The sequence below is a fragment of the Tomitella biformata AHU 1821 genome (assembly GCF_000524475.1).
In the GTDB taxonomy this organism is placed as follows: Bacteria; Actinomycetota; Actinomycetes; order Mycobacteriales; family Mycobacteriaceae; genus Tomitella; species Tomitella biformata.
The window spans coordinates 1-57,671 of sequence record NZ_BAVQ01000016.1 but is presented as its reverse complement, the minus strand read 5'-3'; the positions used below and the strand labels follow the sequence as shown (position 1 = coordinate 57,671).

Here is a 57,671-nt window from a genome sequence, read left to right as displayed (position 1 = left end):
CCGCTCGCCCGTTCCGGATCATCGGCGCGCACACCGACAGCCCCAACCTGCGGGTCAAGCAACACCCGGACCTCAACTCCGCGGACTGGCAGATGGTAGGCCTCGAGCCCTACGGCGGCGCGTGGCTGAACTCCTGGCTGGACCGCGACCTCGGCATCTCCGGGCGGCTCGCGGTGCGCGCGGGGGAGCGGATCGAGCACCGCCTCGTCCGCATCGACAAGCCGATCCTGCGGGTCCCGCAGCTGGCCATCCACCTGGCGGAAGTGCGCAAGGGCGTCGAGCTGAACCCACAGCGCCACCTCAACGCCATCTGGGGCCTCGGGCGCGCGCCGAAACAGTTCCTCGGCTACCTCGCCGACGAGGTGGGGGTGGAGCCGGACGCCGTGCTGGGCTGGGAGCTGATGACCCACGACCTCGTGCCAAGCGCCGTCGTCGGGCTCGGTGAAGACCTGGTCAGCGCGCCGCGGCTGGACAATCTGGCAACCTGCTACGCGGGCCTGCAGGCGCTGCTCTCCGCGCTGGACCGGCAGACGGAGGCCGACCCGGTGCTGGTGCTATTCGACCACGAGGAGGTCGGCAGCATGTCCGCCCGCGGCGCGTTCTCGGAGCTGTTGAACACGACGCTGGAACGCGTCGTGCTGGGACGTGGTGGCGGCCGCGACGAGTATCTGCGCGCGCTCGCCGGCTCGATGTGCGCGTCGGGCGACATGGCGCACGCGACACACCCGAACTACCCGGACCGCCACGAGCCCGCGCACACCATCAGGGTGGGCGGCGGGCCAGTGCTCAAGGTCAACCAGAATCTGCGCTATGCCAGCGACGCGACGGGCGCCGCCGAGTTCGCGCTCGCCTGCGATCGGGCCGGGGTGCCGCTGCAGCGCTATGTGCACCGCGCGGACCTGCCCTGTGGCTCGACCATCGGCCCCATCACGGCATCGCGCACGGGCATCACCACCGTGGACGTCGGCGCGCCGCAGCTGGCGATGCACTCCGCGCGCGAGCTCATGGGCTCCGCCGATGTGTCGATGTACGCCGACGCGCTGGCGGCGTTCCTCACGCCCTAGCCGCCCCGGCGCTCCCGTCACGCGAGTTCACCCCCGTCACGCGAGTTCACCCCCGTCACGCGAGTTCACCGCGGCTTCGCGGAGAGGCTGTGGATGCAACCGCGGCCTCTCTAGACAACCGCGGCGACTTCGAAGAGTTAGCGGCGACCTCGACGGGCCCGCGGCCGGCAGCGTCGCTACAGAGCCTCGAAGAAGTCCGCGCTGGGGGCGAAGAATGCGCAGCCGGTCACGGCGGTGGAGAAGTCCAGCAGCCGGTCGTGGTTGCCGACTGGGTCGCCGAGGAACATGTTCGCCAGCATCTTCTCGGTGATCGCGGGGGTGGCGCAGTAGCCGATGAAGAACGTGCCCATCTCGCCGCCGAGGCGCCCATAGGGCATGTTCGCGCGCAGGATCTCGAGGTCGGCGCCATCCTCGTCCTTGAGTGCGTTGAGCGCCACATGCGAGTTGGCGGGCTTGACGTCTGCGGCCATCTCGACGTCGTCGGCCTTGCTGCGCCCGATCACCCGCTCCTGCTCGGGGACGGGAACAGCCGCCCAGGCCGGCATATTGTGGACATAGCGCTGGGTGTGGACATAGCTGCCGCCCGCGAACGTCGGGTCCGCCGAGCCGATCGTGACCGCGGCGACGGCGCCCGGGCCCGTCGGGTTCTCGGTGCCGTCGACGAAGCCGATGAGGTCGCGGTCCTCGAGGTACCGGAAGCCGTGCACCTCCTCGGCCACGGTGACCGCGCCGGCGAGCTCCGTGAGGATCTGGTGCGCCAACTCGAAGCACGCGTCCAGGCTCATCGCCCGCAGGTGGAAGAGCAGGTCGCCCGGGGTCGACGGGGCGGTGTGGACGCCGCCGCGCAGCGCGGGGAACTCGCGGAGCAACGAGGGCCGGGGACCGTCGAAGAGCCGGTCCCACGCCGCCGAGCCGATAGCGGTGACCAGATCCAGGCTGGCGCTGGGCAGCCGGAAGGACACGGCGCGCTCCATGCCGTGCACGTTCTTGAGCAGCGCGCGGACGCGGTCCTCGCCGCCGTCGTCGATGGTCGCGACGAGGAAAATCGCGGCCGGGGTGAGCGGCACGGCGACGCGCTGGGAACGGCTCGGGGACAGCTCGGCGGACATCGGAACTCCAGTTCAAGACGGGCGGATTGCAGTGCCCCGGAACCCTATCCGCAGGGTCTGCGGGCGACAGTGGTGGCGGCCACCCGTGCCAGCACAAAGGCGCAGGACGGGCACCGCTAGACTTTGGCCAGGCCCTTGCCGCCGAAGTGCCCGCCAGATAGCCCCACAGATTCTCATCCAGGGAAGGGACCCGACTCCCAGTGTCTTCAGGAATTCCTGCCACGCAGGTCGATACCGTTGCCAACGCCGCTGCGACCTCCGACCTCGAGCAGCCGCACCGCGCGCTGGGCCTCAAGGATGACGAGTACGCCGAGATCAGGAAGATCCTCGGCCGCCGCCCCACCGAGGCGGAGCTGGCGATGTACTCGATCATGTGGAGCGAGCATTGCTCCTATAAGTCCTCCAAGGTGCACCTGAAGTACTTCGGTGAGACCACCACCGACGAGATGCGCTCCTCCATGCTCGCGGGCATCGGCGAGAACGCGGGCGTCGTGGACGTCGGCGACGGCTGGGCGGTCACGTTCAAGGTTGAGAGCCACAACAGCCCGTCGTACATCGAGCCGCACCAGGGCGCCGCGACCGGCGTCGGCGGCATCGTCCGCGACATCATGGCCATGGGCGCGCGCCCGATCGCCGTGATGGACCAGCTGCGCTTCGGCGCGGCGGACGCCCCGGACACGCGCCGCGTCGTCGAGGGCGCCGTGGCCGGCATTGGCTCCTACGGCAACTGCCTGGGCCTGCCGAACATCGGCGGCGAGACCATCTTCGACGCCTCCTATGGTGGCAACCCGCTGGTCAACGCGCTGTGCGCCGGCGTCATGCGCGTCGAGGACCTGCACCTGGCATTCGCTTCGGGCCTGGGCAACCGCATCATCTTGTTCGGCGCGCGCACCGGCCTCGACGGCATCGGCGGCGTCTCCGTGCTGGCCTCCGCATCCTTCGAGGAGGAGCAGGGCCGCAAGAACCTCCCCGCTGTGCAGGTCGGCGACCCGTTCGCCGAGAAGGTCCTCATCGAGTGCTGCCTCGACGTGTACGCGGCCGACCTCGTCGTCGGTATCCAGGACCTCGGCGGCGCCGGCCTGGCCTGCGCCACGTCCGAGCTCGCCTCGGCGGGCGACGGCGGCATGCACATCTACCTCGAGCGGGTGCCGCTGCGCGCCACGGGCATGACCCCCGCCGAGATCCTCTCCAGCGAGTCCCAAGAGCGCATGTGCGCCGTGGTGACCCCGGAGAACGTCGACGCGTTCATGGCGGTCTGCAAGAAGTGGGACGTGCTGGCCACCGACATCGGCGAGGTCACCGACGGTGACAACCTCGTCATCACCTGGCACGGCGAGATCGTGGTCGACGCCCCGCCGCGCACCCTCGCCGAGGACGGGCCCGTCTACAACCGCCCGTACGCGCGCCCCGCGAGCCAGGACGCGCTGGTCGCGAACACCACCGCCAGCCTGGCCCGCCCGCAGACCCCCGAGGAACTGCGCGCGACGGTGCTGACGATGATCGCGTCGCCGCAGCTGTGCAGCCGCAAGTGGATCACCTCGCAGTATGACCGCTACGTGCGCGGCAACACCGTCCTCGCCGAGCACGCTGACGCCGGCATGATCCGCATCGACGAGGCGACGGGCCGCGGCATCGCCCTGGCCACCGACGCGTCGGGCCGCTACACGATGCTCGACCCGTACGCCGGCGCGCAGCTCGCACTGGCCGAGGCCTACCGCAACGTCTCCACCACCGGCGCGACGCCGAAGGCCGTCTCCAACTGCCTGAACTTCGGCTCGCCCGAGGATCCCGGCGTGATGTGGCAGTTCGCAGAGGCTGTGCGCGGCCTCGCGGACGGCTGCGCGCAGCTGGGCATCCCGGTCACCGGCGGCAACGTCAGCCTCTACAACCAGACCGGCTCGACTCCGATCCTGCCGACCCCCGTGGTCGCCGTGCTCGGCGTTATCGACGACGTGCACCGCCGCATCCCGACGGGCCTGGGCCTTGAGCCCGGCGAGACGCTGATGCTGCTTGGCGACACGCACGACGAGCTGGACGGCTCTATCTGGTCGCAGGTTGTCCACGACCACCTCGGCGGAGTCCCGCCGAAGGTCGACCTCGAGCGCGAGCGCCTGCTTTCCGAGATTCTCATCGCCAGCAGCCGCGATGGTCTGATCAGCGCGGCGCACGACCTGTCCGAGGGCGGCCTGATGCAGGCCGTCGTCGAGGCCGCGTTGGCCGGCGAGACCGGCTGCCGCATCCTGCTGCCCGAGGGCGCCGACGCGTTCACGCACCTATTCTCCGAGTCCGCCGGCCGCGCGCTTGTCGCCGTGCCGCGCACCGAGGAGAGCCGCTTCGTGGCTATGTGCGAGGCCCGGCAGATGCCGTGCACCCGCATCGGCGTCGTCGATCAGGGGTCGGACTCCGTCGAGGTCCAGGACCAGTTCGCCATCACTCTCGCCGAGCTTCGGGAGACGTTCGAGGCGACGCTGCCGGCGCTGTTCGGCTGACTGTCGTAGATGTCGGAGAACCCCGCAGCCGATACCCCGCCAGCGCTCCCGGACGCCGAGGTTCTCGGCGCCCGGCCGCGCTGGCGGCGTGCTGGCCGATGGCTGCTGGGTCTACTTCGATTCGACACCACCGGGCTGGTGTTCGCGGCGTTCTTCTTCTGTTGGTCGCTGACCCCGTCGCTGCTGCCGCGCGACTGGATGTTCCAGGGGCTGATCGGCGGGCTGAATGCCGCGATCGGCTACGGATTCGGCGTGGTCGTCGGCTGGGCGGTCAACCGCTGGATCCTGGCGCGGCAGAGCTGGTGGCCGCTGCCCCAGGGCTGGCTGGTTGCGATTCGGCTGGTGCTCGCCGTGCTCGGCGTCATCACCGTCTTGTCCATGCTCATCGCATCCGCGGGCTGGCAGCGCGAGCTCGCCGTCATCATGGAGTCCGAGGGCACCACGACGACCGGCTATATCCGCACCGGGCTGGTAACCCTGCTGGTGGCCGCAGTGGTGCTCACCATCGCCCGCGTGCTGCGCGACCTCGTGCGCTGGGTCGCCCAGGGCATCAACCGGTTCACGAAGGTGCCGCAGCCGGTCGCGACCACGTTCGGAGCGGCCATCGTCGCGGTGCTGTTCGTGATGCTCGTCAACGGCGTCCTGGTGCAGGTGGCGTTCAACATCACCAACCGGATCTTCAGCAACTTCAACGACACGACGGCCGAGGGCATCGAGCAGCCCACGGCCAGCGAGCGCTCCGGCAGCCCCGCCTCGCTCGCGGAATGGGACACGCTCGGCTACGAGGGGCGCAACTTCGTGGCCCGCGGCTGGGATGCGGAGGACCTGGCGACGCGGACCGGCGCGCCGGCGAAGGAGCCGGTGCGCGCCTATGTCGGCCTGGAGTCCGCGCCCACCGCGGAGGAGCGCATGGACCTGCTCATGGCCGAGCTCAAGCGGACCGGCGCGTTTGAGCGGGCGGCGCTGATCCTCGTCCCCAGCACGGGCACCGGCTGGGTGAACCCGACGGCCGCCCAAGCCGTCGAGCTGCTCTACGGCGGGGACACCGCCATCGTTGCCGCGCAGTACTCCTATCAACCGAGCGCCATCTCGTTCCTGGCAGACCGGCCCGCCGCCGCGGCCGCGGGTAAGATGCTGGTGGAGCGGGTGCAGGGGGAGTGGGCCCGGCTGCCTGAGGCCACTCGGCCGAAGCTGTTCGTCTACGGCGAGAGCCTCGGCACCCAGTCCGGCGAGGGGGCCTTCGACTCCCTTGCGGAAATCCGCGACGAGGTGGACGGGGTGCTGTGGGTGGGCCCGCCGAACTCCAACCGGCTGTGGGGCGAGCTGGTGAAGCGCCGCGATCCTGGCAGCCCCATGGTGCGGCCGCAGTACTCGGACGGCCTCGTCGTGCGGTTCGCCAACAATGGCGAGAACATCGACCCGAATGTGGGGGAGTGGCTCGAGCCCCGAGTGCTCTACCTCCAGCACGCTTCGGACCCCGTGGTGTGGTGGTCGACCAAGCTGCTGTTCCAGCGCCCGGACTGGCTGCGGGAAGCGCCCGGGCAAGATCGCCTGCCGAGCATGCGCTGGTTCCCGATCGTGACGTTCTGGCAGGTTAGCGCCGACCTCGGCAACGCGGCCGGCGTCACCGACGGTCACGGCCACAACTACGGCACCCAGGTGCTCGACGGCTGGGCCGCGGTGGCGGCGCCGGACGGCTGGACCAGTGCGGACACCGAGCGCACGCGGGTGCTGCTCCGCACGGCCATGGAGACCCAGGGCCCCGAGAAATGATGGGCCCCGAGAAATGAGTCGGAAGGCGCCGGACCCCGCCGCAGTGCGCGCCGCGATGCTCGCGATCGCGCCGTGGCTGCGCGACGAGGTCGGAGCTGAGGCCCCCGCCCGCGCGGAGCTGGCGGAGGCGGTGCGGCTGACCGCGCGGTCCCTAGCCGCGATCGCGCCGGGCGGCAGCGTCGAGGTGCGGGTGCCGCCGTTCGTCGCGGTCCAATGCGTCGAGGGCCTGCGGCACACCCGCGGCACGCCGCCGAACGTGGTGGAGGTGGATCCTCGGTCCTGGTTGCTCCTGGCGGCCGGCCTGGCGGAGTTCGACGCGCTCGCGGCGCGCGGGCAGGTGGACGCGTCGGGCTCGCGGGCGTCCGAGATCGCGCATTGGCTGCCGATTGTGCCGCTCTGACTGGCATTCACGTCCCAGTATGTGAGGAGTCCGACGCCATGGCGGGTATTGCGTGGTCTGCGGTACCCGTAGACTGTTGAGGCATCTCACACCCGGCGCTTAGGGAGCAATCAGTGGTGATTGACGTCGATTCGACGACCACCCAGCAGGACAACGTCATCGGGGCTTCGCAGCCGGTGGATCTCGACGACCAGGGCGAGCAGGGCCCCAAGGAAGAGTGCGGGGTCTTCGGCGTTTGGGCGCCCGGCGAGACCGTCGCCAAGCTCTCCTATTACGGCCTGTACGCCCTGCAGCACCGCGGCCAAGAGGCCGCGGGCATTGCGGTCGCCGACGGCTCGCAGGTCTTGGTGTTCAAGGACCTGGGACTGGTCTCGCAGGTCTTCGACGAGCAGACCCTCGCCTCCATGGACGGGCATGTCGCCATCGGCCACACCCGATACACCACGACGGGCGCGACCAGCTGGGAGAACGCGCAGCCCATCTTCCGCACCACCGCGGCCGGCACCGGTCTCGCACTGGGCCACAACGGCAACCTGGTGAACACCGCCCAGCTCGCGGCGGACGCGCGCCGCGACGGGATCATCGGCCGTCGGCAGGCCGGCTCCGGGGACTCCGACTCGGACCTCGTCGGCTCCCTGTTGGCGCACGCCGCCGCGGACAGAACCATCGAGCAGGCCGCGATGGAGCTGCTGCCGAAGCTGCGCGGCGCCTTCTGTCTGACGTTCATGGACGAGAACGCCCTCTACGCCGCGCGTGATCGGCACGGCGTCCGCCCGCTGTGCCTGGGCCGCCTCGAGCGGGGCTGGGTCGTCGCGAGCGAGACCTCCGCGCTAGATATCGTCGGCGCGTCCTTCGTCCGCGAGATCGAGCCCGGCGAGCTGCTCGCCATCGACGCCGACGGCGTGCGCTCCTCGCGTTTCGCCGAGGCCGACCGCAAGGGCTGCGTCTTCGAGCTCGTCTACCTCGCTCGTCCGGACAGCGTCATCTCCGGCCGCTCCGTGCATGCCACGCGCGTCGAGATCGGCCGCCGCCTCGCCGTGGAACATCCCGCGGACTTCGGTGATCTGGTGATCCCGGTCCCAGAGTCCGGCACCCCCGCCGCGATCGGCTATGCGCAGGGCTCCGGCATCAGCTACGGCCAGGGACTGGTCAAGAACGCGTATGTCGGGCGGACCTTCATCCAGCCCAGTCAGACCATCCGGCAGCTTGGCATCCGGCTCAAGCTCAACCCGCTGCGCGAGGTCATCAAGGGCAAGAAACTCGTGGTGGTGGATGACTCGATCGTGCGCGGCAACACCCAGCGCGCGCTCGTGCGGATGCTGCGCGAGGCCGGCGCCCTCGAGGTGCACGTGCGGATCGCGTCGCCGCCGGTGCGCTGGCCATGCTTCTACGGCATCGACTTCGCCTCGCCTGCCGAGCTCATCGCGAATGGCGCGGACGTCGCGGAGCTGGCCTCTGAGAACAGCACTGGCAAGCCGTCGATCGACGACATGGTGGACGGCATCCGCCGGTCTATCGGCGCGGATTCTCTCGGCTACATCTCCACCGCCGGCATGATCGCGGCGACCGAGCAGCCGGCCGACAAGCTGTGCGCTGCCTGCTTCACCGGCCATTACCCCCTGGATCTGCCCCCGGGCGCGAACCTGGGCAAGCACGTGGTGGACTCGATGCTCGAGCGCACAGCGACATCCGAGTCCGATAAGGCGAACGCCTAGACCGTCCCGCCACCCCGCATCGGCGCTGGTAGACCAAGCGTACGACCGGTGCGGGGCTTGCCCTGGGCGCTAGACTGGATCTCAAAACCAGTCGATGGGGTGGTTGAGATGGCACCAACTGACAAGGTCGCGGCCAGTCGGCCAGAGGCCCTGCAGGTCGCGAATTTCAGTCCGACGGATCTGCCGGATCTGACCGGCAAGACCGTCGTGGTCACCGGCGCCAACGGCTTCATTGGCTCCCGCGCGGCGATCTCTCTGGCCACGGCCGGCGCGGATATCGTGCTGATGTGCCGCAACCTCCAGCGCGGCGAGATGGTGCTGGAGCGGGTCAAGGAGGTCGGCCCGGCCGGGACACCCGTGCTTATCCCCCTGAATCTGGCGCACCCCGCCGGCATCCGCGAGAGCGCCGCGCAGTTGGCGGATCTGCGGGAGAAGGTCGACGTGCTGATCAACAACGCCGGCGTCATGGGCATCATGCACACCGAGACTGCCGACGGGCATGAGCTGCACTTCGCCGTCAACCACCTGGGACACTTCGCCCTCACCGGACTGCTCCTGCCGCTGCTGCACCGGGCCGCGGCCGCGCGGGTGATCACGCACGGCAGCATCGACCACCACGACGCCCAGCTCGATCTTGCGGACGTGAGCTATAAGAAGCGGAAGTACTCGGGGATGGGCGCCTACTCCCAGTCGAAGTTAGCGAACATGCTCTTCGCGGCGGAGTTGGCCCGCAGGTTCGAGCAGGCCGGCTGGGCCGCGCTCTCGGTCGCCGCGCACCCCGGTTCGGTGGGTACGGACCGCTACAAGACCGTCATGCCCGGGCCCTTCAATATCCGCCAGTACTTCCGGTACGTGATGATGAGCTTCGCGAACGACGTGGAGGAGTCGGACTACTCGCTGCTATACGCGGCGGGCATGCCGGACGTGCGCAACGGCGACTATCTGGGCCCGCGGCAGCTCGGCGGTATCCGTGGTCCAGTGGCCTACGCGGACCGCAGCAAGGAGTCCGCCGACCCCGCCCTCGCCGCGGAGCTCTGGGACAAGTCGGTGGAGCTCACGGGCGTCGACTATGCGGCACTGGCCAAGAGCTAGCCGGAATTGGCGCTCCGGTACCGTAGGTGTGCAAGTCTGCCAATTTCTTACCTATCACGATGCCGGAGCCGTTCCTGATGACCGACAACTCCCTGTCCGAGGAGTCCACCTCCGCTAGCGCCCACGCCGGGGCATCGTACGCAGATGCCGGCGTGGATATCGCCGCCGGCGACCGTGCTGTCGAGTTGTTCAAGACGCATGTGAAGAAGGCGACCCGGCCCGAGGTGATCGGTGGGATCGGTGGCTTCGCCGGGCTGTTCGCCCTCAAGGGCGGCTACCGCGAGCCGGTGCTGGCCTCGTCCTCCGACGGCGTGGGCACCAAGATCGCCGTCGCGCAGGCGATGGACAAGCACGACACCATCGGGATCGACCTCGTCGCGATGGTGGTGGACGACCTCGTGGTGTGCGGCGCGGAGCCGCTGTTCATGCAGGACTACATCGCCATCGGCAAGGTCGTCCCGGAGCGCGTCGCGGAGATCGTTGGCGGCATCGCGGACGGCTGCGTGCTCGCCGGCTGTGCGCTGCTCGGCGGCGAGACCGCGGAGCACCCCGGCCTGATGGCCGACGACGCCTATGACATCTCGGGCACCGGCGTCGGCATCGTCGAGGCGGACTCGCTGCTGGGTCCCGACCGCGTGCGCCCCGGCGACGTCATCATCGCGATGCGCTCGTCGGGCCTGCACTCCAACGGCTACTCGCTGGCCCGGAAGGTGCTCCTGGACATCGCCCGGATGCCACTGGAAGGGCACGTGGAGGAGTTCGGCCGCACCCTCGGCGAGGAGATGCTCGAGCCCACCGCGATCTACTCCAAGGACTGTCTCGCGCTTGTTGCCGAGACCGAGGTCCGGACCTTCTCGCACGTGACAGGTGGCGGCCTGGCCAGCAACCTGGGCCGTGTGCTGCCCCACGGCCTCGTGGCGGAGCTCGATCGCGGTTCCTGGACTCCGGCGCCGGTCTTCTCGGTTATCCAGCAGCGCGGCCGGGTGGAGCGCGCCGAGATGGAGGCCACGTTCAACATGGGTGTCGGCATGGTCGCCGTGGTCGCCCCCGGCGACGTCGACCGGGCCCTGGCAGTCCTCACAGCCCGGCACATCGACAGCTGGGTCCTTGGCACCGTCGGCAAGAGCGACGGCGAGGCCGCAGAGCGCGCCTGGCTCGTGGGCAACCACCCCCGCTTCTAAGCCACCGATGATAAAGCTGGGCCCCACCGTGCACGGTGGGGCCCAGCTTTATTCGCACGACGCGAGGACTCTCAGGAACACGAAAGACGCCGAACGCCTAGGTACGGCAGTTCGACGTCTTCCGAGTGATTATCAGGTGTGGGCAGCGCGCCTGGAGAACGGCGGCGCAGTCAGCCCGGCAGGAGGAGCTCAGCCACTCCACTTGTCGTAGTCGTCAGAATCCGACGTCGATGGTCCGCCCTGGCTCGACCGGTCCTCGTCGAAGAGGCCCTTAGCCGGGGACGATCCTGCGAGTTCTTGCTGCAGGTTGTCGAAATCGGTTGTCGGAGAAGAATACTTCAGTTTCCGTGCAACCTTGGTCTGCTTTGCCTTCGCGCGGCCGCGGCCCATGACTGCCCCCTTCATTCAATGACGGGGCGGCCTGGGGATCGTGGCGGCCCCGTTCAATTATGGGTCTGTTCCTGACACACACTCTAGCCTGCCCGCGTCGGAAGTGCCGCCACCGGATACCCGCGGTGTCGGCAAGGGCCTGGCCAGGCTGGCATCCGGCCAGCGTGTGGGCTGGCCGCTAGCGTCCGCGAAGCCGATCCACGGCGGCCCGGCCGGCCTGGAACTCGTCGTGCTTCGGCATCGAGTCGGGGTCGATGGACGCGGCGCAGGGGCCGGCGGTCAGCTCGGTGTCCGCCGTCAGCGCGCGGCGCACCAGGGCGAGCGCGACGGGGCCCAGCATGTGGTGCTCCACCACGGTGCCGACGCGGCCGACAGTGCGCCCGGCGGCGGTGACATCATCGCCGGTCTCGGGGCGCCCGTCCGCGGTCCCGTCGAGGTGGATCAGCACCAGATGCCGCGGCGGCTTGCCGAGGTTGTGCACGCGGGCCACAGTCTCCTGGCCGCGGTAGCAGCCCTTGTCCAGGTGCACCGCGCCCCCATCAGCGGGGCCGCCGATCCAGGAGACCTCGTGCGGAATGGTGCGCTCGTCCGTATCCACAGACAGGCGGGGCCGCAGCGACTCCACCCGGAGGGCCTCGTAGGCCCAGATGCCGGCGGGCTTCGCGATGCTGGCGAGGGTGCGCCACCACGAGACGAGCTGCGCGCGGGGGACAAGCAGGTCCAGGGAACCGCCGCCGGGCCATGGCATGCGCCGGACGAAGCCGCCGTCGGGCAGGGGCGCGGTGGCGTAGTCCTCGGTGGGCACGGTGATGAGCGCGGCGAGGGCGGGGGAGTCGAGGTCGGGGCCCAGCAGGCTCAACAGCGCCAGCTCGTCGGTGCCGACGGGCTCGACCTTGGACCAGAACACCATCTTCGTCAGGTAGCCCAGCAGCGAGGCGCCGTGGGAGGCCTCGGTGTCAAGCCAGGACGCGCCGTCGCGGTCGGAGAGGACGAAATGCTCCTCGATCCGGCCGTTCACATCCAGCAGGAGGCTCTCCGCGCTGGCCCCGTCGGGCAGCTGCGCCAAGTCCTGGCTGGTGAGCGAGTGCAGCCAGGTGAGGCGGTCATCCCCAGCGATCCTGATGACAGCGCGATGGGAGCGGTCGACCACGGCGAGGGCGCTGGCCGCCGCCCGCTGCTCGATGAAGGGATCGCCGTAATGCCAGGCCACGCCCTCGTCAATGGCGCCGGGGGGCAGCGGAATCGCCCCCGGCTCGGAGAGGAGCGGGCTGTGATACTCGCTGGGGGGCGCTGCGCTGGCGGATGGGGCGGACGGGATTTTGCTATCAGATGTTGCGGCCACGGCATCCATCCTAGTGTCGTGGCTGGTTCCCGGGGGAGCGGTGGACCTCGGGCACTACGCTGGCGGCATGGCTGACGTGGGAGTGCAGAAGGATTCCGGGGGCGAACCCAAGACGGTGCTGATGACGCTGGACGGTGCCCGCCAGGACCCCGACGCGCCGCTGCTGCACGCGGATGATCAGGCCGCGCTGCGGGGCGACGGGGTCTTCGAGACGATTCTCGTGCGCGGCGGTCTGGCCCGGAAACTGCCCGCCCACCTGGAGCGGTTGGCGCGCTCGGCGGCCATCCTGGAGCTGCCTGCGCCGGACCTGGACGTGTGGGCCAAGGCCGCGACAGCCGCCGCGCGGGCGTGGGGCGGGGCCCAGGAGGGAGTGCTGCGGCTTGTGCTCAGCCGGGGCCGGGAGAGCGTGCTCGGCAGCACGGCGTATTTGTCTGTGTCGGCGCTGCCAGAGCGGACGCGGCGAGTGCGCGAGTCCGGGGTTGCGGCGGTGACGTTGGAGCGCGGTTACTCCACCGAGTTGGCGGCGTCGTCGCCGTGGCTGCCGCTGGGGGCGAAGACGCTGTCCTACGCCGTGAACATGGCGGCGGTGCGGCACGCGGAGAGATTGGGGGCCGACGATGTGATCTTCGTTAGCGCCGAGGGCAATGTGTTGGAGGGGCCGCGTTCGACGGTGGTGATCGCGCGGGGGCGGCAACTGCTCACGCCGCCGCCCGAGCAGGGGATTCTCGCGGGCACCACCCAGCGCGCGCTGTTCCAGGAGGCGGAGCGCCGGGGGTTGGGCTGCGCCTATGGTCCGCTGCGTCCAGCCGACCTGATCGCGGCGGACGGTGTGTGGATGCTGTCCTCGATTGCGCTGGCGATCACGGTGCACACCGTCAACGGCCTCGCGCTGGCGACGCCGACGCTCGACGAGCAGATCAAGTCGATGGTGGCCACCGCTATTTGACCAGGCTGCCCGCTAGCGCAGTCGTGCGAGATAGCCGCGGGAGCGGTTGAGCTCCTGCAGCCGCTGCTCCCACGTGATGCCGACCGCGGTGAGAAGCAAGCCGATCACGCCGGTGACAATCCACGGATTGACCTGGGCGGCCCACGGCGCGGCCTCGCGGAGCACCAGGACGGCGCCCACGGCGGCGCCGTAGACCAGCGGCGCGCCCCACGAGAACTGGGCGCCCGCCAGCACCAGGGCGACGCAGGCCAGGCCCAGCAGGAGGGCGCGCAGCGAGACCGGGTCCGCGAAGGACCACAGCAGGCTTGGGACCAGGGCGAGCAGCAGGCCAGCGGCCAGGGCCCGGTGCGTCCGCTCGTGCGGGCGGCTGCGTAGCGCCCACAGGCCGACCGCGAGCAGGACCAGCGCGGCGGGCAGCGTGTACGCCTCGGGTGCGGTCACACCGATCTCGCCCAGCCGGATCCACGTCGCGAGGAGCAGGATGGTCCCGGCCAGCCAGCGGCGGGGACGGTTCGCGGTCACCAGCGAGTGGACCCCGACGAGCGCGCCGCAGACCGTGAGGTTGATCGCCAGCCAGGTCAACGCGGACTGGCCGCTGTGGGCGGACGCGAACGCGGTCTGGGCGGCGGCCACCGTGATGGCCAGGAACACGGCGCAGGTGGATGCGATCTCGCCCGCCGGGCGCGGCCGCCCGATTGCCAGGGCGGCGAGCACCACGAGGATGATCAGCGCGCGGGCGCCCGGGACGAGCCCGGCGATATCGGCGAGCAGCCAGAGCGCGCCGGCCAGCGCCAGCGGCAGGATGGCGTCGCCGGCCGTGCGGAGTCCGGTATTGCGCGTACGCAGCGCCACCGTGGCGGCCAACGCGGCGATGACGGACAAGGTGATGGCGGTGAACCAGACACCGGGTGAGGACAGCCACAGGGCCAGCGCCAGGATCGCGGCGGCGAGCCAGAGCCAGCGCTCGTGGTCGCCGAGCAGGGACCAGGCGGCCACGCCGATGCCGACACACAGGGTCAGGCCCACGACGAGGGCGACGGGGACCGGATCGTGGGCGATGGTCGCGATGGCGAACAGCGCCAGCCCCGCGGTGATGGGCACGGCGCCGCGGGAGAGCCGTGGCAGCCGGTCCAGGACCAGCCGGGCGGCGGCGCTGGCGGCGATCAGCAAGGAGAGGACCAGCGGGACCAGCAGCAGCGCTGACACCGGCGGGTTGGCGGCGGGGAAGTGGGCCCCGAAGGAGGCCGTCCAGGGGGTGAACGACTCGACTCGGCTCACTGCCGTCGCGGCCAGGACCAGCGCCGTGATGGCGGGGACCGCGGCGGAGAGGGCGAGCGGCACGGCGGCGGCCACCCGCCACGGGGCCGGCGTGAGGTGGGTCGCCGCGGCGGCGAGGAGCAGCGGCACCATGGCGGCGGCGACGGCCGCGGTGGCGCTGTCGAGGGCGGAGATCGGCAGCCAGAGCGCGATCCAGGCCAGGGTGGCGGCCACGGTGGCGGCGCCGACCCGCGTGGCCAGCGGCGCCCGCGTGATCGCGACCACTGCGGCGGCTAGGAGGGCAGCGGCCAGCAGTGGCCACACGTTGCCATGCGCCCACAAACCGTCGAGGCCCCGGTGCAGAGCGGCGCGGACCAGGCCGCCGAGCGCAAGCGCCAGCCAACACGTGGCCGCGAGGACGAGGAACAGGACGCGGCGCAACGGGTTGAGCGGGCGGCGGCAGATCGCGGCCGTGCCTGCCGCCACGAGGGTTGCGACGACGAGCACCACCTCGAAGTGGCCTGGGGCGGCGAGCACGGCGCCGAGGACGACCAAGACCGCGCCGAGGCCCAGCGCGAGCTCGCCGCTGTACAAGAGCGTGCCGGGCACGCGGCGGGCGGCCTCCGCGGTGGCGGCGCCGAGGACGAGCAGCAATGCGCCCTGGGCCGCAGTGAAGAGGCCGCCGCCCATCTCTGGCAGCCAGCCGGCGTTCGCCGCGCCCGCGAGGCTGAGGGCGGCGAACGCGAGGCCGACCACCGTGAAGGACTCGGTGGCCGCGGGCAGCGGCTTGCGGGCGAAGGACTGGGCGCCGCCGAACGCGGCAGCGGTCAGCGCCAGCAATATTGCGGTGCGCCCGGCCATCCCCAACGCGGACCACGTCACCGCCAGGAAGATCAGCGCCGCCACCACCAGGCATAACGCGCCGAGGCCCAGCAGGATCCGCGGCACGGTGGCGGAGGACAAGCCGGTGGCCGGACGCGCGGCGGGGGTGGGCGCGGGCTGCGAATGAACGGGGTAGGACGGGAAGGACGGACCGACGAACGGCGCCTGCGGGGAGCCGGGAGCGGTGGGGGCTGGGGCGGCGCTGGGGGAGATGGCTGCTTGGCGGAGTTGCACGAGGATTGCGTCCGCCTGGCGCAGCGTCGCGAACAGCTCCCCGGGCAGTTCGCCACTCAGCGGCAGCCCACACACCTGGCAGCGCGCGGCGCGAGGCTGGAGGGGCCCGCCGCAGTCTGGGCACCGTGTGGGATCGGCGAATCGGGTCATGGTTGGCGCAGCCTCCGGCGATTTTGTCTCATGCTTCCCCTGGTCGACGAGAGGCCGACTAGGAGGACCCTAGCGGTGTTGCGCGGGCGGCGCAGAGGAGTAGCGAGATGGATGAGACCTCCGCCTCAAAGTGCGGCGACACCCCTACTACGGGTGGTAGTAATTGCATTGTGCGGCACGGCCCGTCAACGAGGTCGTGCCCGCCCCGGCAGAGCCAGCAATGGCTATCGACGGCTTGGAGCGTGCTTTGGACACCTTGGATCTGTCCCGATGGCAATTTGGGATCACGACGGTCTACCACTTCATCCTGGTGCCGCTGACCATCGGCTTGGCCCCGATGATCGCGATTATGCAGACGATGTGGGTGATCACGAAGAAGGACCACTGGTATCGGCTCACGAAGTTCTTTGGGAAGTTGTTCCTGATCAACTTCGCGCTCGGCGTCGCGACGGGCATCGTGCAGGAGTTCCAGTTCGGGATGAATTGGAGCGAGTACTCGCGCTTCGTCGGCGACGTGTTCGGCGCGCCGCTCGCGCTGGAGGGCCTCGTCGCGTTCTTCCTAGAGTCCACGTTCATCGGGCTGTGGATTTTCGGCTGGGGCCGCTTGCCCAAGCTGGTGCACCTGGCCACGATCTGGCTGGTCGCGATCGGCGTGAACCTGTCGGCGTTCTTCATCATCGCCGCCAACTCGTTCATGCAGCACCCCGTCGGCGCCGTCTACAACCCCGAGACCGGACGGGCGGAGCTGACCAGCATCTGGGCGCTGCTCACCAACAACACCGCGCTGGCCGCGTTCCCGCACGCCGTCGCGGGCGCGTTCCTCACGGCGGGCACCTTCGTCGCCGGCATCTGCGGCTGGTGGATGGTGCGCAACATGCGCGCGGCCCACAAGGCACGCCGGGTGGGTGCGGATGTGCTGGCGGAGCTGCCCGGCCAGGACCCGGCGCCCGCCGACAAGCTCGAGCGTGACGCCCGCACCATGCACCGGCCTGCGGCCCGCCTCGGCCTCCTGGTGATGGTCCTCGCGGGGGCGGGCCTGATAGTCACCGGCGACACCCAGGCCAAGCTTATGTTCGAGCAGCAGCCCATGAAGATGGCCTCCGCAGAGTCGCTGTGCCACACGGAGATGGACCCGGAGTTCTCGGTCCTGACGATCGGCACGCACAACAACTGCGGCAGCGTCAGCCACATCCTCAAGATCCCGTTCGTCCTGCCGTTCCTGGCGGAGGGCAAGTTCAGCGGCGTCGAGCTGCAGGGGGTCGAGGACCTGCAGGCGCAGTACGAGGAGCAGTTCGGCCCCGGCAACTACCGGCCCAACCTGTTCGTCACCTACTGGTCCTTCCGCGCGATGATCGGCCTGGCCGCGGGCTCCGCGATCCTGGCCGTCGCGGGGCTGTGGGTCACCCGTCGGGGCCGGGTCCCGGACCAGAAATGGTTCGCCTGGCTCTCGCTCGCCGCGATCCCGACGCCGTTCCTCGCGAACAGCGCCGGCTGGATCTTCACCGAGATGGGCCGCCAGCCGTGGGTGGTGCACCCGAACCCGACGGGCGTGGACATGATCCGGCTGACCGTCGACCAGGGCGTCTCGAACCACTCGCCGTGGACCGTCGTCACCTCGCTGGTGACGTTCACCGTGGTCTATGCGGCGCTCGGGGTCGTGTGGTTCTGGCTGATCCGCCGCCATGCCATTGAGGGCCCGTCCAAGCACGACGAGATCCCGCCCGGCGCTGAGAAGCCGAGTCCGGACGCCGATCCGGACGAGCCCACCCAGCTGACATTCGCGTACTAGGAGACTGCCATGGGATTGCCAGAGTTGTGGTTTGTGCTGATCGCGGTGCTCTTCACCGGGTACTTCGTGCTGGAGGGCTTCGATTTCGGTGTCGGCATGCTGATGTCGGTGCTGGGGCGCGGCAAGTCCACAGAGGCAGACACGCGCCGCCGCGTCATCCTCAACACCATCGGGCCCGTGTGGGATGGCAACGAGGTGTGGCTGATCACCGCGGGCGCCGCGATGTTCGCCGCGTTCCCCGAGTGGTACGCGACGCTGTTCTCCGGGTTCTACCTGCCGCTGCTGCTGATCCTGGTGGCGCTGATCCTGCGGGTGTGCGCCATCGAGTACCGCAGCAAGATCGACGACGAGAAATGGCGCCGCCGCTGCGACCAGGGCATCGCCATCGGATCCTGGGTGCCCGCCGTCCTGTGGGGCGTCGCGTTCGCCAACATCGTGCGGGGAGTCGACATCAACGCGGACAAGGAGGTCACCACAGGCTTTTTCGGCCTGCTCAGCCCGTACGCGCTGCTGGGCGGGGTGACGTTCGCGCTGGTCTTCGCGCTGCACGGCGCGGTATTCCTCGCCCTGAAGACCGGCCACGAGGTGCGGGCCGACGCGGTGCGGCTCGCCGCACGCCTCGCGATCCCGGCGGTCCCGGTGGCGGGCGCGTTCGCGCTGTGGACCCAGCTGGCCCACGGCAAGGCGTGGACGTGGATCCCCGTGCTGCTCGCGGCGGCCGCTCTGATCGGCGTCGTCGCGCTCACCAGGGCGGCACTGGAGGGGTGGGCGTTCACGCTGACCACCGTCGCGATCCTCGCGGTGGGGGTGCTGCTGTTCGGCTCGCTGTTCCCGAACGTCATGCCGTCCACCCTGGACCCGGCGTGGAGCCTGACCATCGAGAACGCGTCCTCGAGCCCGTACACGCTCAAGGTGATGACCTGGGCCATGGCTCTCATGGGGCCGGTGGTGATCGGGTACCAGGGCTGGACGTACTGGGTGTTCCGCCAGCGCATCTCCTCGCACCACATCCCGGAGTCGATCGGCCTGCCGCTGCGGCAGCAGCCGTGAGCCCAGAAGCCGTGAGCTCAGAGTCTGGCAGCCGCGGGCCCGTCGACCCGCGACTGTGGCGGCACTCGCGGGCCGCCCGCGGCTACCTCATGCTGACGGTCGGCGTGGGGGTGGTGACGGCCGCGGCGGTGATCGTCTCGGCGCTGATGATCGGCACGATCCTCGCCGGCGTGATCACCGACCCGGCCGCCCGCACGGTCGCGGCGTGGACCACGCAGCTACTGGTGCTGGCGGGGGCGGTCGCCGTGCGGGTTGGCTCCACCTGGGCGCAGACGCGCTACTCGCACCGCGCCGCGCTGGACGTCGTCGCGGAGCTCAAGGGGCAGGTCCTCGAAGCCGCGGCAGCCGCCGATCCGAGGGCGCTCGCCCCCCGGCGCGAGCGTCTCGCGACCGTCCTCACCCGAGGACTCGACGGACTCCGGCCCTACCTGACCGGCTACCTGCCGGCCCTCGGCCTGGCGCTGACGGTGACCCCGGCGACCCTGCTCGTCATCGCACTGCAAGACCTCACGTCCGCAGTCATCATCTTCGTGACCCTGCCGCTGGTGCCGATCTTCATGATCCTCATCGGACTCCTCACCCGCGGCACCGCTCGCGCTCGCCTGGAGACGATGACGCGGCTGTCCGCCCAGCTCCTGGACCTGCTGGCTGGGCTGCCCACCCTGCGGGCCCTCGGCCGGGAGCGAGGTCCGGCGGCGCGGGTGCGCGAGCTCGGCGAGGCGCACCGCCGCTCGACGATGGCAGCCCTGCGCTATGCCTTCCTCTCTGCGATGGTCCTGGAGTTGCTCGCGACACTGTGTGTGGCGCTGGTCGCGGTGAGTATCGGCCTGCGCCTCGTCTACGGCGGCATGGGCCTGGCGGCAGGTGTCATCGCACTGATCCTCGCGGCCGAGGTCTACCTCCCGCTGCGGGCGATTGGCGCCCAGTTCCACGCGGCCGAGGACGGGGTGGCCGCTGCCGACGAGGCCTTTCTGGCACTCGAGGAGTTGCCCGCGAAAGCCTTTGGCACACACCATGTTTCCCCCGGTCCCGTCGCAATCCGGCTCGAGGGGCTGGGTGTCCACGCGCGCTCCGGGCTGGCGCCGCACGGCCTGGACGCGTCCTGTCAGCCCGGCCTGGTGACCGTGCTGACCGGTGCGAACGGCGCGGGCAAGTCCACCGCCCTGGCCGCGGTACTGGGCCTGACCGCGCCCGACGAGGGCCGCGTGCTCATCGGCGGCCGCGACATCGCCGAGCTCAACCCGCAATCCTGGTGGGCCAATCTCGCCTGGCTGCCACAGCGCCCCGCGCTGATCCCGGGGACACTCGCCGAAAACCTGGGGGCAGACGTCGCGGACCCGCGCGTCGCCGCCGCCTGCGCGCGGACGGGGTTCGACATCGTCCTGGCCGAGACGAAGGACGGCTGGGACACCCTCGTCGGCGCCGGCGGCGAGGGGATTTCTCTGGGGCAGCGCCAGCGGCTCGCATTGACCCGCACCCTGCTCTCCGACGCACCCGTGTTGCTGCTCGACGAGCCCACCGCCCACCTCGACGCGGCGGCCGAGGCCGTCGTGCTCGGCGCGCTCACCGCGCGGGCTCGGGCCGGGGCGACGGTCGTCATCGTCGGGCACCGTCCCGCGGTGCTCGCCATCGCGGACGAAGTGGTTGAGGTCCGGGCACAGGAGGTGGCCCATGCGGTCTAAGACACTGCGCACTGACCCGCTGGTCCGCGCCATCGCGCTCCTGGAGCTGTCGCCGCGCCGAGTGCTGGCCGCCGTGGCGGCGGGCATCGCGACGCTCGGCAGCGCCCTCGCCCTCGCGGCGCTGTCCGCCTGGCTGATCACCCGCGCCTGGCAGATGCCGCCCGTGCTGGACTTGACCGTCGCGGTGGTCGCGGTGCGCGCGCTCGGCATCTCGCGCGGCGTCTTCCGCTACCTTGAGCGACTCGCCACCCACGACACCGCGCTGCGCGGCACCACCGCCATCCGCGAGCGGATCTACCGGACTCTTGCGCACGGGCGGCCGGATGCCGTGGCGGGGCTCCATCGTGGCGATCTGCTCGCGCGAACTGGTGCGGACGTCGACACGCTCGGCGACGTCGTCGTGCGGGCACTGATCCCCATCGCCGTCGCCATCGCGATGAGCCTCGCGGCCGTCGGCATCGTGGCGCCCATCTCGATTGCCGGGGCGCTCATCCTCGCGGCGGCGCTGCTCCTCGCCGGGGTCGGCGCTCCGCTGCTCGCGGCCCGCGCCGCCGCGGCGGCCGAGCACGCGGGCTCCGCCGCCGCCACCGAGTACAGCGCATCGGCGCTGCTGGCCCTGGACCATGGCGCGGAGCTGCGGGTCGCGGGATGGCTGGACGGCGCACTCGCCCGCGCCGACCGCGACCAGCGCGCGTATGTCGCGGCGGTCGACCGCGCCGCCCGGCCCGCCGCCTGGGCCAGTGCCGCGACCCCGCTCGCCATCGGCGCCGCGGTGCTGGGCGCGCTGCTGGTGGGCATCTCGCTCTACGCGGGCGGGACCATGTCGCCCATGTCGCTCGCCATCCTGGTCCTGGTGCCCCTCGCCGCATTCGAGGCCACCGGCGTGTTGCCCGACGCCGCCGTGCAGCTGACCCGCTCGCGGCTGGCAGCCAGCCGGATCATGGCGCTGCTCGACGCGGCCGGGCCCGAGGACTTGCGCCCCGGCCGCCCCGTCGAATCCGCCCATCTGACCGCCGAAGATCTGGTGTGGGGCTGGCCGGGCGGGCCGGAACTGGCTACGCCCCTAGGGCTTTCCGCGGAGTCCGGCGCACGCATCGCGGTGACCGGGCCCAGCGGCGCCGGGAAGTCCACGCTGCTGATGACCCTCGCCGGCCTCCTCGAGCCACTGGGCGGCCGGGTGCTCCTGGCCGGCCGGGCAGTCGACGAGTATGACGAGTCGGGATTGCGCCGGGCCGTCGGCTTCTTCGCCGAGGACGCCCATATCTTCGAGACGACGGTGCGGGAGAACCTGCGGGTCGCACGAGGCGACGCCACCGACGCGGAGATGCTGGCGGCGCTCGATGCCGTCGGCGCTGGGGACTGGCTGGCAGAGCTGCCCGAGGGCCTCGACACCACTCTCGACGGCGGCGCCGCGGCGGTCTCCGGCGGGCAGCGGCGCCGGTTGCTGCTGGCGCGCGCGATCCTGTCGCCCGCACGGGTCCTGCTGCTCGACGAACCGACCGAGCACTTGGACGCGTCGGCGGGGGAGGCACTGCTCCGGGCGCTGCTGGACCGCGGCTCGGGGCTGCTGGCGGCCGAGCGCACCGTTATCCTCGTGACGCACCAGCTGCCAGCTGGCACTGCGGCGGACCAGGTCATCGAGGTCGCGGCGCTCACGACCTAAAGCGGGCCACCGGGGGCAGTCCTCGTCGAGAATGCGGCACTGCAGATCCAGTCCGGCGTGTCGTCTGCAGTTGCGGATTCTCGGCGCGCGTCTGGGGGGCTTCGCTAGCCGACGTAGCGGGTGAGCCGCGCCGAGATATGGGGCTTGCGCTCGGCCTCGCCCAGCGCGCGCTCCTCGACATATGCGAGGTCGCCGCCCTCGACGATGCCGTAGAGGCGGGTCGCGCCGCCGAACTGGGGGCCGGTGGCGCTGCGGATGACCACATCGGTGGCCATCTCCCACGACGTCTGATCGCGCGGCGCGCCGTAGTACATCTCGACCAGGCCGGAGCTGTGCGCCAGCAGCACCTCGAGGACGTCGTCCTCGCTGATGCGCCAATAGCCGGACTCGCGGTAGGTGGGCTTGACGAAGGCGCCGGCCTCATCGAGCAGCCAGGAGCGCGACTCCCAGTTCAGGTAGTCGCCGCCGTCGTGCGAGATGATGATCTGCTGGCCGAAGCGGTGCACGCCGAGCTCGGGGGAGTCGCCCTCGCCCTCGCCGCGCCACACACCCACAAGGGGCAGCAGCGCGAGCAATGCGTCGTGCAGATTGGGGCCCAGCCGCAGGTTCGCGGTGTCCAGGGGCACCGGGATCCCGCCGAGGGTGGGGATGTTGCGGTCGGCGGTCTGCTCGGCGCGGGCGGCCGCCTCGTTCACGGCCCTATTGGCGGAACCGCGTTCCACCTGCGGCTCCGACTCGCTCACAGCTCGGGGGTCTCGTTGGTGACCAGTCGGTAGATCACGTAGACCGAGAACCACAGGATGAGGACACTGGTAAGGGCCAGGAGAATTGTAAAGAAGATTTCCACGCGCTCATCCTATCGCCTATGTCGACGCGTCCTGCGCCGGCAGTTTGCACTATATCGGTAGATCACTGAATCAGAGGCATCGGGAACGGGGGCCAGCGCAAAGCCCCGGCGGCAAAGTGCCGCCGGGGCTTTGCGCTGGTGCTGCTGTCAGGCCGCGACGGTCACGGTGGTCTCATGGACACCGGGCGCTGCGGGGGCGATGCTGGCGTCGCCGTTGCCGGCGGACGAGAGGGCCCGAAGGGTCCACGCGCCGGGGGCCGCGAAGAAGCGGAAATCGCCGGTGGCCGACGCCACGACCTCGGCGGTGAACTCGCCGGAGACGTCGAGCAGGCGCACGAACGCGCCGCCCACGGGCTGGCCGTCAGCGGCCAGGACGCGACCGGTGATGACGGTCTCCGTCTCGGTGTTCACGCCGGCGGGAAGGGTCTGGGACTGGATGGGTGCTCCGCACATGTTCTTACTCTCCCTTTTCGATGGGTGCGCCGACGAGAGAGCCGTATTCGACCCAGCTGCCGTCGTAGTTCTTGACATTCTGCTTGCCCAGGATCTCCTGGAGGACAAACCAGGTGTGGCTCGAGCGCTCGCCGATGCGGCAGTACGCGATGGTCTCCTTGGCGTCGTCGAAGCCCTTGGCCGCGTAGAGCTCCGTCAACTCCTCGTCGGACTTGAAGGTGCCGTCCTCCTTGGCTGCCGCGCTCCACGGGATGTTGATAGCGGAGGGGATGTGGCCGCGCTGCTGAGCCTGCTCCTGGGGGAGGTGCGCCGGTGCGGAGATCGCGCCGGAGAACTCGCCGGGCGAGCGGACGTCGACCAGGTTCTTCGCTCCGATGGAGTCGATGACCTCGTCGCGGTAGGCGCGGATGCTCAGGTCCGGCGCCTGCGCCACGTACTCGGTGGTGGGGCGGTTGACGGCGTCTGCGGACAGCGCCCGGGCGTCGAGCTCCCAGCGCTTGCGGCCGCCGTCGACAAGCTTGACGTTCTGGTGGCCGTAGTACTTGAAGTACCAGTAGGCGTAGGCGGCGAACCAGTTGTTGTTGCCGCCGTAGAGCACGACGGTGTCGTCGTTGGAGATGCCCTTGGCGGAGAGCAGCTCACCGAACTGCTTCTGGTCCAGGAAGTCGCGACGGACCGCGTCCTGGAGATCCTTGCGCCAATCGAGCTTGACAGCGCCCTCGATGTGGCCGGTGTCGTAGGCGCTGGCATCCTCGTCGACCTCGACGAAGACGATGCCTCCGGTATTGATGTTCTGCTCTGCCCAGTCGGTGCTGACCAGGACGTCGGAGCGGGCCATGATTTTCCTTTCGGGTGGTGTTGCTACGCGGACCGAATACGCCGGAGGTAGCCGATCAGGGGGTAGAGCTGGCATCCGAGGCAAAACCCGAATGCCGCGTTCAGCAGCGCCGCCACCAGCGCGAATGCGGTGGCAATAGCGCCGAGTAGGGGGTGGCCGGTGGCGTAGCCGAGCACGCCGACCGCCGCGAAGACGAAGCCGACGGTCTGAGCGAATCGCAGCGGGGCGACAGGCTCGCGTTCGGTGGCCGGCTGTAAGCGCGGCGCGATCTGCGACGCGAAGAGCAGTCCGTACGGACTGCGCCGCGGGCCGAGTGCCGCGCCGATCGCGAACACGAGGGCCTGCGCGGCCAGCAGCCACCAGGCGCCGGTCAGCAGGACGATCGCGAGCACGGCGGTGGTCACCCAGGCGGCGAAGCGGGGGCCGCGGACGTCCACCTGGGGCCTCGCGGAATCGTGCGCGGTGGTGGTTGAAGAGGTGTTGATGGATGTGGCCATGACGGCACATGCTCCTGAGCTTGGATCGGCAAGCTGCGCACGGTGGGTATGAGCCAGGGTGGGCGTTAAACCGGGATCGATGTCGATGGTGAACTGGAGCCGTCAGAAGGACGGATCACACGCAGTTCTAAAAGTGCCAGAGAAGTGGCGAGTCGATCAGCGACAGGAACAGCAACAGCCCGCGAGGCGGCACAGATCTACTGCACGGCGTCGGGTGAGCATCAGCTCGGGGCGGTTTTGCACGAGGCCGACGTTACCCCTATTAGTTGGGAATGCGCCAGCAGGGGGGCTTAGGGCTGGGGAATCTGGCGCATCGCGGATAGCAGTGCGTTGGCCTGCGGTACGCCGGGAATGCGGTGGTGGAGGGTGCCCGACTCATCGTAGAGGAACGTGGTCGGCAGTGACAAGACTTTCAATTCCCTTGCAAGAGAAGGGTTCTCATCGATGTCCAATTCTAGGTCCAGCACAGTGCGGCCCTCGTCAGCGAGCGTGGCGGTGGTGTTCGCGACGACCCGGCGCACCGCGGCGCATGGCCCGCACCAGGTCGCGGAAAAATGCAGGATGGTGGGGCCGGTGGCGCTGATCCCGGCGTCGCGGAGCAGTTGGCCTCCGGCGGAGGGCGGCGCTGCCACCGCACGAACGCGGCCGCTGCGGGCGCGCAGCGCGAAGCCGATCGCCAGGGCGACGGCGATGGCGGCGAGGAGGATCAGGACGTTCGGCATGGGGCGCCTATTCGACGGTGGGGGTGGGCGTGAGCTTGAGCAGCTCGCCCAGCTGGAGGGTGACGTCCTCGTCGGCGCCCTCGATGATCAGCTCCGAGCCGGACGCGCGCACGCCGGTGGGGGTGATGCCGAACGGGAGGTCGTCGGCGTTGATGGTGGCGGCGAACTGCGGCCCGGCCATGTCCAGGGTGGGAATGATCTCATCCGTTGAGGCTGGATCATGCGCCTGCGGCTGATAGACGGCCGACGGGATGATGTGCACCTTGTCGTCGACCAGCAGTAGGCGGGCCAGCACGGAGACCTGCTGGCGGATGGGGCCCTTCTCGTCCTCGCCGACCTGGACGGTGCCGGTCAGCAGCACCGCGTTCGCGCTGATGGCGGGGCCGAGGTTGACCAGGCCCGCACCGCCGGAGCCGCCGGTGCCGTCAGACTTGTCGGACGGGGGCGCGGACAGCTCCAGGTCCGGCACGCCGAGCAACTGGCCGAGCGCGGTCTGGCCGATGATCATTCGGCCCTCGGCCCGGTTGACCTGCATCGGAGCGTCGGTGTCGATGATCCAGGACGAGCTCGGCAGGTGCACGCCCTCGAAACGGGTCTCCACCAGGAGCTGCCCCACGACCTCGCTGGGCACGTTGCGCGCGCGGACGGTGACGGCGTCGAGGGTGCCGCCCTGGACCTGCGTCAGGAACGGGAAGCCGGACACGGTCACGGCGGGATCGTCGCCGAGGCTCGCCCCGTGCCGGATCGCCCGGGACACGCGATATTCGGTGAATGTCGCGGCCCCGAAGTCGACGACGAGCGCGAGGGCCACGAGCGAGACGAGGGTGATGATCAGTTTCCGCACCCCTCTATTGTGACCGACTCCAGATCGCGTGCCGTAGCGGCCAGTGAACCGTGACGAGCGGAGCGGGGACGCGGGCCGTTAATCTAATGGTGGCCCGGCGTTGTGTTCGGGCGTCGGACGGCGGCGGGAGGGCACATGGAGCTGCTTGTGTTGACCGCTGAGGCGGATCCCGGCGCTGTGCTGCCAGCGTTGTCGCTGCTGGCCCACACTGCCACGGTGGGCGCGATGACCGCGTCCGCGCTGACCGAGGTGGGCGGCATCGACGCCGTCATCATCGACGCGCGGGTGGACCTGGCCAGCGCCCGCACGCTGTGCCGACTATTCGCCGATAATGCCCCCGACACCGCGGTGCTGCTGGTGATCACCGAGGGCGGGCTGATCGCGCTCACAGCGGACTGGTCGGTGGCAGATTTTATGCTCACCACGATCGGCCCAGCAGAGCTCGACGCGCGCCTGCGGCTGTTCGGTGGCCGCCGCGGCGGCGACGAGCCCGAGTCCACCATCATCACCATGGGGGAGTTGGTAATCGACGAGGCCACGTACACGACGCGGCTGCGCGGGCGCCCGCTCGACCTCACCTATAAGGAGTTCGAACTCCTTAAGTTCCTGACCCAGCACGCAGGCCGCGTGTTCACCCGGGCGCAACTGCTGCACGAGGTTTGGGGCTACGACTACTTCGGCGGCACCCGCACCGTGGACGTGCACGTGCGGCGTCTGCGAGCCAAGCTGGGCATCGAGTACGAGTCGTTGATCGGCACCGTCCGTAATGTGGGCTATAAAGCAGTGCCCGCGCCGGGCAGCAAGCCCCGCGACCCAAGCTAGAGATAGGACCGCGCATGTCCGCGCCAGTGATCTACACGATTGACTCTGTATCCCCGGTGGTCGCCAGTAAAATCACGGCCGGTGTCGCCGCCGCGGAGGCCGCCGACGGCGTCGCGCCGGTGGGGGATGGCCCGCTGCGGGGCCTGCTGGAGCAGGCGGGCGCGCAGCACCTGCTGCTGGCGACCGGCCCCGAGCTGCTGGGCTACGCCAATGTGCAACACGCCGGGCTGGCGAACGCGACGGCCGAGGCATACGTGCTGCCCGCCGAGCGCGGCAAGGGCCTGGGCACGAAGCTGGTGGAGATGGCGCTGCGCGAGGGTGGGCCGCACACCCGGGCCTGGGCGCACGGCAACCTGCCCGCTGCGCAGGCGGTCGCTGCTCGACTGGGGCTGACACCGCTGCGCGAGCTGCTGCAGCTGCGCCGCGAGCTCACCACCCCAGAGCTGCCGGAGCTGACCATCCCCGACTCCGTCGTCGTGCGCACCTATCAGGACGGGGACGACGCGGAGCTGCTGCGCGTGAACGCCGCCGCATTCGAGTGGCATCCGGAGCAGGGGGCGATGAGCGCGCAGGACCTGATCGACCAGCGCGCGGAAGCCTGGTTCGACCCCGCAGGGCTCTTCCTGGCGTTCGACGCGGCCGAGCCGGAGCGGCTGCTGGGCTTTCACTGGACCAAGGTGCACGCGGGCGAGCCAGCCCTGGGCGAGGTCTATGTAGTCGGCATCGACCCAACGGCACAGGGCCGCGGGCTCGGCGCGACATTGACCTTGGCCGGGCTGCGCCATCTGCGCGGGCTGGGGTTGGAGACCGTCCTGCTCTACGTCGAGGGCGATAACGGGCCGGCGCTGAGAACCTATGAACGGCTGGGCTTCAGCAGGTATCGTGCAGATGTTGCGTATGGCCTGACCAGCGACAACGCATAGTTCCACCCGAGTTCGCCTGGCGTTCACCTAATTGGGGGTCGCCGGCCATTTCAAGCTCCTACGGTTCAAATCGGTGGCACCGCGCCGCCCATTCACCCGGAGGATCCAAACGTGAAATTCTCACGCACGCCCGCACTTGTCGGCCTCTTCGCCGTGACCGCGCTCGGCCTTGCGGCCTGTGGCAGCGATAACAACGCCGCGACCGGAACGACGACCGACGCCGCCAGCGCCTCGGTGGACTGCAGCGGTGCGGAGACACTGTCCGGGGCCGGCTCGTCGGCGCAGAAGAACGCGATGGACCAGTTCACCACCGCCTACATCGCGGCCTGCCAGTCGCAGGGCACGAACGTCAACGTCGCGTACACCGCGAGTGGCTCGGGGGACGGGCGCACACAGTTCGTCGCCAACCAGATCGACTTCGCGGGCTCCGACTCGGCGATGAAGAGCGACCAGCTCGCCGAGGCCGGCCAGCGCTGCGACGCGGGCGAGGCCTGGAACCTGCCGCTGGTGTTCGGCCCCGTGGCCATCGCCTACAACCTCGACGGGGTCGAGGGCCTTGTGCTGGACGCGCCCACCCTCGCGAAGATCTTCGGTGGCGAGATCGCCAACTGGAACGACCCGGCGATCGCCGCGCTGAACTCGGGCGTGAGCCTGCCGGACCAGAAGATCGACGTGGTCTACCGCTCCGACTCGTCCGGCACGACGGATAACTTCCAGACCTACCTGGGCACCGCCGCCAAGGCCGAGTGGACCAAGGGCGCGGGCTCCGACTTCGTGGGCGGCGTCGGCAACGGCTCCAAGGGCTCCGCGGGCGTCGCGCAGGCGGTTGGCACCGCGGCCGGCTCCATCACGTACGTCGAGCAGTCCTTCGCCGACCAGTCGGGCCTGCAGGTCGCGAAGATCCACAACGGCAACTCCGTGGTGGAGCTGAACTCGGCCTCCGCGGCCAAGGCGATCGAGGGCGCGGAGTTCCTGGAGCCCGGCACCAACAACCTGGCGCTGGACCTCACCTCGATCTACGGCACCAGCGAAGAGGGCGCATACCCGCTGGTCCTGGCCACCTACGAGGTCGTCTGCGGCAAGGGCTACGACGCGCAGAAGGCGACGGCCGTGAAGTCCTTCCTCACCGTCGCCGCCAACCAGGGCCAGCAGGGCCTGGCGGAGCTGGGCTACGTCCCGCTGCCCGACGCGATGAAGACGACGCTGCTCGACGCCATCACGGCCATCTCCTAGTTCTGACCACTGCGAGCTGGGAGTTGACATGACGACGACGGCCAACGGACGGGACGGTGTGACTGTGTCCGATTCGAACGCGAGCACCGTGCCCGACGGCGTGACGGCAGATGCGGGCGGCCCCGGCCGGCTTGCGGGCCCCGGCGGGCCGAAGGGCACGGGCGGGTCCCTTGGGACAGGCGGGCACCGGCGAGGCGGCGGCAAGTCCTCGCCGGTGCAGCAGGGGGACCGGGTGTTCCGGTTCCTGACCAAGGGCTCGGCGATAGCCATGAGCGTCGTGGTCGCGGCCATTGGCGGCTTCCTGATCTGGCGCGCCATCCCCGCGCTGAAGCTCAACCAGGTCAACTTCCTGACCTCGCGTGAGTGGTCGACGACCAACATCAACGCGTTCGCCTTCGGCGTGCTGGACCTGTTCCAGCTCACGGTGTTGGTGTCGGTGTTCGCGCTGGCGCTGGCCATGCCGGCGTCGCTGGGCATCGCGATCTTCCTCTCGCGGTATTCGCCCCGCCGGCTGGCCGGCCCGCTCTCCTACGCGGTGGACCTGCTGGCCGCGGTGCCGTCCGTGGTCTACGGCCTGTGGGGCCTGCTGGTGCTCGCGCCGGTGCTGTCCCCGTTCTCGAGTTGGCTCAACTCCACCTTCGGCTGGTTCCCGCTGTTCGCGACCGGCACGGGCTCGATCTCTGGCGGCGGCACGGTGTTCACCGCTGGCATCGTCCTCGCCGTGATGATCATGCCGGTCATCACCGGCGTGACCCGCGAGGTGTTCGCGCAGACGCCCAAGGAGCACATCGAGGCCGCGCAGGCGCTCGGCGCGACGCGCTGGGAGGTTGTGCGGATGGCCGTGCTGCCGTTCGGCAAGTCCGGCTTCGTCAGCGCCTCGATGCTGGGCCTCGGCCGTGCACTCGGCGAGACCATGGCCCTGTACCTGATCCTCCAGACCACCTCCGCGAAGTTCGGCTGGTCGCTGTTCGACAGCGGCGCGACGATCGCCTCGAAGATCGCCCTCGGCTACGCGGAGTTCACCGACAACACCATGGCTGGCGCCTATATCGCAGCCGGCCTGGTCCTGTTCGCCCTCACGTTCGTCGTCAACGCGGCCGCCAGGATGGTTGTCGCCCGGGGCAGGAATAACTCATGAGTATCGACGGTCTGACCTTGACAGCGCCGAAGCGGAACCGGGTGCCCGCCAGCGCCTTCACCACTACGAGCCGCCGACGAATCGGCACCGACAAGGTGGCGACCGTCCTGGTCTCCGCGTCGGTGCTGGTGGCGCTGATCCCACTGGCCTGGGTGCTGTGGACGGTGGTGGCCAAGGGCCTGCCCGCGATGTTGAGCTCCACCTGGTTCACCAACTCCCTCAGCGGGCTGACTTCCACCGCGATTGGCGGCGGGGTCTACCACGCGATCGTCGGCACGTTGGTCCAGGGACTGGCATGTGCGGTCATCGCGATCCCAGTGGGCTTGCTCGTCGCGGTCTACCTCGTCGAGTACGCGGGCCCGTCGCGGCTCGGGAAGGTGACCACCTTCATGGTGGACATCCTCTCCGGTGTCCCGTCCATCGTCGCCGCGCTGTTTATCTACGCGCTGTGGGTGGTGACGTTCGGGCTGCCCAGGTCGGGCTTCGCCGTCTCGCTGGCACTGGTGCTGCTAATGATCCCGATGGTGGTGCGCTCCACGGAGGAGATGCTGCGGATCGTGCCGGCGGACCTGCGCGAGGCGTCCTATGCCCTGGGCGTGCCCCAGTGGAAGACGATCCTGCGCGTGGTGCTCCCGACCGCGCTGCCCGGCATCGTCACCGGCGTGATGCTCGCCATCGCCCGCGTGCTCGGCGAGACCGCCCCGCTGCTGATCCTGGTGGGCTACGCGCCCTTCATCAACTTCGACCTGTTCGGCGGCGAGATGGGCACCCTGCCCGGCGTGATGATCGACCAGATGAACAACCCCAGCTCGGTCGGACTGCAGCGGCTGTGGGGTGCCGCACTGACGCTGATCCTCCTGGTGGCGGTGCTCAACATCGGCGCCAAGCTCATCGCCCGGTTCTCCACCGTCCGGTCCCGCTGACCGTCTTGCCGACTCTGTAAAGGAACCCTCATGACCAAGCAGATTGACCTCACTGACCTCGACATCTATTACGGCGGCTTCCAGGCCGTCGCGGACGTGACCCTGTCGGTGCCCCCGCGCAGCGTGACGGCGTTCATCGGGCCGTCCGGCTGCGGCAAGTCCACGGTGCTGCGCACCATCAACCGCATGCACGAGGTCACTCCGGGCGCCCGCGTCGAGGGCAGCGTCCGGCTCGACGGCGAGAACATCTATGGCCGCGACGTGGACCCGGTCGCGGTGCGGCGCACCATCGGCATGGTCTTCCAGCGGCCCAACCCGTTCCCCACGATGTCGATCCGCGACAACGTTGTCGCCGGGTTGAAGCTGCAGGGCATGCGCAACAAGTCCGAGCTCAACGAGGTCGCGGAGAAGTCCCTGCGGGGCGCGAACCTGTGGCAAGAGGTCAAGGACCGCCTCGACAAGCCCGGCGGCGGCCTCTCCGGTGGCCAGCAGCAGCGCCTGTGCATCGCCCGCGCGATCGCGGTCTCGCCGGACGTGCTGCTGATGGACGAGCCCTGCTCGGCGCTGGACCCGATCTCCACGCTCGCCATCGAGGAGCTGATCACCGAGCTCAAGGAGCAGTTCACGATCATCATCGTCACCCACAACATGCAGCAGGCGGCGCGGGTGAGCGACCGGACGGCGTTCTTCAACCTCGCCGGCGTGGGCCAGCCCGGTCAGCTGGTGGAGATCGACGACACCGAGCAGATCTTCTCCAACCCGAGCCAGAAGTCCACGGAGGATTACATCTCCGGACGGTTCGGCTAGCAAGCCCGAACTTCCTTCCACCTTCAATTTATAGCCTGGTGGGGGGCTTGTGGCAAGGCCCGTCGGCCCCGCAGAATTGCCAGCGTGAAGCACCTGACAGCGAGCGCGTTCGACCTGCCCGACCATCTATCCGCCAAAACCGACCCGCGGCTGATCGCCGACGACGAGCGGCACTTCGCGGCCATCGCCGAGAGCCTGGCGCGATCCATGGCCAACCTGACCACCCGCCTCGACGCGGCGCGCAGAGCCCCGGGCGGCGTGGGCCAGGCTGCGCTGGACCGGGACCTCGAGATCCACCGGCTGTCCGCCGAGCTGCGCGCCCTCAGCCGCCACGGGCTGGACCTGTGCCTGGGGCACTTCATCCGTGCAGACCACCCCGAGCCGGTGTACATCGGGCGCCTGGGCCTGCTCGACAGCGCCGGCGCGCAGCTGCTGCTCGACTGGCGGTCCCCGGCGGCCGAGCCGTTCTTCGGCGCGACCCACGCCAACCCGATGGGCCTCGCGCGGCGGCGCCGGTACCGCTGGACGCTCCGCGCCGCGAGCGGGGAGCGGATCACGGACTACTGGGACGAGGTGTTCACCGCCGAGGGCCTCGAGGACGCAGGCCTCGCCTCCTCCGCCGCGCTCGACGACCAGTCCGCGTTCATCGCGAGCCTGGGCGCCAACCGGTCGGCCCGGATGCGCGATGTCCTCGGGACGATCGCCGCCGACCAGGACGCGATCGTCCGGGCGGGCTCGCGCGGCGCGCTCGTCGTCGACGGCGGGCCAGGCACGGGCAAGACGGTCGTCGCGCTGCACCGCGCCGCCTACCTGCTCTACTCCGACCCGCGGCTGCGACACGGCGTGCTGTTCATCGGCCCCCACCAGCCATACCTGGCCTATGTCGAGGACGTCTTGCCCAGCCTCGGCGAGGAGGGCGTCGCGCTGTGCACCCTGCGGGACCTCGTGACGGAGGGCGCGGCTGCCCGAGCCGAGGACAACCCCGCGGTGGCGCGCCTGAAGTCCACCGCCGAGCTGGTGCGGGCGATCGAGGCCGCCGTCGCGTTCTACGAGCAGCCACCCGCCACAGGCATGACGGTCGGCACCGACTGGGGCGAGGTCTGGCTGAGCCCCGACGACTGGGAGGAGGCGTTCGCGGCCCCAGAGCCTGGCACCCCGCACAATGCGGCGCGCGAGCAGATCTGGGAGCTGCTGCTCACGATCCTGGTCGACAAGCACCGCCTGATCGACACCCACGGCGGCGAGGCGTCGGCCGCCCAGCTGCGGCGGGGGCTGGGGGAGAACGACGAGCTGCGGTCGGCGCTCGACAACGCATGGACGCTCATCGAGGCGGCCGACCTCGTCGCGGATCTGTGGTCGGTGCCCGCCTACCTGCGTAAATGCGCCCCCTGGCTAGACGTCGACGACGTCCGCCGGCTACAGCGTGCGGACCCCATGGCCTGGACGCTGTCCGACCTGCCCCTGCTGGACGCGGCGCGGCAGCGGCTCGGCGACCCGGCGGCGTCGCGGCGGCTGCGGGCACGCAATCTCGCCGTCGCCGCCGAGCGGGAGGAACGCGCCAAGGTGATCGGCGACCTCATCTCCGCCCACGAGTACGACGACGGCGAGGGCCTGATGACGCAGCTGCGGCACCAGGACCTGCAGGATCTGCTGGTCGGCAACGACTACGGCCGTGCGGATACCGACCCCCTCGCCGGCCCGTTCGCGCACATCGTCGTGGACGAGGCCCAGGAGCTGACCGACGCGCAGTGGCAGATGCTGCTCCTGCGCTGCCCGTCCCGGAGTTTCACCATCGTGGGGGATCGCGCGCAGGCCCGCCACGGGTTCACGGAATCCTGGCAGGAACGGCTGACGCGGATCGGCCTGTCCCAGGTCCACGTGGCCTCCCTGAGCATCAACTACCGGACCCCGGCGGAAGTCATGGCGGAGGCCGAACCGGTGATCCGGGCGGTGCTGCCCGACGCCAACGTGCCCACCTCTATCCGCAGCAGCGACATCCCCGTCACGCACGGAGCCGTGTCGGAGCTGGGCACGATCCTGGGGGACTGGCTGGCCGCGAACGCCGAGGGGATCGCGTGCGTGATCAGCGCTGGGCAGCCAATCCTGGCTCTGCCCCAGCCCGACCGCGTCCGGCGCCTGACCCCGGAGCTGTCGAAGGGCCTGGAATTCGACCTGGTCATCCTGGTGGACCCGCAGGGATTCGGTGACGGGATAGCGGGGGCGGTGGACCGCTACGTCGCCATGACCCGTGCGACCCAGCGGCTGGTCATCCTCACGAGTCGGTGCGGTCCCGGTGCGGTCCCGGTGCGGGGCACAGCGGAGATATAGCAGAACCGCCAACCGGGAGGCTGGCGGTTCTGGGGGTGGTGCGGTCTAGAGGAGCTCGTGGTCGACGATCTGGTCCGGCATGGTCCCGGTGGCAAGGTAGACGACCCGACGGGCCACCTGGACGGCGTGGTCCGCGTAGCGCTCGTAGAACCTGCCGAGCAGCGCGATGTCGACGGCGGCGGCGACGCTGTGCTCCCACTCCGGGTTCATCAGCACACCGAGCAGGTGCTTGTGGAGGTCGTCCATCGCGTCGTCCTCGTCCTGCAGGCCGTTCGCACGCTCGGGATCGTGGCTGATGAGGACCTCGGTGGCGGCGTCGGCGAGCGATACCGCGATGCGGCCCATCTCGGCGAAGTAGCCGCTGACCACCTCGGGCAGGACCTTCTGCGGATGGCGGAGCAGCACGATCTTCGCGATGTGGGCCGCCAGCGCCCCCATCCGGCGCAGGTCGGTGACGAGCTGGATCGCGCTGACAATCTGCCGCAGATCACCCGCCACGGGGGCCTGCAGCGCGAGCAGCGCGAAGGCGCGCTCCTCGCAGTCGGCGTCCAGGCGGTCGAATTCGGGGCTCGTGTCGAGCACCTGGCGGGCGAGCTCCTCATCTGCTTGCAGGAGGGCACCGGTGGCTTGGTCCATCACAGTCTCCGCGAGCTTGCACATCGCCGCGAGATTGCTGGACAGTTCGCTGATTTGATCAGTGTAGGCAGTACGCACAGCCCTGATGCTACGGAGCGATTCTGTCCAGATGGTGGGCTCGCAGTGAATTCGCGGTGAATGGTAGGAGGCGGGACCGCGCCGACGGAGTGGAAAGGGGGTCGGTCAGGCGCACGTGACGTCGGCAGCGTTGGTGATGCTGACGTCGAGGGGGATCGAGGATCCAGCCTCGGTGTCGCTCTCCAACACCGGGCTGAGGACGTCCCCCGGATCTGCCGGGGCCACCACGAGACCGTTGTAGTCGCTGCCGAGGACCACCTCGACGAAGTTGCCCAGGCCCGTCGTGCGCTGCAGTTTTGCGCCGGGAATCATCGACGCGATTGTCGCCGCCTCGGCCTCGTTGTCGCCGGAGAACTGGACGATGGTGCTGGTGACCGGGGTCGAGTAATTGCCGATGTTATAGATCTGGACACCGTAGGATCCGAGCTTGTCAGCGGCGGCGGTGGCGACGCCGTCGAATCCGGACGCATTGCTGACCTGCACGGAGACTGAGTAGGGCGACACGGCGTGGACCTGGACGGCGTCCGCCGCCGCCTCGGGGGCCGACTCGTCCTGGCTCTCGGCGGGGGTGTCCGCCTGCTCGCCGGGCAGGGGCTTGTCGTCGATGATCGAGTCGAAGATGCTGCTGATGTCCGAGGATCGGGGAATCTCGTTGCCCCAGTCGTTGGTGCCCGCGGTGGGGACGGTGAGGAACGTGACCTTGCCGGCCTCCACGCGCTGCAGCGAACGGCCGAGGGTGATCAGCGCCTGCGTGTCGAGGTTGTCGCCGAAGGACGAGCTGGTGAACTCGTTGATGAAGCCGTTGAGCTTGCCTGGGTCGAACAGCACCTTGTTGGACAGTGCGGTGCGCAGCAAGGAGGACAGGAACACCTGCTGGCGCTTGATCCGGCCATAGTCGCCGTTGCCCTCGGACTCGACCTTCCGGGCGCGCACATAGTCCAGCGCGGTGGAGCCGCTGATGGTCTGCGTGCCGGTATCGCCGAGGACGGTGCCGAGCTCCTCGTCGACCAGTGGCTCGGTGGTGCACACCTCGACGCCGCCGATAGTGTTGACCATCTGCTCGAAGCCTGCGAAGTCCATGCCCACGAAGTGGTTGATCTGCAGGCCGGACATCTTCTGAATGACCTTGACCAGGCACTTCGGCCCGCCATCCTGGTACACGCTGTTGAGTTTGACGTCGGTCTCGGAGGAGAGCAAATCCTTGGTGTAGTCGCCCAACTCGTTGTCCCAAGCGAAGCACGACGGACGATTCACATTGAGGTCGCGGGGGAAGGACACGGCGACAACACGGCTGCGGTCGGCCGGGATATTGACCACGATCACGGTGTCCGAGCGCGCTCCGCCAGCCTGCTCGGTGGTGCCCGCGCCCATCTCGCCGTTCGCGCCGGCGCGGCTGTCGGTGCCCACGATCAGGTAAGTCTCGTCGCCGTACTGGCCAGCGGCGTCGCGCACATCGTCGGAGTTCTGGTCGAGCGCGGCGATCTGCGTGTAGGCGCCGTCCGCGAGTCGCAGATAGCCCCAGACCAGGCCGGTCATCGTCACCGCGAGGATCGAGACGAGCGCCACCAAGATCATGCCGCCGCGCTGCACCTTCTTCTGGGCCGACAATCGGGGCCGCGCGGGCGGGTCCTCAGAGCCGGTGACCTTCTCCGGGCCGGCCTTCGACGGTGGGGGCGGTGCGCCCGCGGACGCCTGGTCCGCCACTCCCTGGTTGAGCCAGACGGCTCTCGGCGGGGCCGGGGGAGTCGGGGCCGGGGGAGTCGGGGCTGGGGAAACTGGGGCTGGAGCATCGGGCGTCGCAGGCTGCTCAGGTGTGGACGCTTCGTCCGCGGCATGGCTGCGCGTGGGCTGGTCGTCGGGCAAGCCGACGCGCTGCAGCAACTCGGCGACGGTCAGCCGCTCTCCAACGCCTGTGCCCGCGGCCTCTGATCGGCGCCGGCGGGAGCGGGGGGTGCTCGCCGCCGTGGGCTCGTCGGTGGGAGTCTCGTCGCGGATCTTGGAGAGCGGTCGTTCCCAAGGCGTAGGCGTGCGATGGTCGTCTGTCACTGCCTACCTCTCCAGTCTGGGCTGCCGGGACCGCAAATACTCGGCGACGTAAACAGCGTATCCGCGTAATAGTACTGATCTTTGATGATCGCGCCGAAATCGCGTTCGGCCAGTGCGACGCTCAGCCGCCGGAGTTCATGACGTCGGCGCCGTGGGGGACGGTGTCATCCTCGGGATCATCTAGCCAGCCCTCGGGGAGCACGACGGCGCCGGGGGAGCCCTGGCGACCGCGCGGGCCCTCGCCGTCTGTGGGGAAGGGGACCGTCGGATCCAATTGCGCCAAATGCTCGTCGAACAGGTCCAGGCTGGTGACCGTCGCCATCGCCACCCGCAGGTCCGAGCCGGCCGGGAAGCCCCGCAGGTACCAGGCGATGTGCTTGCGGATCTCCCGGCAGCCCTTGACCTCGCCATGGTGCGCGATCAGCAGCTCCAGGTGCCGGCGCATGATGCGCGTGACCTCGCCGAGGTTGGGCGGCGTCGGGATCTCGCGGCCGTTCAGGTGGGCGCTGAGCTCGGCGAAAAGCCAGGGACGGCCCAGGCAGCCGCGCCCGACGACAACCCCGTCGCAACCGGTCTCAGCCATCATCCGCACCGCGTCCTGCGCGCTGAAGATGTCCCCGTTGCCGAGGACCGGCACGGTGGTGACGTGCTCCTTCAACGCGGCGATGTGCGACCAGTCGGCCTCGCCGGAGTAGCGCTGCGCCGCCGTCCGGGCGTGCAGCGCGACGGCCGCCGCGCCCTCTTCCGCAGCGATCCGGCCCGCGTCGAGGTGCGTGTGGTGGTCGTCGTCGATACCCACGCGGAACTTCACGGTCACGGGCGCTTTGCCGCCGGCGCCTCGTACGGCGGCCGCCACGATCTGCCGGAAGAGCTGGCGCTTATAGGGCAGGGCGGAGCCGCCACCCTTGCGCGTGACCTTCGGCACAGGGCAGCCGAAATTGAGGTCGATGTGGTCCGCGATGTCCTCGTCGATGATCATTCGCACCGCGTCATACGTGGTTGCGGGGTCGACCGTGTACAGCTGCAGTGAGCGCGGTGTCTCGGTTGGGCCGAACGTCGTCATGTGCATCGTGGTGGGATGCCGCTCCACCAGCGCACGCGCGGTGACCATCTCGCACACGTACAGACCTGCGGTGGAGCCGGTCTTCTCCTCCTCGAGCTCCCGGCAGAGCGTTCGGAACGCCACGTTGGTCACGCCAGCCATGGGCGCGAGGATGACGGGGCTGCTCAGCTCATAGGGCCCGATCTTCAGGGCCGGGCGGGTCTCCAGGGAAGTCACGGCCTCCATTGTGCCGGAACCCGGGCCGACTACCCGAATGCGGACGCCAGCCACGCGAGGCCGGTCCGCGACTGCTCGCGGGCAGTCTGCTCGCGGCGGAAGAGGTCCCTCGTCTTGGTCAGGACCAGGGTGTAAGGGCTGCCCTGTCGTCGGGTGGTGTGTCGCACCGGCAGGCCCGCCTCGTCGAGTTGTTGGTGGATATGCTGGCGGCCGGCCTTGGCGAGCGGCCACTCGAGCGTGGTCTGGTGGGCCGCGCCGAGGAATCCGGAGAGCCGCACGCAGAGGTCGCAGGAGCACGCGGACCAGGCGATAGACCAATCATCCTTGGCTCGCGCCGGGGCCTCGGTGAGCAGGGCCAGTCGGTGTCGGCAATCGCTGGCGATGGCGACAACAGCGGGGTGCGGCGGCGGCCGATGAGCCCGCAGCATCGGGATGAGCAGGGCGAGCACGTCATCCCCGTCGGCGCGGAGTGACACGGCGATGGCCACGCCCTGCTCGTCGGACGCCGCAGCAAGCGTTTGAGCCAGCAATTCCGCCAACCGGGCCAAACCCATGCGTCGGCGTTCGGGGTCCACTTGCGCGAGCCCCGCGTCGATCTGGCTCCGCAGCCTGCCCCAGACGCGGTCCACGAGGCCGGTGGCGATCGCGTGCGCGTCTAGATCACGCAATTTCTTGCACAGCGGCGGCAGGGACTCTGCTGCCCAGGCACAGCGGCCCGGCACGCCGATCCGGATGGAGATGTCCCAGTCTCCGAGGAGCGTCCGCAGCCACGGGTCGCCGTAGGCCCGCGCGATCTCCGCCAGTATCGGGGCGTGCTCGGCCGTCAGCGACTCCAGGCGGAATGGCGCCGCGACCACCCGAGCGGCGGCAGGGTCGGCCAACCCGACCGCGACCCGCAGGGCGGGCAGGCGCAGTGCGGAGTCCACACCGGTCCAGAACGGCCTGAGCGCCAGGGCATCCGCGCGTGCGCCGTCGAGCTTTCCGGCGTCGATCTGGCGCTGGAGCTCCTCGAGCGCCCACCCCGAGCCAGCCTCCGCGCGCACCGCGAACGTCGACGCCCTCGGCCACATGACCAGAGCGGCCCGCCGGTACCACCGCTCGACGGTGTGGCCGTAGTTGCCCATGTAGCCCTCGTACTCGGACTCGTACGGGGTCAGCGACTTCGTCGGCGTCACCATGCACACCTCTTCGCCGTCCAGACGGAGTTGAATCTTCTCCGCGCCGGGTCCGTCGGGGGTGGTCCACCAGGACAGAGTCATCTCGTCGACGACCAGGTAGTCGAGCTCGTAGTCGCCGTCGAGGTCGTGCTGTTCGGGGTCCTCATCCTGGGGCTCGTCGTCCCAATCGTTGTCCCAGTCGTCGCCCCACGAGCCGCCGCCGGGCCGGACTTGCCAGGTCTCCTGGATCTCGGCCTGGGCGAGGACGCTCTCGCAGCCTGCCTGCTCCGCGGCGGCGCGCAGCAGCTTGACCCGCTTCGCGTCCGCACCCTTGAGGCGGCCGCCGCGCAGGCCGGCTTGGGTGTACTCGTGGTCCAGCAGGAAGGCGAGTCGCGTGGGCACGCCGAGTTCGCGGCCGTATGTGGTGGTGGCAGGGGAGGTGAAGTGCTCGGTGAGGCTGGCCGCGAGCTGCTCCGTAGGCCCGAGTGCGAGGGTGGCGGCGTGCCGGTCGAGGAGCAGGTTGAAGGTCAAGGTGACGCGGTGGCCCGAGCGGACGGGGCGGACCTCGTGCCGGCGGTCGGCATAGTAGGCGACGAGCACCAGGTCGGTCCGTGAGCCGCGATAGACCTGTTCATGGCCGGCGTCGTCGACGACGAGTTCTCCGCCAGTGTAGGTCGACGGCAGCGTGACGACCAGGCTGGCGACCATGTCGTCGTGCTTCTCGGAATCCTGGTGGGGGAGGAAGAACTGTCCCTTGCCATAGATAAGCAGGGAGTGCAGTTGCGCGGTCAGCCGGGAGCCGGCGGGCAGGCCGAGGGTCTCGCTGAGGTCTGCTAGGGCCGCGTCGAGATGCGACTGCCACGTGGGGCCGCCGAGCCGCACCTGATCGGGCGTGATCTCCCAGCTGTCGCGCACTGTGGTGTCGGTGAGCGTGTCCTCGCCATGGCCGTATTGAACCGGCCGAGCGGCCCCGATCAGCTTCTTCGCCTGGGCGGCGCGGATCGGGGTGTCGACGCGGCCCAGCCCCGCGACCTCCATGGTGAGGACGTCCCCCGGCAAATGCACGATGGCGCTGTCCGCCCTTGCCACAACTGTTCCTGCGAGGAGGCGGGCGAGTCGTTCACGGGCAGGACTGGGCATGGGGTCTCCTACCGAATAGTGGACGGGCAACCATATGGGATTTGTGGAGAGTTTTGCCGGAGGACCAGGGGGGTCGCCATAGCGACGAGCGCTGCTGCGAAACCTCGATCAGCGCCTGGCCAGTAGCACATGAGTGAAGGCCTACTCAATACATATCAGTACCCGTCGGCTCCGGTGCCGAGGTTCTCCAGCAGCCGTTCGCCGCCACGCCCGAGAGGGCGGTCCTCGTTCTGGTCGGGCCCGGCGCTGTAACCGTTGACGGAGACGGGCAGGTTGTGTACGCGCAATCTTTGATCATGCGATGTGGGCATCGGCAGGCTCCCTGTGGGCCCCGCGGCGGGGCCGCAATACGTGCCGACCACGCTACTCGGTGCGCGGCCCTGGGTGGATTCGCCATTGCCTGTCCACAGGCTCGTCGTGGTGGAGACCCTGTTGCAGTTCGCGGAGTGACTCGTTGTCCATCTGCAATAAAAAACAGCGCTGCCCGGCCAGAATCCGGCCGGGCAGCGCTGGGGGAACTCTCTAGACCGACACGGCCTCGGCGCGCTTGCGATCGCGCTCGAGGGCCCGGGCGCGGGACTCCTCAAATTTGGTGGCTTTGGCCTCGAGGTCCGCGACGAAGGCCCCGATGCGGTCGCGGGCGCGCTCGCCCTCGCCGGTGAAGTCGTCGCGCTCGAAGATGCGCCACTTGCGTAGGACTGGCTGGACGACCTCGTCCAGGTGCTGGCGCAGGTCGTAGATGCCGCCCTTCGCCAGGAGGACGGCGTTGCGACGGAAGTCCGGCATGGTGGAGCCGGGCATCTCGAAGACCTCAAGGATGTTCGAGATTGCCTCGACGGCCTTGTTCGGCGTCAGCTCCAGCGCGCCCTCGCAGAGGTTGCGGTAGAAGACCATGTGCAGGTTCTCGTCGGCCGCCACGCGCTGGAGCATTTTGTCCGCGATGGGGTCCCCGCAGGCGCGACCGGTGTTGCGGTGGCTCACACGGGTGGCCAGCTCCTGGAACGTCACGTAGGCCACCGAGTGCAGGATGTCCTTGTTGGTCGCCGGGTTGTAGCCCGTGATCATGTGCTGCATGCGGGCGCGCTCAAGGGCGACGGGGTCGACGCCGCGGGTCACCACGAGGTAGTCGCGCATCACGATCGCGTGCCGGTTCTCCTCCGCGGTCCACGTGCCCACCCAGGTGCCCCAGGGTCCGTCGAGGGAGAAGTTCGTGGCGATCTCGCGGTGGTAGGAGGGCAGGTTATCCTCCGTGAGGAGGTTGGTGATCATCGCGGCCTTGGCCGTCGGATCCAGCTGCGACTGCTCAGGATCCCAGTCGATGCCCCCCATCGCGGCGAAGTTGCGGCCCTCATCCCACGGCACATAGTCATGGGGGTGCCACTCCTTGGCCATGGACTGGTGCCGATTCAAGTTGGTCTCCACCAACGGCTCCAGCTCGGTCAAGAGCTCGAGTTGGGTCATCTCGCGGGTCATCGATTCCTCCAGTTTCGTTGCCTGCCACCTCGCACCCTACGGCACCGTAGGTTGGAGGGGAAGAGCACGTCGGCGGCTCAGAAGCGCCAAGTCTACCAACGGGTAACCATCGCCAATGCTGCGCGTCAGCACACCTTCGCCGATTATGGCAGTTCGGGGCGATGAAGGGGGATGAGTAGGTATTTCGTGGCACGCTCGGGACAGACCCACGGAAACAAAGGGAGGATCCCCATGGCAGCCGCGACAACGATCACCAGTGTGAATCCGGCCGACGGCGAGGTGCTGCGGTCCTTCGACGCGCACACGGCCGATGAGACTGTAGAGCGGATCGCGCGGGGGCACCGGGCCTGGCTTGCCTACCGCCAGACGAGCTTTGCCGATCGAGCCCGCCTCATGTCCACAGCCGCGGACCTCCTCGATGCGGACGCCGACGAGATTGCCGCCGTCATGACCGCCGAGATGGGCAAGACCCTCGCGTCCGCTGCGGCCGAGGCCCGCAAGTGCGCGGCGGGCATGCGGTTCTACGCGGAACGCGCCGAGGCCTTCCTCGCGGATGAGCCGGGCGACGCGGACTCCGTCGGCGCGGTGGCGGCGTATACCCGCTATCAACCGCTGGGCGTGGTGCTGGCCGTCATGCCGTGGAACTTCCCGCTATGGCAGGTGATCCGCTTCGCCGCGCCCGCGCTGATGGCTGGCAACGTGGGCCTGCTCAAGCACGCGTCGAACGTGCCGCAGACCGCGCTGTACATCGAGGAGCTGTTCCGGCGTGCGGGCTTCCCCGACGGCTGCTTCCAAACGCTGCTCATCGGCTCGGACGCCGTCGAGGCTGTCCTGCGGGACCCGCGGGTCAAGGCCGCGACGCTCACCGGATCCGAGCCCGCAGGCCGCTCGGTCGCGGCGATCTGCGGCGACGAGGTCAAGCACACGGTCCTGGAGCTCGGCGGCTCCGACCCGTTCATCGTGATGCCGTCCGCAGACCTGGATAAGGCCGTGGCGGTCGGCGTCACCGCGCGGACCCAGAACAACGGGCAATCCTGCATCGCGGCCAAGCGCTTCATCGTGCACGCGGACGTCTACGAGGAGTTCGCGGCGAAGTTCACCGCACGCATGGCGGCGCTGACGGTGGGGGACCCGATGGACCCTGGCACCGATGTCGGGCCCCTCGCCACCGAGCAGGGCCGGCTGGACGTCGAGGAGCTCGTCGACGACGCCCTGGCAAAGGGGGCGACGGCCCTGTGCGGCGGCACGCGACCGGATGGGCCGGGCTGGTTCTACCCGCCGACCATTATCGCGGGCATCGCCGAGGGTATGGCGATCCACGGCGCGGAGGTCTTCGGGCCCGTCGCCTCGCTGTACCGGGTCGACGGCATCGAGGAGGCCATCGAGCTCGCGAACGCGACGGAGTTCGGGCTCGGCTCCAACGCGTGGACGCAAGACTCCGATGAGCAGGCGCGGTTCATCGCCGAGATCGAGGCGGGGGCCGTGTTCATCAACGGCATGACCACCTCCTATCCGGGCCTGCCGTTCGGCGGGGTCAAGCGCTCCGGCTACGGCCGCGAGCTGGCTGCGCACGGCATCAAGGAGTTCTGCAACGCGAAGACGGTGTGGGTGGGGGCCTGACACGGCTGGCGGGCGACCCACCTCGGGGCCGCCCGCCAGCTCTCGTCCTTCTACTCGGTCCGTCGAGCGGCGTCAGCTCACCTGCAGCTCCAGCTCGTCGTCGGTGACCACGACGGTCACCTTCTCGCCGTCATGTAGGCGCTCCTCGATGAGCAGGTCCGCCAGCCGGTCGTCGATCTCACGCTGGATGGTCCTGCGCAGCGGCCGCGCCCCGAACTCGGGCTGGTGGCCGCGCTCTGCCAGCCAATCGACCACGGCGTCGGTGAACTCGATCTCGATGTTCTTCGCGCCCAGCCGGTTCCGGCTGTCGGTCAGCAGCAGGTCGGTGATCTGGTGCAGCTGTGCGTGCTCCAACTTGCGGAAGATCACGACCTCGTCGATCCGGTTGAGGAACTCGGGCCGGAAGGACTCGCGCAGCCGCCCCATCAGCCGGTCGCGCAGCGGCTTGTCCTCGAGCTGGCCGTCCGCATCGCGGCCGCCAGTGTCGAAGCCGATGCCGCCCGAGCGGGACGAGATGATGTCCGAGCCCAGGTTGCTGGTCATGATCAGCACCGTGTTCGTGAAGTCCACGGTGCGGCCCTGGCCGTCGGTGAGGCGGCCGTCGTCGAGCACCTGCAGCAGCAGGTTGAACACGTCCGGGTGCGCCTTCTCCACCTCGTCGAGCAGCACCACCGAGTACGGGTTGCGGCGGACCTGCTCGGTGAGCTGTCCCGCCTCGCCGTAGCCGACGTAGCCGGGAGGAGCCCCGACCAGACGGCTGACCGTGTGCCGCTCGCCGAACTCGCTCATGTCCAGGCGGATCATTTTGTCGTCGTCGCCAAAGAGGTTGGCGGCCAACGCCTTCGCCAGCTCCGTCTTGCCGACGCCGGTGGGGCCAAGGAACAGGAAGCTACCGACGGGGCGGCCCGGATCGGCCATCCCGGTGCGGTTACGCCGCACCGCCCGCGCGATCGCCGCCACCGCGTCGTGCTGCCCGATGACGCGCTGGTGCAGCTCGTCCTCGAGCCGGCGCAGGCGGTCCTTGTCCTGCTCCGTCATCTGGCTGGCGGGCACGCCGGTGGCCCGCGCGACGATCTGCGCGATGTCCTCGGCGGTGATCTCGGACGGACCGTCCCCCTTGCCTGTCGGGTGGTTGATGCGCGACTGCAGCTTCGCAATGCGATCCCGCAGCGTGCCCGCCGCCTCGTAGTCCTCGGCGGCGACGGCCGCGTCCTTCTCCACGGTGAGCAGGTCCAGCTGCTCCGTCAGCGCGCCGACGTCGGTGCGCGCCAGGCGCTTCCGCGCGCCGGCCTGGTCCATCAGGTCGATGGCCTTGTCCGGCAGGCGGCGATCCGGCAGGTACCGCACGGACAGCTCGACGGCCGCCGTCAGCGCCTCGTCGGTGTAGGTGACGCCGTGGTGCTCCTGGTACGCGCCGCGCAGCCCGGACAGGATCGCGATGGCGTCCTGCTCGTTGGGCTCGTCGACCTGCACGGGCTGGAACCTGCGCTCCAGCGCGGGGTCCTTCTCGATGTGCTTGCGGTACTCGTCCAGGGTGGTCGCGCCGATCACGTGCAGCTCGCCGCGCGCCAGCTTCGGCTTGAGCATGTTGCCCGCGTCGACCGCGCCCTCGGCCCCGCCGGCCCCGACGATGGTGTGCAGCTCGTCGATGAACAGCAGGATCTCGCCGGCGTGCGCGGAGATCTCGTCGAGCACCCCGGTCATGCGCTCCTCGAAGTCGCCGCGGTACTTCGCGCCGGCCAGCATGCCCGGCAGGTCCAGGGCGACGACGCGCTTGCCCAGCAGCACCTCGGGCACGTCGCCCTCGGCGATGCGCAGGGCCAGGCCCTCGACGATGGCGGTCTTGCCGACGCCTGCCTCGCCGATCAGCACCGGGTTGTTCTTGGTCCGACGCATGAGGATCTCGACCGTCTGCTCGATCTCCTGGGCGCGCCCGATCACCGCGTCGATATGGCCGCCGCGGGCTCGCTCGGTCAGGTCCACGCCGTACTTGTCCAGGTTGGGTGTGGCCGACTGGGCCTCCTCGGCGTCGTCCGGCTCCTGCCCGGAGGCGAGCTGCTGCAGGCGCTCCGGGGTCAGGCCCGCCTCGTTGAGCAGGCGGCCGGCCGTCGTGTCCGGGGACATGACCAGCGCCAACAGCACATGCTCGGGGGCGACGCGCTCGCTGCCGAAGGCCTGGGCCGCGCGCCAGGACTCGCTGAGGACCTCGCCCGCGCTGGCGCCGAAGCCGACGGCCCCGCGGTGCGCCATGCCGGCGGGCAGGCTGTTCTTGGCCAGGCCGGCGAGCTCGGTCGGATTGATGCCGGCGCGGCCGAGCAGCTCGGCGGCGCCGGGGTTGGCGGTCAGCGCGCGCAGGATGTGCAGCGCGTCGACCTCGCGGGCCCCGTGGGTGGTGGCATCACGCAGTGCCACGCCGATCAGCTGGCGGGTGTCCGGGTCCGCCACTTTGGACATGTCGAACCGGCGCGCGCCGCCGCCCATGCGGGCGAGGTACTGGGAGAACAGATCGTAGGCGTCGTTATCGCGGCCGGAGCCGTAGTTGACGGGCATATGGGATCCTCCTCGAGCTTGAGTGTTACTGACTCAACTAACCGCGTTGTGCGCTGGATAATTCCCGCGGCCCAAACCGCAGGTGAGCGTGGGGCACTCAGGTATCGGCATTTGGGGGTTTGGTGGAAGGTTCCGGGATGCACTTCGGTTGGACCAGGCGTGAAGCTCTCTCTCCTTGATAGATCCCGAACCAGGGCTGGTCGACCCGACGCGGAGGGCCTCACCGGCTCAGTCGACCGCGCGGTCTGGGCGGAGGCGATGGGCTATGAGAGATTCTGGGTGGCCGAGCACCACTCGGTGCCCGGCGTCGCGAGCGGTTCGCCGGCGGTGCTGCTCGCGGCGATCGGCGCGCGGACCGACCGGATCCGGCTTGGCTCGGGCGGCGTCATGCTGCCCAACCATCAGCCCTACGTGGTCGCCGAGCAGTTCCAGATGCTGGCTGCCCTCCACCCGGATCGCATAGACCTCGGCATCGGTCGGTCGCGGGGGTTCACCGAGCCGGTCCGCGATGCTTTGCGTGATCACCGCGCATCCGATTTCGAGGCCGATATCGGAGAGCTCCGCTCCTATCTCGACGACACCGCATCGGTGACGGTGCGGCCGCGCACCGTCACCGATGCGGCGATCCCGATGTTCTTGCTGGCCACCGGCGCCGGCATCCAGATCGCCAGCCGCCTGGGGCTACCGGTGGTGATCGGCGGGCCGGTCTTACGCAAGGACGCGCTCGCCGACATCCTCGTCGCCTACCGCCGGGACTTCCGGCCATCGACGAGCGCTGCGGCGCCGCACGTGATCATCTCGCTCGATGTCACGCTCGCCGATGACGACGGGGCCGCTCGCGATTTGGCGCTCCCCGAGGCGTGGGCGATGGCGAGGTCGCGCCAAGTCGGCGAGTTCGGCCCGCTGGAGAGCGTGGACGCGATTTTGGCCCAGCACTGGACGAGCCAGGTGCGTGCGCGGGTGGAGTCCTCGCTCGACGCCGCGGTGCTTGGATCCCCGGCCACGGTGCGCAGGCAACTTGAGGAGTTGGCCGAGCGCACCGGCGCCGATGAGCTGCTGGCCTCGACCTCCACGTATGACCGCCACGCGCTGCGGGCCTCGGATGAGTCTCTGCGGGCGCTGCTCCGCTAGCCGACAGGTCTCGGTGGAGTCTGCGGCCCTCAGCTGGGGTCGGGTGCCGGCTCCTCGCGGGCGATATGGCTGCGCGCGTGGGCCAGCGCTAGCTCGTAGTCGCGGAACATGTGGTTCTCATGCCGCAGCGAGTCGAATAGGCCCACCGCGTCTGTCACCTGCTGGAAACGGGGTTGGACGCCGTCGAGCAGCACGGTCTTGCCGCGCCGCTCGAGGCCGGAGACTATCTCGACCAGGGCATGCGCGCCCGACGCGTCGAGCATCCGCACCTGGTCCAGCCGCAGGATCACCACCCGCACCCCGGTCACGGCGCTGACATCCGTTAGCACCCGCTCGGAGGCGCCGAAGAACATCGCGCCGGCGAGCCGGAATACGGCGATGTGCTCGTCGCCGTCGGCCGGCGACTCCGAGGCGGGGAGCCGGGTGACGCCAGACTGCTCGGCCACGGTCCGCAGCGCGAAGAACACCGCGACCAGCACCCCGATGAGGATCGCGAAGATGAGGTCGAACGCGATGGTGATGACCGCGGTGACGACGAATGCCAGAGCGTCGGAGCGGGTGGTGCGCAGGATTGAGCGGACCGTCGCGCGGCTGCTCATCCGGCTGGCCGTCACCATCAGCACCCCGGCCAGCGCCGCCAGGGGGATCTTGCCGACCATGCCCGCCGCCAGATAGACGACGGCGAGTAAAACGATCGCGTGGAACAGCGCCGCGAAGCGCGTCCGGGCGCCGCTGCGGACCGCGACGGCCGTGCGGGCGATCGCCCCGGTGGCGGGCATCCCGCCGAACAGGCCCGATGCGACGGACGCCAGGCCCTGGCCCACCAGCTCGCGGTCGGGGTTGTATGAGCCGGTCTCGGCCATGCTCGCGGCGACCCGGGCGGACAGCAGTGACTCGATCGCGGCCAGCACGGCCACGGCGAAGGCGGGGATCAGCAGCGACTGGATCATCGCGGGCGACATGGGCGGCAGCGTCGGGCTTGGCAGGGAGCTCGGCAGCGCTCCGATCCGGGGGATGTCGAGATTCAGCAGTTCGACGACGACCGTGGCGATGACCACCGCGATCAGGCTGGCCGGGATGGCAGAGCGCCAGCGGGGCAGGCCGATCACGATGGCGGTCACCAGCAACACGAGGCCGATGGTGATCGCCACCGTCGGCCACTGGGCCACGGAGATGGCCTCGGCCGCCGCGACGACGGTGTTCTGTCCGGCCGCCACCTCGGTGCCCGTGGCCATGGGGACCTGCTGCAGGAAGATGATGACGCCGATGCCCAGCGTGAAGCCCTCGACCACGGGCCAGGGGATCAGGGCCACCGACCGGCCCAGGCCCAGCGCGCCCATCAACAGCACGAGCGTGCCGGCCATCAGGCTCAGCAGGGCCACGGCGCCCACCCCGTGCGTGGCGACGATCGGGGCGAGGATGACGACCATCGCGCCCGTCGGGCCGGAGACCTGGACGTTGGAGCCGCCGAAGATGGCGGCGACCGCGCCCGCGACGATCGCGGTGACGAGCCCCGCCGCGGCCCCGACGCCCGAGCTCACGCCGAACGCGAGGGCGAGTGGGAGCGCGATGATGCCGACCGTCAGGCCTGCCGTGACGTCCGGCCGCCAGGTGGTGCGAACCGGGGACCAATCACCTTTGGTGGGAAGCAAACCTCGGGTGTGGGCAGCCCAGCGCATTGACGCTCCTCGCTCTGGGGGACAGCCCCGGAATCAGCTCGGGGCGTCGCCGACACCCCACATCGAGGCTCATCCTATCTGAGCAGGGGTTTAGCGATCTGAGACCGGGAAAAGCGAAGCGGGGCGCCCTCCGTGAAGAGGATGCCCCGCTCGTTCGTGCTGTGCCCCCAGCCGGGCTCGAACCGGCGACCTGCAGATTACAAGAGGCACGATTCACCCCTTCCGACCGAAGTCACACCTAGTGGCATGACCGAATCACACGAGTGTGATTTCAACGCCTGTGATTTCGGCTGGTAGACCTTCCGACATGCCCCTGATCTCTGAATGGGAGGTCTGGCAGCATGCCGCCCGGCGCTCTCCTATCACCATCGCCGAGCGCACCCGCGTGATCCGCAACCTGGAACGCGAGACCGGCCGCCTCGCGGCGCTCCTGGAGCCGGTCGAGATCGTCCGCTGGTTCGCCGCGCACGCCGATCACTGGTCCGCCGGCACCCACGTGACGTACCACTCCTACGTCGCCCAGTGGTTTGGCTGGCTGCAGCTGCAGGGCCACCGCTACGACAATCCGATGATCCGCGTGGGCACGCCGCGCGCCCCCGACCGGATCGCCCGCCCGGTCGCCGACGCGGAGCTGATGCGCCTGCTCTCGATCAACATGCACCGCCGCACGCGGCTGATGATCCTGCTCGCCGCGCTCGCCGGCCTGCGCGCGCACGAGATCGCGAAGTTTCGCGGCGAGGACATCGACCTCGCGCGCCAGCAGATGACGGTGATCGGCAAGGGCGGCCGCACGAAGGTGCTCCCGGTGCACCGCATCCTGCTCGCCTACGCGGACCTGATGCCGCGCCACGGATTCTGGTTTCCGGCGCCGGTTACCCGCGCCGGCCAGCACGTGCACCGCAAGTCGGTCAGCCAGATTGTGTCCCAGGCGATGCGGCGGGCCGGGGTGCGGGGGACCGCGCACAGCCTGCGGCACTGGTACGGGACCACGCTGCTGGAGGACGGCGCGGACCTGCGCGCGGTGCAGGAGCTGCTGCGCCACCAGTCGATCGCGACGACCCAGATTTACACGAAGGTGCCGGAGGCCGGCCGACGCGGCGCGGTCGACCGGCTCGACCCCTACCGGGCCGCCTAGGGCGTCGGCCGGACGAACGTCACCGATAGGCGCGGCCATGCCGCGCCGCCGATCCATGCCGTGCCGAGGTTGCGGGCGGTGCCCGAGGTCTGGGTAGCGCGGAGCCGGATCAGGTCGCCGGCCTGTAGCGCCAGCTCGGTCGAGAGCGAGTGCCCCCGGAACCACGCTGCGGACGCGTCGCCCTCGGCGAGCAGCAGCGTGGAGATGCCGGAGCGGGTGCGGGTCAGCGCGATGATCTCGTTGAAACCGTCTGTCTCCCACGCGGCGAACGCGCTCACGCGGTAGATGCCGGCGGTGCGGGCGTAGATGCCCGAGGCTGAGGCCATCGCGACGCCGCCGGGCTTGGTGTCCCACTCGGTCACAGTCCACGCGGCGAAGGTGTCCGCGCCGTTGGGGATTGAGAGGTTAGTCGAGCGGGTCATCGAGCACGAGGCGATCTCGGAGGCGGTGGTCGGCGGTATCTCGGCGGCGGCCAGGGCGGCGTCGATGCCGAGGGCCATCGCCCGCATCTGTTGCGCCCCTTCATAGATCGGGTCGCCCTCGGACGGGTACGGGATGCCGTAGACGGGGGTGGTGGGCATGGGGGTGTCTCCTAGTCGAGTTCTTCGTGGATCTCGGGGGTGTCGGCGGCGAGGTGCCGGAGGTCGCCCCATGTGGTGGAGCGGTCGAAGCGGTAGCCTGCGCCCTCGGCCGGCGCGCCCCACGTCAGGTCGCGCTCGGGGGTCGGCGACATCACCGGCACCGGCGCGGGCTTGGGGAACCACCACCACGGCACCGAGGGCGTGGTCGTGGTCCAGCGGTATTGCCGGATGCCGGCCCACGTCATCGCGGCGGCCGCGCCGACGGGCGTGGTGGTGTCCATCATCTGCACGTCGAGCGCGATCGCCCAGCCACGCTTGGCGGTGTACGTGACGACGCCGCCGAGCGGGGAGTACAGGGGCGGGGTGCCCGATATGCCCTCGTAGAGCCAGCGGTGCAGCTCGTCGCCATTGAGATACGCGCTGCGCGTGTTCTCACAGCCCTGCAGGAGCCAGCGGGCGAGGCCCTCGGTGATGAACTCGTGGCCGGGCTTGGCGGTCACGACGGGGTGCCGGGGCGTGCGGGCCTCGGAGCGCACCTTGTCCCAGACGTTATCGAGGGTGGGGTCTATCGTGGTGCCGTTGTCGAGCCAGCTGGTCCACGCGAGGGCGCGGCGGGAGTCGCCGGGCACGACCTCGGAGCGCACGGTGGTCCAGTCGCCGTACCCGGTGGAGAAGTCTTTCCACTGGCATTCCAGGGTGTTGATATCGGTATCGCGCGAGGCGGTCAGCGCCAGCTCGGCGGCAAGCTCGCAGCCGGAGAGTCCGATGCCGGGGTACACGATGCCGTCCACGGTCACGTCGGAGGACATGAGCATGACTGCGCCGGTGCCGGTGTCGAACGTGGCCAGGCGCATGGCCATGGGCTGCGAGAGCCGGATCGACTGGCGTATGTCCTGGGTCTCGGGGTCGTAGCTGTAGGTGTCCGCGCCCATGCTGCGGTAGAAGTCGGCGCACAGGTCGAGCGCCGTCTTGTTCGCCACGTCAAGGGGCCACGTCGTGGCCTCGACGTAGCCGGGCCAAAAGTAGAAGTCTCCAATGCCTGATTGTGACTGCGCGGCAAGGGATTTGATGCGGATAGCGCGGGCGAGCATCGACTCGGACGGCCAGGTTTCGGGGAAGGTGATCATGTTGCCGAGGTCGGCGGTCATGTCGGCGGCGGTGATCTCGACCTGCCAGACACGCGCGCCGGTGGCGGTCGTGTTCGCGGTCCGGCGAGCATCGACATGGGCGGTGCGGCCACGGAACAGGGTGCCGGTGATCGGGTCGCCGGTGGTGGGGCCGGTCGGGGTGCCGGACCAGCCGAAGATCACGGCCAGGCCGAGCGCGGTGCCGTCGCGCACGCGCCGCCCCCAGTGCCCGGTCGCGTCGATCACGGCCAGCCGGGCCGAGGCCGGCTCGGCGTCGGCCAGGTAGTCGGTGCGCCCCCAGGTCGTGACAATATCGTCCAGTGCCAGGGGCGCGAGGTCGAGCAGCGAGGGATCACACTCGACGGGCACGCCGCCGATGGTCAGCGTGGGGGTGATATGCCAGCCCATCAGGTCACCTGATTCCGGATCGGGTGGAGCGGCCCATCGAGGCGGGGGTGAGTCCGCGCGTCGAGGCGTCGAGCGCGAGCACGTCGCGGATCTCGGCGGCGACACGGCGCGGGTCCACGATGCCGGAGCCGTCCACGGTGATGTTCACGTTCGTGACGTTGGTGGTGCCGCCGCCGCCGGCGAGGCTGGCGAGGCCGGCGAGCGGGGACGCCGCGGCGGTCAGCTCGGGCTGCGGGGCGGCGAACGTGGCCGGGGCGGCCGGGTAGAACCTCGTGTAGTCCAGGGCAGCGGGCACCATGTTGAGCCCATCCGCGCCGCCCGCGCCGAACAGGTCCGAGATCCACGACGGCGGGGACGGGAACTTGATCCGGCCGATCCAGCCGATGAGCGAGGACACCAGGTCGATCACGGCACGGATCGGGGCCAGCAGCAGGTCCACCGCGCCCTTGGCGATGTTCATCGCGCCCTCGAAGATGCCGCCGACGCCGCCGACCTTGTCGAGCAGCTGGCCGACCCAGTTGATGACGCCGGAGACCGCGTCCACGACCCACTGCCACACGGCGGCGGCCGCCGACGCCACGGCGGTGACGACGTTGCGGAAGGTCTCGCAGTTGTTCCACAGGAGCACGATCACGGCGATCACGGCGACAATCGCGATCACGATCAGGCCGAACGGGTTCGCGTTCAGCGCGGCGTTCAGTGCCCACTGCGCGGCGGTCATGACGCCGGTGGCGACCGCGCCGGCGGCCATTGCGACCTTCTGCGCGAGGAACGCCGCGCCCTGCAGCGCGAGCGCGCCGACGGTCGAAGCGGACGAGGCGACCCACGCGGCGGCCGACGCGAGCGCGGAGCCGATGGACTGGGCTTTGGCGGCCAGCCAGGTGGCGGCGGCCGAGACGCCGATCGCGGCCATGGTGGCCGCGTACTGGACGCGGAAGGTCAGCCAGGCGGCGCCGGACGCGATCGCCGAGCCGATCGCCTGCGCCTTCGCGACGGCCCAGGCGGCGGCGGACTGCACGCCGATGCCGACCATCATCGCGGCGTACTGGACGCGGAAGGTCAGCCAGGCGGCGGCGGACGCGATCGCCGCGCCGGCGGCTTGGGCCTTCGCGGTCAGCCAAGCGGCGGCGGACTGGACGCCGATACCGACCATCATCGCCGCGTATTGGACGTAGAACACCGCCCAGGACACGCCGGACGCGATCGCCGCGCCCATCGCCTGGGCCTTGACGATCAGCCACTTGACGCCGTTCACGAGGGCCATCAGCGCGTGGTACAGCTTCAGGGCGGCGTTCACGGCGTACACGGCGGCCGCGACGCCGAGCACGACGAGGGCCATTTTTTGCAGGGTGTCGGTGTTCTCCTTCGCCCAGGTGGCCATCTTCCCCAGCTCGGTGGCCACGCCGGCGACGACGGGGAGCAGCGCCTCGCCGAGAGCGGCCTTCGCGTTCTTCACCTCGGCGGACATGCGCTGCTGCGCGCCAGCGGCGGTCTCGGACTCGCGGGCGAACTGGCCAGTGGCGGCGGCGGTCTGCTCGTTGAGCAGGGCCAGGCGGGCCTGGGTCTCGGCGTTGCGTTTCGCCTCGCCCTCCAGCTTGGACAGGCCCTGCGCGGCCAGGCGGGCGTTCACGTCGGACTGCTTGATGGACACGCCGTAGCGCTCGATCGGGTCCGTCTCGCCACGGAACAGGCTAGAGAGCGCCTCGACGGCCTCGGAGGTCGTGCCGCCGAACATCGCCGACAGGTCTGCGGCCTTCGCGATCAGGGCGTCGGTGGTGCCGACAACCTCGTCCATCGGCACGCCGAGGTTCTTGAACTGGGAGCCGACGACGGCGGCGAACTGGCTGTATTCGGACGTGGCCAGGCCCACGGTCTGGGCCGCGCCGGCGGCGAGCTTGTCCACGGCCTCGGCCTGGGCCGCGAACACGGACTCGACCGCGCCGGCGGACTGCTGCAGCGCGGACGCCTCATCGAACGCCGCTTTACCCACGGCGGCGAGCGCGCCGACGACGGCGGTCACGCCGATGGCCGCGCGGCCCGCCATGGACTCGAACTTGTCGAACTTCGAGGCGGTCTCGTCCAGCCCGCGTGACGCGCCGGCGGCGTCGGCAATGATCTTGATGGCGAGAATTGCCGTCTTGTTCGCCACAGCCACTATCCTTTCGCGGCCTCAGAGGCCTCGGTGATCACGTCGATATAGGTCGCGATCTCGTCGTCGGTCAGCTCCACCAGATCGCGGAGCGGGATATGCGTCGCGACGGAGAGCGCGATGAGCAGACGGGTGTGCGACCCGTCTAGATAGGGTCCGCCGCATCGTCCTCATCGTCGGATTCGATATCGACGCATCGGGTCTCGGAGAACTCCTCCCACGTGCAGTCGACCTGCTTGGTGCGGGTCAGGCCCGCCCAGGCGAGGAACGTCATGCCGATGAACGGGGACTCGGAGAACGGACCCCACTTGTGTTTGCGGCTGGTGCGGTCCCACGCGATGCGGTCGGGGTTGCGGGTTTCCACGGTCAGCTTCTCGCCGGTGTCCATGGTGACAATCAGTGCGGACATATTAGATTCCTCTGATGGTGTTCAGGATTGCTTCGATTTCTTCGGTGTACATGCCGAACCAGCGCGGTTCTTCTTTCCGTGCTGCGTCGGAGAGCCACGGCTGCGCCGCGATGTTCCGTTTCTTGTATCCCCAGTGAATGGCGTTCGCGTAGGGGATGCGCGCGCCGCCGGCGCGGACGATCGCGGCGGTCTGTGTCGCGCCGGGGCGCACGGAGCTGGCGAGCTTGCCCGAGCGGCGCGGGGTGCTCGGCTGGCCTGCGCGGGTGACGACGCCGGCGACCTCTTTGTGGGTCTCTTTGAGCTGGGTCACGTCCACGCCGGCGCGTCGCATCGACGCGCGGAGTTGACGTCCGCCCTCGACGGACACGACGGCCTGCGCCATGGCTAGGCCATCGGGGTGACGGTGGGCTGGCCCACGAGGGACCACTCGAAGTCTGCGGTGGGCTTGGTCTTGACGTCGCCGCCGATCTCCAGGGGGTCCACGGTGACGATGCCGGCGAACGCTTGGCCCACGGCCGTGCTGGGGGTGAACGTGAACGGGAGCTGCGCGCCGGCGTTGGTCAGCGACCACAGGTTGACGCCGTCGGGGGACAGGTCCTGGACGAGGGTGCCGTTGAGGGTCCATGTGTAGGTGACCTCGCCGGGGACCACGTCGCCGCACAGCACGTTCAGGTCGTCCTCGGCGTCCTTGTCAGGCGAGAGCTTGGCGCTGGTGATCTGGCAGGACATATCCTGCAGCGTGCCGGTCTCGCCGATCGTCAGCGTGCCGGGGCCCATCTTGTAGCTGTTCGCAGCCATGGTGAATCTCCTTGTGTCTTAGGGGGTTTCAATCTCGGCGGTGACCATGTAGGCCGGGAGCGGGCCGCCGCCGGCGGGGAGCCGGATGCCCTCGTCCAGGACTGTGTCCTGATCGGGGTCGATGACGGTCAGGGCCTTGTCGAGCATTTCGGACAGGGTGCGGTGGGCCTGCATCGTGCCCACGTCGGGTGCGATGAGGTAGATGCGGACGCGGACCACGCCGCCGCCGCATAGGAGCGAGTGCTCCACCTTGTCCACGGCGACCCACGCGCATGGCGGGTTCAGGTCGGCGGGCTCGGCGGTCGCGGACAGGCCGGCGGATTTCAGCTCGTCGATGACGCCGCCGATCACGGCGGGCACGTCGAGGGCGGGGGTGAAGGCCATCAGCCGACCGCCGGGGCGGTATAGCGGCCCAGGTCCAGGAGCAGCGCGAGATCGGGGTCGTTGCGCTGGACGTAGGCGGTGCCCATATCGCCGAACGACTCGACGCCGGCGGGGCTGTTGCGGCGGCGGTAGAGGCGGGCGGCGAGCATGATCCCGCCCTGGGTCCACTTGGGCCGCCACACGGCGGGGTCGCCTTTCCATCCGCCGATGAGGTCGATCACGGCGGCGGTGGTCCCCTCGAGCAGGTCCGTGTCCACGCCGGCGTCGAGGCGGAGGTATTGGCGGACCTGTTCGGCGGTGAACGGGGCCGGGGCGGGGGTGGTCACGCCGTGACCGGCGGGGTGTAGGTGACCTTGGCGATGCCGTTGGCGTTGTGCAGCAGGGTGGCGTAGTAGCCGAACACGCCGGCGTCGCGGCCACCGTGCGCGAGGTTGACGGTCTCCACGCGGATCGGGGAGCCGCCCAGCTCGTAGAACGTCGCGGCGGGCTTCGCGCCGACGATGACGGTGCCGGCGGGCACCTGCGAGGTCTGCACGAACTTGTCGGGCTCGATGCCGAGCAGGCCCAGGAACTCGGGCACGTCGAGCTTGGTGAAGTCCAGCAGCGATTCCATGTCCACGTCGTTGACGAGGGCGTAGGTGGCCTTGGCGCGGGACTTCTGCTTGACCGAGCGTGCGCCTCGGGCGACGGCGCGGAGCAGGTCGGGCGCGTCGCCGGCGGCGGTCGCCGAGGCGAGGACGAACGCGGCGGCCTTCGCGTCGGACTGCATCGCGTAGGACTCGGTCATCGCGGCGAAGTAGGCGCGGATGAACTCGGCGTCGTTGAAGTCGAAGAACTTCCTGTCGATATCGTGCGCGCCGGCCAGGCGGGCGGCCTCCACGGACACGGACTCGGTGGTCGGCAGGTTGGTGTGCACCTCGGCCTTGTCGCCGGCGTAGTCGCCGACCGTGGGCTTGTTGACCCAGCGCCAGCCGGTGATCTGCCAGTGCGCGAGCGGCGCGTGGGTCAGCAGCGGGACGATCTCGCGCTGGAAGGATAGGCCGGACCACAGCTCGCCGACCCAGCCGTCTGGGGAGACCCACGGGTTCGCGGAGCGGGTGATATCGGCCAGGGCGGCGGTCAGGTCCGGCGATCCGCCGCGCACCGCGTGCAGGGTGTCGAGGACGTTGGACAGGGTGCGCGGGATGCGGGCGGCGGACGCGGTCAGGCTGGCGGGCGCGGCGGCGAACGGGATCGGTGCGGCCGGTGCGGCCGGCGCGGGCGGCGCGGCGGGGGCGGGCTGCGCGGGCGGCGCGGCGGGGGCGGGCT

At 69.8% G+C, this 57,671-nt stretch carries 50 protein-coding genes (1 of these 50 running past the window's edge); 22 read left to right on the top strand and 28 right to left on the bottom strand.

The window, feature by feature from the left end; all coding sequences use genetic code 11:
* Positions 1 to 1,064, top strand: partial view of a M18 family aminopeptidase gene (locus tag TBIF_RS07640; RefSeq protein ID WP_024794237.1) — the 3' portion only. It extends 244 nt beyond the left edge of the window; only the last 1,064 of its 1,308 coding nucleotides appear in the window; its start codon lies beyond the left edge, outside the window; its stop codon occupies positions 1,062 to 1,064.
* A gap of 176 nt (positions 1,065 to 1,240) precedes the next feature.
* Here TBIF_RS07640 and TBIF_RS07635 read toward each other — a convergent pair whose 3' ends face one another.
* Positions 1,241 to 2,161: a Dyp-type peroxidase gene (locus TBIF_RS07635; protein ID WP_024794236.1), complete on the bottom strand. Its 921-nt coding sequence runs from the start codon at positions 2,159 to 2,161 to the stop codon at positions 1,241 to 1,243.
* Between the two features lie 224 nt (positions 2,162 to 2,385).
* On the opposite strand from TBIF_RS07635, the gene purL reads away from it, so the two are divergent.
* The 6 genes from purL (at position 2,386) to purM (ending at position 10,823) form a co-directional block, all read left to right on the top strand.
* Entirely contained in the window at positions 2,386 to 4,662 is a 2,277-nt protein-coding gene (gene purL, locus TBIF_RS07630) for a phosphoribosylformylglycinamidine synthase subunit PurL (RefSeq protein WP_024794235.1), read from the top strand.
* 9 nt (positions 4,663 to 4,671) lie between these two features.
* Positions 4,672 to 6,435 carry an alpha/beta hydrolase gene (locus TBIF_RS07625; protein WP_024794234.1) on the top strand — a complete coding sequence of 588 codons (1,764 nt, stop codon included), beginning with the start codon at positions 4,672 to 4,674 and terminating at the stop codon, positions 6,433 to 6,435.
* A gap of 13 nt (positions 6,436 to 6,448) precedes the next feature.
* Positions 6,449 to 6,835, top strand: coding sequence for a sterol carrier family protein (locus TBIF_RS07620; protein WP_024794233.1), 387 nt, complete (start codon positions 6,449 to 6,451; stop codon positions 6,833 to 6,835).
* A gap of 158 nt (positions 6,836 to 6,993) precedes the next feature.
* Positions 6,994 to 8,550, top strand: a complete 1,557-nt coding sequence (purF, locus tag TBIF_RS23205) for an amidophosphoribosyltransferase (protein ID WP_051461419.1) — start codon at positions 6,994 to 6,996, stop codon at positions 8,548 to 8,550.
* Positions 8,551 to 8,658: 108 nt separating this feature from the next.
* Positions 8,659 to 9,642, top strand: coding sequence for an SDR family NAD(P)-dependent oxidoreductase (locus TBIF_RS23200; RefSeq protein ID WP_051461413.1), 984 nt, complete (start codon positions 8,659 to 8,661; stop codon positions 9,640 to 9,642).
* Positions 9,643 to 9,719: 77 nt separating this feature from the next.
* Complete coding sequence (gene purM / locus TBIF_RS07605; protein ID WP_051461418.1) at positions 9,720 to 10,823, top strand: phosphoribosylformylglycinamidine cyclo-ligase; 1,104 nt, start codon at positions 9,720 to 9,722, stop codon at positions 10,821 to 10,823.
* Positions 10,824 to 11,012: 189 nt separating this feature from the next.
* On the opposite strand, the gene TBIF_RS07600 is transcribed toward purM, so the two are convergent.
* Both TBIF_RS07600 and ygfZ read right to left on the bottom strand, forming a co-directional pair.
* Positions 11,013 to 11,213 carry a DUF3073 domain-containing protein gene (locus TBIF_RS07600; RefSeq protein ID WP_024794231.1) on the bottom strand — a complete coding sequence of 67 codons (201 nt, stop codon included), beginning with the start codon at positions 11,211 to 11,213 and terminating at the stop codon, positions 11,013 to 11,015.
* A 178-nt stretch (positions 11,214 to 11,391) separates the two neighbouring features.
* The gene (ygfZ, locus tag TBIF_RS07595; RefSeq protein ID WP_051461417.1) at positions 11,392 to 12,531 is read right to left on the bottom strand and encodes a CAF17-like 4Fe-4S cluster assembly/insertion protein YgfZ; all 1,140 of its coding nucleotides are present in this window, start codon (positions 12,529 to 12,531) and stop codon (positions 11,392 to 11,394) included.
* A 91-nt stretch (positions 12,532 to 12,622) separates the two neighbouring features.
* Here ygfZ and TBIF_RS23195 point away from each other — a divergent pair, with 91 nt between their 5' ends.
* On the top strand, positions 12,623 to 13,501 hold the full coding sequence (locus tag TBIF_RS23195; RefSeq protein ID WP_051461416.1) for an aminodeoxychorismate lyase: 879 nt from the start codon (positions 12,623 to 12,625) through the stop codon (positions 13,499 to 13,501).
* Between the two features lie 12 nt (positions 13,502 to 13,513).
* Here the strand turns inward: TBIF_RS23195 and TBIF_RS07585 are convergent, their stop codons facing one another.
* Entirely contained in the window at positions 13,514 to 16,024 is a 2,511-nt protein-coding gene (locus tag TBIF_RS07585; RefSeq protein WP_024794229.1) for an SCO7613 C-terminal domain-containing membrane protein, read from the bottom strand.
* Between the two features lie 247 nt (positions 16,025 to 16,271).
* Here TBIF_RS07585 and TBIF_RS07580 point away from each other — a divergent pair, with 247 nt between their 5' ends.
* From TBIF_RS07580 to cydC, 4 genes are read left to right on the top strand one after another with little or no spacing between them, the layout of a single operon-like run.
* Positions 16,272 to 17,813, top strand: coding sequence for a cytochrome ubiquinol oxidase subunit I (locus tag TBIF_RS07580; RefSeq protein ID WP_024794228.1), 1,542 nt, complete (start codon positions 16,272 to 16,274; stop codon positions 17,811 to 17,813).
* A gap of 9 nt (positions 17,814 to 17,822) precedes the next feature.
* On the top strand, positions 17,823 to 18,863 hold the full coding sequence (cydB, locus tag TBIF_RS07575) for a cytochrome d ubiquinol oxidase subunit II (RefSeq protein WP_024794227.1): 1,041 nt from the start codon (positions 17,823 to 17,825) through the stop codon (positions 18,861 to 18,863).
* 11 nt (positions 18,864 to 18,874) lie between these two features.
* Positions 18,875 to 20,545 carry a thiol reductant ABC exporter subunit CydD gene (gene cydD / locus TBIF_RS07570; RefSeq protein WP_024794226.1) on the top strand — a complete coding sequence of 557 codons (1,671 nt, stop codon included), beginning with the start codon at positions 18,875 to 18,877 and terminating at the stop codon, positions 20,543 to 20,545.
* Complete coding sequence (cydC, locus tag TBIF_RS07565) at positions 20,535 to 22,208, top strand: thiol reductant ABC exporter subunit CydC (protein ID WP_024794225.1); 1,674 nt, start codon at positions 20,535 to 20,537, stop codon at positions 22,206 to 22,208. Before cydD ends, cydC begins: the two co-directional genes overlap by 11 nt.
* A gap of 104 nt (positions 22,209 to 22,312) precedes the next feature.
* Here cydC and TBIF_RS07560 read toward each other — a convergent pair whose 3' ends face one another.
* From TBIF_RS07560 to TBIF_RS07530, 7 genes are all read right to left on the bottom strand, one after another.
* Complete coding sequence (locus TBIF_RS07560) at positions 22,313 to 22,951, bottom strand: heme-binding beta-barrel domain-containing protein (protein WP_235174576.1); 639 nt, start codon at positions 22,949 to 22,951, stop codon at positions 22,313 to 22,315.
* 251 nt (positions 22,952 to 23,202) lie between these two features.
* Positions 23,203 to 23,508: a DUF1416 domain-containing protein gene (locus TBIF_RS07550; protein WP_024794222.1), complete on the bottom strand. Its 306-nt coding sequence runs from the start codon at positions 23,506 to 23,508 to the stop codon at positions 23,203 to 23,205.
* A 4-nt stretch (positions 23,509 to 23,512) separates the two neighbouring features.
* Complete coding sequence (locus TBIF_RS07545) at positions 23,513 to 24,346, bottom strand: sulfurtransferase (protein WP_024794221.1); 834 nt, start codon at positions 24,344 to 24,346, stop codon at positions 23,513 to 23,515.
* A 23-nt stretch (positions 24,347 to 24,369) separates the two neighbouring features.
* Entirely contained in the window at positions 24,370 to 24,843 is a 474-nt protein-coding gene (locus TBIF_RS07540) for a DUF4395 domain-containing protein (RefSeq protein ID WP_038170329.1), read from the bottom strand.
* Positions 24,844 to 24,999: 156 nt separating this feature from the next.
* A complete protein-coding gene (locus TBIF_RS26595) occupies positions 25,000 to 25,086 on the bottom strand; it encodes an Ms5788A family Cys-rich leader peptide (protein WP_369385334.1) in 87 nt (28 codons plus the stop codon).
* A 47-nt stretch (positions 25,087 to 25,133) separates the two neighbouring features.
* Positions 25,134 to 25,565, bottom strand: a complete 432-nt coding sequence (locus TBIF_RS07535; RefSeq protein WP_024794219.1) for a thioredoxin family protein — start codon at positions 25,563 to 25,565, stop codon at positions 25,134 to 25,136.
* A 7-nt stretch (positions 25,566 to 25,572) separates the two neighbouring features.
* On the bottom strand, positions 25,573 to 26,409 hold the full coding sequence (locus TBIF_RS07530) for an LmeA family phospholipid-binding protein (protein WP_024794218.1): 837 nt from the start codon (positions 26,407 to 26,409) through the stop codon (positions 25,573 to 25,575).
* Between the two features lie 135 nt (positions 26,410 to 26,544).
* Between TBIF_RS07530 and TBIF_RS07525 the strand changes: the two genes are divergently transcribed.
* The 7 genes from TBIF_RS07525 to helR all read left to right on the top strand — a co-directional run bounded on the left by TBIF_RS07525 (position 26,545) and on the right by helR (position 34,583).
* Entirely contained in the window at positions 26,545 to 27,231 is a 687-nt protein-coding gene (locus TBIF_RS07525) for a winged helix-turn-helix transcriptional regulator (RefSeq protein ID WP_024794217.1), read from the top strand.
* 14 nt (positions 27,232 to 27,245) lie between these two features.
* Complete coding sequence (gene mshD, locus TBIF_RS07520; RefSeq protein ID WP_024794216.1) at positions 27,246 to 28,154, top strand: mycothiol synthase; 909 nt, start codon at positions 27,246 to 27,248, stop codon at positions 28,152 to 28,154.
* A gap of 111 nt (positions 28,155 to 28,265) precedes the next feature.
* A complete protein-coding gene (gene pstS / locus TBIF_RS07515; RefSeq protein ID WP_024794215.1) occupies positions 28,266 to 29,387 on the top strand; it encodes a phosphate ABC transporter substrate-binding protein PstS in 1,122 nt (373 codons plus the stop codon).
* Positions 29,388 to 29,451: 64 nt separating this feature from the next.
* Positions 29,452 to 30,525, top strand: coding sequence for a phosphate ABC transporter permease subunit PstC (gene pstC / locus TBIF_RS07510; protein WP_024794214.1), 1,074 nt, complete (start codon positions 29,452 to 29,454; stop codon positions 30,523 to 30,525).
* A gap of 17 nt (positions 30,526 to 30,542) precedes the next feature.
* Positions 30,543 to 31,448: a phosphate ABC transporter permease PstA gene (gene pstA, locus TBIF_RS07505; protein WP_372435171.1), complete on the top strand. Its 906-nt coding sequence runs from the start codon at positions 30,543 to 30,545 to the stop codon at positions 31,446 to 31,448.
* Between the two features lie 30 nt (positions 31,449 to 31,478).
* Complete coding sequence (gene pstB / locus TBIF_RS07500; RefSeq protein ID WP_024794212.1) at positions 31,479 to 32,255, top strand: phosphate ABC transporter ATP-binding protein PstB; 777 nt, start codon at positions 31,479 to 31,481, stop codon at positions 32,253 to 32,255.
* An 84-nt stretch (positions 32,256 to 32,339) separates the two neighbouring features.
* A complete protein-coding gene (gene helR / locus TBIF_RS07495; RefSeq protein ID WP_024794211.1) occupies positions 32,340 to 34,583 on the top strand; it encodes an RNA polymerase recycling motor ATPase HelR in 2,244 nt (747 codons plus the stop codon).
* A gap of 45 nt (positions 34,584 to 34,628) precedes the next feature.
* Here the strand turns inward: helR and phoU are convergent, their stop codons facing one another.
* From phoU to TBIF_RS07460, 6 genes are all read right to left on the bottom strand, one after another.
* Entirely contained in the window at positions 34,629 to 35,297 is a 669-nt protein-coding gene (gene phoU / locus TBIF_RS07490; RefSeq protein ID WP_024794210.1) for a phosphate signaling complex protein PhoU, read from the bottom strand.
* A 105-nt stretch (positions 35,298 to 35,402) separates the two neighbouring features.
* The gene (locus TBIF_RS07485; RefSeq protein WP_024794209.1) at positions 35,403 to 37,343 is read right to left on the bottom strand and encodes an LCP family protein; all 1,941 of its coding nucleotides are present in this window, start codon (positions 37,341 to 37,343) and stop codon (positions 35,403 to 35,405) included.
* Positions 37,344 to 37,464: 121 nt separating this feature from the next.
* A complete protein-coding gene (dusB, locus tag TBIF_RS07480; protein WP_235174581.1) occupies positions 37,465 to 38,547 on the bottom strand; it encodes a tRNA dihydrouridine synthase DusB in 1,083 nt (360 codons plus the stop codon).
* A gap of 104 nt (positions 38,548 to 38,651) precedes the next feature.
* Positions 38,652 to 40,868, bottom strand: coding sequence for a 2OG-Fe(II) oxygenase (locus tag TBIF_RS07475; RefSeq protein WP_200182830.1), 2,217 nt, complete (start codon positions 40,866 to 40,868; stop codon positions 38,652 to 38,654).
* A 206-nt stretch (positions 40,869 to 41,074) separates the two neighbouring features.
* Positions 41,075 to 41,206, bottom strand: coding sequence for a hypothetical protein (locus TBIF_RS26465; protein WP_268746902.1), 132 nt, complete (start codon positions 41,204 to 41,206; stop codon positions 41,075 to 41,077).
* A 235-nt stretch (positions 41,207 to 41,441) separates the two neighbouring features.
* Positions 41,442 to 42,392, bottom strand: coding sequence for an acyl-ACP desaturase (locus TBIF_RS07460; protein ID WP_024794206.1), 951 nt, complete (start codon positions 42,390 to 42,392; stop codon positions 41,442 to 41,444).
* A 231-nt stretch (positions 42,393 to 42,623) separates the two neighbouring features.
* Between TBIF_RS07460 and TBIF_RS07455 the strand changes: the two genes are divergently transcribed.
* Positions 42,624 to 44,012 carry an NADP-dependent succinic semialdehyde dehydrogenase gene (locus tag TBIF_RS07455; protein ID WP_038170328.1) on the top strand — a complete coding sequence of 463 codons (1,389 nt, stop codon included), beginning with the start codon at positions 42,624 to 42,626 and terminating at the stop codon, positions 44,010 to 44,012.
* Positions 44,013 to 44,084: 72 nt separating this feature from the next.
* Here the strand turns inward: TBIF_RS07455 and TBIF_RS07450 are convergent, their stop codons facing one another.
* Positions 44,085 to 46,466, bottom strand: a complete 2,382-nt coding sequence (locus TBIF_RS07450; protein ID WP_372435170.1) for an ATP-dependent Clp protease ATP-binding subunit — start codon at positions 46,464 to 46,466, stop codon at positions 44,085 to 44,087.
* A gap of 255 nt (positions 46,467 to 46,721) precedes the next feature.
* Between TBIF_RS07450 and TBIF_RS07445 the strand changes: the two genes are divergently transcribed.
* Complete coding sequence (locus tag TBIF_RS07445) at positions 46,722 to 47,693, top strand: MsnO8 family LLM class oxidoreductase (RefSeq protein WP_024794203.1); 972 nt, start codon at positions 46,722 to 46,724, stop codon at positions 47,691 to 47,693.
* Positions 47,694 to 47,722: 29 nt separating this feature from the next.
* Here TBIF_RS07445 and TBIF_RS07440 read toward each other — a convergent pair whose 3' ends face one another.
* Positions 47,723 to 49,372 (bottom strand): SulP family inorganic anion transporter, encoded by a 1,650-nt coding sequence (locus TBIF_RS07440; RefSeq protein WP_038170327.1) that lies wholly within the window; start codon positions 49,370 to 49,372, stop codon positions 47,723 to 47,725.
* A 307-nt stretch (positions 49,373 to 49,679) separates the two neighbouring features.
* Between TBIF_RS07440 and TBIF_RS23190 the strand changes: the two genes are divergently transcribed.
* Positions 49,680 to 50,507 carry a tyrosine-type recombinase/integrase gene (locus tag TBIF_RS23190; RefSeq protein WP_051461411.1) on the top strand — a complete coding sequence of 276 codons (828 nt, stop codon included), beginning with the start codon at positions 49,680 to 49,682 and terminating at the stop codon, positions 50,505 to 50,507.
* Here TBIF_RS23190 and TBIF_RS23185 read toward each other — a convergent pair.
* The 9 genes from TBIF_RS23185 to TBIF_RS07385 all read right to left on the bottom strand — a co-directional run.
* Complete coding sequence (locus tag TBIF_RS23185; RefSeq protein ID WP_038170326.1) at positions 50,504 to 51,088, bottom strand: hypothetical protein; 585 nt, start codon at positions 51,086 to 51,088, stop codon at positions 50,504 to 50,506. The genes TBIF_RS23190 and TBIF_RS23185 overlap by 4 nt on opposite strands.
* 11 nt (positions 51,089 to 51,099) lie before the next feature.
* A complete protein-coding gene (locus TBIF_RS07425) occupies positions 51,100 to 52,623 on the bottom strand; it encodes a hypothetical protein (protein WP_024794200.1) in 1,524 nt (507 codons plus the stop codon).
* Between the two features lie 4 nt (positions 52,624 to 52,627).
* Positions 52,628 to 54,772 carry a hypothetical protein gene (locus TBIF_RS24425; protein ID WP_051461410.1) on the bottom strand — a complete coding sequence of 715 codons (2,145 nt, stop codon included), beginning with the start codon at positions 54,770 to 54,772 and terminating at the stop codon, positions 52,628 to 52,630.
* Between the two features lie 145 nt (positions 54,773 to 54,917).
* Entirely contained in the window at positions 54,918 to 55,181 is a 264-nt protein-coding gene (locus TBIF_RS23175) for a hypothetical protein (protein ID WP_024794199.1), read from the bottom strand.
* Between the two features lies 1 nt (position 55,182).
* Entirely contained in the window at positions 55,183 to 55,563 is a 381-nt protein-coding gene (locus TBIF_RS07405) for a hypothetical protein (protein WP_024794198.1), read from the bottom strand.
* Between the two features lie 2 nt (positions 55,564 to 55,565).
* Entirely contained in the window at positions 55,566 to 55,979 is a 414-nt protein-coding gene (locus TBIF_RS07400; RefSeq protein ID WP_024794197.1) for a hypothetical protein, read from the bottom strand.
* An 18-nt stretch (positions 55,980 to 55,997) separates the two neighbouring features.
* Complete coding sequence (locus tag TBIF_RS07395; RefSeq protein WP_024794196.1) at positions 55,998 to 56,363, bottom strand: hypothetical protein; 366 nt, start codon at positions 56,361 to 56,363, stop codon at positions 55,998 to 56,000.
* Entirely contained in the window at positions 56,363 to 56,689 is a 327-nt protein-coding gene (locus TBIF_RS07390; RefSeq protein ID WP_024794195.1) for a hypothetical protein, read from the bottom strand. The genes TBIF_RS07395 and TBIF_RS07390 overlap by 1 nt, the downstream gene beginning before the upstream one ends.
* A partial coding sequence (locus tag TBIF_RS07385; protein WP_024794194.1) for a phage major capsid protein occupies positions 56,686 to 57,671 on the bottom strand: 986 nt, incomplete at its 5' end. The genes TBIF_RS07385 and TBIF_RS07390, both read right to left, overlap by 4 nt.

Excerpts from the sequence above, each read along its gene's own strand:
- TBIF_RS07625 (WP_024794234.1), top strand. The coding sequence starts at position 4,672 with ATGTCGGAGAACCCCGCAGCCGATACCCCGCCAGCGCTCCCGGACGCC.
- TBIF_RS07620 (WP_024794233.1), top strand. The coding sequence starts at position 6,449 with ATGAGTCGGAAGGCGCCGGACCCCGCCGCAGTGCGCGCCGCGATGCTC.
- TBIF_RS23200 (WP_051461413.1), top strand. The coding sequence starts at position 8,659 with ATGGCACCAACTGACAAGGTCGCGGCCAGTCGGCCAGAGGCCCTGCAG.
- purM (WP_051461418.1), top strand. The coding sequence starts at position 9,720 with ATGACCGACAACTCCCTGTCCGAGGAGTCCACCTCCGCTAGCGCCCAC.
- TBIF_RS07600 (WP_024794231.1), bottom strand. The coding sequence starts at position 11,213 with ATGGGCCGCGGCCGCGCGAAGGCAAAGCAGACCAAGGTTGCACGGAAA.
- TBIF_RS23195 (WP_051461416.1), top strand. The coding sequence starts at position 12,623 with ATGGCTGACGTGGGAGTGCAGAAGGATTCCGGGGGCGAACCCAAGACG.
- TBIF_RS07585 (WP_024794229.1), bottom strand. The coding sequence starts at position 16,024 with ATGACCCGATTCGCCGATCCCACACGGTGCCCAGACTGCGGCGGGCCC.
- cydB (WP_024794227.1), top strand. The coding sequence starts at position 17,823 with ATGGGATTGCCAGAGTTGTGGTTTGTGCTGATCGCGGTGCTCTTCACC.
- cydC (WP_024794225.1), top strand. The coding sequence starts at position 20,535 with ATGCGGTCTAAGACACTGCGCACTGACCCGCTGGTCCGCGCCATCGCG.
- TBIF_RS07550 (WP_024794222.1), bottom strand. The coding sequence starts at position 23,508 with ATGTGCGGAGCACCCATCCAGTCCCAGACCCTTCCCGCCGGCGTGAAC.
- TBIF_RS07545 (WP_024794221.1), bottom strand. The coding sequence starts at position 24,346 with ATGGCCCGCTCCGACGTCCTGGTCAGCACCGACTGGGCAGAGCAGAAC.
- TBIF_RS07540 (WP_038170329.1), bottom strand. The coding sequence starts at position 24,843 with ATGGCCACATCCATCAACACCTCTTCAACCACCACCGCGCACGATTCC.
- TBIF_RS07535 (WP_024794219.1), bottom strand. The coding sequence starts at position 25,565 with ATGCCGAACGTCCTGATCCTCCTCGCCGCCATCGCCGTCGCCCTGGCG.
- TBIF_RS07525 (WP_024794217.1), top strand. The coding sequence starts at position 26,545 with ATGGAGCTGCTTGTGTTGACCGCTGAGGCGGATCCCGGCGCTGTGCTG.
- mshD (WP_024794216.1), top strand. The coding sequence starts at position 27,246 with ATGTCCGCGCCAGTGATCTACACGATTGACTCTGTATCCCCGGTGGTC.
- pstB (WP_024794212.1), top strand. The coding sequence starts at position 31,479 with ATGACCAAGCAGATTGACCTCACTGACCTCGACATCTATTACGGCGGC.
- dusB (WP_235174581.1), bottom strand. The coding sequence starts at position 38,547 with ATGGCTGGCGTGACCAACGTGGCGTTCCGAACGCTCTGCCGGGAGCTC.
- TBIF_RS07460 (WP_024794206.1), bottom strand. The coding sequence starts at position 42,392 with ATGACCCGCGAGATGACCCAACTCGAGCTCTTGACCGAGCTGGAGCCG.
- TBIF_RS07455 (WP_038170328.1), top strand. The coding sequence starts at position 42,624 with ATGGCAGCCGCGACAACGATCACCAGTGTGAATCCGGCCGACGGCGAG.
- TBIF_RS07450 (WP_372435170.1), bottom strand. The coding sequence starts at position 46,466 with ATGTCCAAAGTGGCGGACCCGGACACCCGCCAGCTGATCGGCGTGGCA.
- TBIF_RS07440 (WP_038170327.1), bottom strand. The coding sequence starts at position 49,372 with ATGCGCTGGGCTGCCCACACCCGAGGTTTGCTTCCCACCAAAGGTGAT.
- TBIF_RS23190 (WP_051461411.1), top strand. The coding sequence starts at position 49,680 with ATGCCCCTGATCTCTGAATGGGAGGTCTGGCAGCATGCCGCCCGGCGC.
- TBIF_RS23185 (WP_038170326.1), bottom strand. The coding sequence starts at position 51,088 with ATGCCCACCACCCCCGTCTACGGCATCCCGTACCCGTCCGAGGGCGAC.
- TBIF_RS07425 (WP_024794200.1), bottom strand. The coding sequence starts at position 52,623 with ATGGGCTGGCATATCACCCCCACGCTGACCATCGGCGGCGTGCCCGTC.
- TBIF_RS23175 (WP_024794199.1), bottom strand. The coding sequence starts at position 55,181 with ATGTCCGCACTGATTGTCACCATGGACACCGGCGAGAAGCTGACCGTG.
- TBIF_RS07405 (WP_024794198.1), bottom strand. The coding sequence starts at position 55,563 with ATGGCGCAGGCCGTCGTGTCCGTCGAGGGCGGACGTCAACTCCGCGCG.
- TBIF_RS07400 (WP_024794197.1), bottom strand. The coding sequence starts at position 55,979 with ATGGCTGCGAACAGCTACAAGATGGGCCCCGGCACGCTGACGATCGGC.
- TBIF_RS07395 (WP_024794196.1), bottom strand. The coding sequence starts at position 56,363 with ATGGCCTTCACCCCCGCCCTCGACGTGCCCGCCGTGATCGGCGGCGTC.